A 55906-nucleotide genomic window follows, 5' to 3' on the forward strand; every position below is an offset into this window, starting at 1 on the left:
TCCGAATTCGCTGGGCTGTCCATCTGGACATTCTGGCAACAGAATTTCTTGACGACCATAGAGCATTGGAACCACCTGATCCCATCCCGAACTCAGTAGTGAAACGATGCATCGCCGATGGTAGTGTGGGGTTTCCCCATGTGAGAGTAGGTCATCGTCAAGATTCATTTCGCAAAACCCCTATCTGCGCATGCAGGTAGGGGTTTTGTCTTTGGTGGGCAAAAAAACTGGAACTGCTCGAATCACTGCGGGAGCGGAGATGGCACCGGCGTTGCCGGTGTTCGCGGGTAAACCCGCTCCTACAAATCATGAAATGTGCGTCATTTATACCTGACGAATGACAGCGTAATGCTACGCTCGCGGAAATACTCAGCACGGATACTTACCATGGAAATGAACTGGCATCAGGCCCTGCAAGAGAGCCTAAGCTGGCTGGCAATCGCCTCGTTCATCACCCTTGTCAGCTTCACTGCAGCCGCAACTCTGGCCGTGCGTTTTACACGCTGGGGCAGCCAGTTCTGGCAGCTTGCCGGGCCCTATTTCAGTTTCAGGCGCAGTTGGCGGCCGTTGCTGGTGTTTGCCCTGCTGCTGGTCCTGACGCTGTTTTCGGTTCGCCTGAACGTGCTGTTTTCGTTTTGGTACAACGGCTTCTACAGCGCCTTGCAGGGCCTTGACCAGGCGGCGTTCTGGTACCTGCTCGGCGTCTTCGCGGTACTGGCCACCATCCATGTGCTGCGCTCGCTGTTCACCTTCTATGTCAGCCAGGCATTCAGTATCAAGTGGCGGGTCTGGCTGACCGAGCGCCTGACCCACGACTGGATGCAGGGCGATGCCTATTACCGTGGCCAGTTCCTTGCCGAGCCAGTGGACAACCCTGACCAGCGTATCGAACTGGACGTTAACGCTTTCGTCACCAACTCAGTCAGCCTTGCCCTGGGCGCAGTCAGTGCGCTGGTTTCACTGGTGGCGTTCACCGGCATCCTCTGGGGGCTGTCAGCACCGTTGACGGTGGCCGGCGTGGAGATCCCTCGAGCGATGGTATTTGCCGTTTACCTGTATGTCATCATCGCCACCTGGGTCGCCTTCCGCCTCGGGCGCCCACTGATCCGGCTTAACTTCCTCAACGAGAAACTCACCGCCAACTTCCGTTACGCGTTGATGCGCCTGCGTGAGAACGCTGAGAACATCGCCTTCTACCAAGGTGCGCAAGTCGAGCGGGGCACGTTGCTCGGCCGTTTTGCTGCCTTGATCGTGAATGTCTGGGCACTGGTGTACCGGAACCTGAAGTTCAGTGGCTTCAACTTGGGTGTCAGTCAGGTTGCTGTTGTGTTTCCGTTCATTCTTCAGGCGCCGCGCTTCTTCAGTGGGGCGATCAAGCTGGGCGACGTCATGCAAACTTCCCAGGCCTTTGGGCAGGTGCAGGATTCTCTGTCGTTCTTCCGTGAGTCGTACGATGCGTTCGCGCAGTACCGCGCGACCCTTGACCGTCTCACCGGCTTTCTCGATGCCAACCAGCAGGCAAGTGCGTTGCCGCGCGTCACCACCGAAGACCAGGCGCATGCGCTGCAGATCACGGGATTGCAGGTGCTGCGCCCGGACGGACATGCCCTTATCGCCGACCTGGACCTGAGCCTGCATGCCGGCCAGGCGTTGTTGATCAAAGGGCCATCGGGCAGTGGTAAAACCACGCTGCTGCGTGCCCTGGCGGGCCTTTGGCCGTATGCCGAAGGCAAGGTCAGGCGGCCAACGGGCCATCAGGCACTGTTCCTGTCGCAACGCCCGTACCTGCCGCTGGGTGACTTGCGTACCGTCATTGCCTACCCGGCAGCCAGCAACCCCAAGGATGAACTGCTCATGCAGCAGGCATTGCGCCAGGTCAACCTGGCCCATCTCGCCGAGCGGCTGGACGTCAGCTGTGACTGGTCACACATCCTCTCGGTGGGCGAGCAGCAGCGTCTGGCGTTCGCCCGGGTGCTGTTCAACCGGCCACAGGTGGTGTTCCTCGACGAGTCCACCTCGGCAATGGATGAAGGGCTCGAGCATGCCCTGTATGCGTTGTTGCGTTCGGAAATGCCGAGTGCATTGCTGGTCAGTGTCGGCCACCGCAGCACGCTGGCAGCGTTCCATACTCACCGGCTTGAGGTGGATGGGCATGGCGGTTGGTCGTTGCTGGAGCAGGAGGTTGCGCTGGCCTAGTTCGGCTTGAGGGGGAGATCGCCATCCAGCATCGCGATCAGCAGCCGTGAACCGCCAGGCTAGCCAGGTTCAGCGCAGCAGCGTCAGCCCTGCAAGGGTGGTGACGGCAAACCCTGCACCCACCAGGAAGGTGGCCTGGAACCCTGCACGCTCCCACAGCAATCCGGCTACCACGCTGGCTATCAGCAGCGCCGCACCGGTCAGCAGGTTGAACAGGCCGAAGGCGGTACCGCGCAAGTTGGCGGGGGCGCTGTCGGCGATCATGGCAGAGAAGATGCCCTGGCTGAAGCCCAGGTGCAGGCCCCAGGCCGTTACCCCAAAGGCAAGCCCGACCCATCCTGGCAAAAGGGCCAGCAGCAGGTCGGCAGTGATCAGCAGGCCTAGCCCGCCCATCAGCACGCCACGGCGCCCCACTCGGTCCGACAACACGCCGGCAGGGTAGGCCGACAGTGAGTAGGCCATCGCCATCAATACCAGTACCGCCGGCGCCCACAGCGGTGTCAGGCCTATGTTCTGAGCCCGCAGCAGCAAGAACGCCTCGCTGAAACGGGCGAGGGTGAACAACGTGGCCAGACCGATCAGGCGCCAATAGACCGGCCCGAGGCGCCGCAGCTCGTGCAGTGCCAACTGTGAGCGCACCGGATGCCCCATCGCTGGGGCCGCAGGTTCGTGAACGAAGGCAATCAGGATATACACCGCCACGAACGCCGGGATAACAGCTACCCAGAACACGGTCTGGAAATGGCTCGCTGTCAACCACATCAATACGATCGCCAGCAATGGCCCGAGGATAGCGCCTACGGTATCGAGCGCCTGACGCAGGCCGAACGCCGCGCCGCGCAGCTCGACCGGCGTAACATCGGCCACCAGCGCATCGCGTGGGCCCCCCCGAATACCCTTGCCGACGCGGTCGACGAAGCGTGCCGCAGTCAGCCACTCAAGTCCGGGAGCCATGGGAAATACCGGCTTCATCAGCGCACTGAGGCCGTAGCCGAGGACTGTCAGCAGCTTGCGTTTACCCAGTCGGTCGCTGAGGGCACCAGAGAACACCTTGGTGAACGATGCGGTCGACTCGGCGATTCCTTCGACAAGCCCCACCGCTATCACCGAAGCGCCGAGCACACTGACCATGTACAGGGGCAGTAGGGCGTGGATCATCTCCGAGGAAATGTCCATCAACATCGACACGAAGCCCAGCGCCCAGATACTGCGGGGCATCTTCGGCGGGCTTTTGGCAGTGTTCGCGCAGCTGTTGTCATCGCCACGCATCTGGTCTCTCCGCAGCGTTGTACGTCGAAACTGTAGATGCCTGCACACAGGATGCAAACTGAATAGGTGGATAGCAGCAACAGCCTGTGGAGATGACGAAACTTTCCATAAATGCAGGGGTGGTTATTCCGTCAGAGAGTGTCTTCGCCCGTTTCGCGGGTAAACCCGCTCCTACAGGCGACCGCGAAGGCTTATCAAATTTAGGGGGCAGTCCGGCGTGGCTCACAAGCTTCGCTGTGGCAAAGATCACGGTTCAGCAAAGTTCAGTAACAAACATGTAAACTTCGTAAATAAGATTTACTCGCATTTGCGATTCTCTATATTTACCACCCCTGTTGGCCGCCAAACTGAGTGCGGGGCCGGTGGGCGAGGGCTCCCGGTTTCCGACAAGGATGTGCCTTTTCGCTCATGAATCGCAGGAGATGTACCCATGCAGTGCAGAACTTCACCCAACAGCCTGGCCCTGGCGTTCGTTGCGCTGGCGTCGCCGTCCATGCTGGCGACCGCGGCAGAGTCCGAGGAGCGGCGTGCGGGTGAGGTCCTGGAAGTGCCCGTCGCCGACAACGCTCTGGTGATCCAGGACACCCTGATCACCGCCGAGCGCGAGGCGCGACAGGCCCTGGGCACGTCGATCATCACGGCCGAAGACATCAAGCGCCACCCGCCGGCCAATGACCTGTCCGACATCATCCGCCGCGAGCCCGGGGTTAACCTGACCGGCAACAGTGCCAGTGGGGCACGCGGAAACAACCGGCAGATCGACCTGCGCGGCATGGGCCCGGAAAACACCTTGATCCTCATCGACGGCAAGCCATCCAGCGCGCGCAACGCCGTACGCTATGGCTGGAACGGTGACCGTGATACTCGGGGTGAAACCAACTGGGTGCCGGCCGAAGCGGTCGAGCGCATCGAAATCCTGCGTGGCCCGGCCGCCGCACGCTATGGCTCTGGCGCCATGGGCGGGGTGGTCAACATCATCACCAAGCGCCCTTCCGACGAGCTGAAAGGCAGCGTCAGCCTGTACACGCAGCTGCCGGAAGACAGCGCAGAGGGCGCCAGCCGCCGAGCCAACTTCAACCTCGGTGGCGGCCTGACCGATAACCTGGGTTTGCGCCTGTACGGCGGCCTGGCCAAGACTGACGCCGACGATCTGGACATCAACGCCGGGCATGCCACCAGCGCCCTGGTAGCGGGGCGGGAAGGCGTTCGCAACAAGGACATCAACGGCCTGCTGAGCTGGAAACTGAACGACGAGCACCGCCTCGAAGCCAGTGCCGGCTACAGCCGTCAGGGCAACATTTTTGCCGGCGACACCATGAACAGCAACGGCGGCGGAGATGTCGACTTCGTCTCCAGCCTCTACGGCCACGAAACCAACGTGATGCAGCGCAGTACTTATGACCTGACCCACCTCGGTGATTTCACCTGGGGTACCAGCAAGACCACGCTGGCCTACGAATACGTACGCAACTGGCGGCTTAACGAGGGCTTGGCTGGCCGCACCGAAGGTGCCCCAAGCAACGAAGGGGGAGCCATGTCACGTTTACGCAACACACGCCTGAGCAGTGAGGTGAACCTGCCGTTCGCCATGGGCAGCACAGACCATGTGCTTACCTTGGGCGGCGAGTACCTGTACGAAACCCTCAACGACCAAGGTTCGTTGCGCCCGCAAAGCTCCGACCCCACCAACAATGACGGTCTTGTCGACTTCGATCGCAGCAGCTCGAAGATGACCGCACGCAGCTATGCGCTGTTTGTCGAAGACAACATCATCGTTGGCGACACCACCCTTACGCCGGGCCTGCGTTTCGACCACCACGAAACCTTCGGCGACAACTTCAGCCCCAGCCTGAACCTGTCGCACAAGCTCACCGAAGCACTGTCGGTAAAAGGCGGCATCGCCCGTGCCTACAAGGTTCCGAACCTGTACCAGTCCAACCCCAACTACCTGCTGTACAGCCGCGGTAATGGCTGCAGCGTGCAACAGACCAACAATGGTGGCTGTTACCTGCAGGGCAACGCCGACCTCAAGCCCGAGATCAGCGTCAACAAGGAAATCGGCCTGCTGTACGACCGTGGTACCTGGCGCACCAGTGCCACCTACTTCCGCAACGACTACAAGAACAAGATCATCGGTGATACCGATGTGCTTTACACCATTGGTACCGGCAGCCGCGTGACGCAGTGGGACAACGCCGGCAAGGCGCGGGTGGAAGGTGTCGAAGGCAACTTCTTCATCGAGTTGGCCCCGAACCTGGACTGGAACACCAACCTGACCTGGATGCTCGATAACGATAATCGCGAAACGGGCGAGCCGCTGTCGGTGATCCCGGAATACACCGTCAACACCAGCCTCGACTGGCGCGCCACCGAGCAACTGTCATTCCAGCTGGCGGGTACATACTTCGGCAAGCAGAAATCGCCGACCTACGACTACCGCACCCAGCAGGACTACGACAAGACCGCCCAGCAGGACGTCGAGGCCTATGGCCTGGTGGACGTGAGTGCCGGGTACAAGTTCAATGCCAACTACGACGTGCGGGTAGGCGTGAACAACGTTTTCGACAAGCAGATCCTGCGCGGCGGCAACGCCAGCAGCTCGGGGGCAAACACGTATAACCAGCCGGGCAGGGCGGTGTTTGCTGCGCTGAATATCAACTTCTGATCCCAAGGGCCGCCCTGCGGCCCAATCGCGGTTCAATCGGGTCGCGAATGGCCGACGACATTCTTGCAGCCAAACGTCTCGCAGCGTGCTAAACCATGCACCCCAGCCCGCTGCGAGAAATGCCTGGTGAAAGCCATCCGCCTGACCCTGATCTGCCATGCCCTGACCCAGGCCCAGAAGAACGGGCGCCTGCACCATACGGATGACGGCATCCTGCCGCTAGCCCATCAGTCAGACGCCGACCGTTCAGGCGTGCAACTGCTGAGTGCGCCAGAGCGGCGGGCTTGCGAGACGGCAGCGTGGTTAACGGGGGCAGTACAGATCGAGCCAGGTTTGGCCGATTGCGACCTTGGGCGTTGGCAAGGTGTGTCGTTGAAGCAACTACAAGCCGAGCAACCGCAGGCGTTGGCCGAATGGCTGCAGGATCCGGCCAGTGCCGTGCATGGTGGTGAGTCGTTCGCTGCGCTATGCCAGCGCCAGGCCGCCTGGCTGGCGGCCTTCGACAGGCCGGGTGACTGGCTGGCGGTGACCCACCCGATGGTCATGCGCGCCATGCTGGTACAGGTGCTTGGGTGTCCGATGAGTGCCGGGCAGCGTATCGACGTGCTGCCGCTGTCACGTCTGCAATTGAGCTTTACCGGGCAGTGGCGGTTGCGCCTGGGCTAAGGCTCAGAACGCCAGCTTGTAACCGATCAGCAGCAGCATCGTTGCCAGGCAAGGGCGCAGCACGCGGTCGGAGATCCGCCCGGTGAGGTGGCTACCCAGGTAGATGCCTGGCAGCGAGCCCAGCAGCAGGTAGCCCAGCAGCGACCAATCCATGTTGCCCATGCCCGCGTGGCCCAGGCCCGCTACCAAGGTCAGTGGCACGGCGTGGGCAATTTCGGTACCGACCAGGCGACGGGTGACCAGGAACGGGTACAGCAGGAACAGCGCCACCGTACCCAGGGCGCCAGCACCGATGGAGGTGAGGGTGACCATTATTCCAAGCACCACGCCGGTCAGCACTGTGAGGATGTTCAGGCTGCGGTCGCTGAGGTGATAGTGATCACCGGCATGGCGGCTGGCGAAGGCCTGCAGGCGCGATTTGAACAGGATGGCCAGGGCGGTCAGGATCAGCACCACCGCCAGGCCTTGCTTGATGATGGCGTTGAGCGCCGAGGTATCGGTGTGCAGGGTGCTGAGGAACCACAGGGTCAGCGCCGCTGCGGGCACGCTGCCCAGGCTGAGCAGGCCGGTGATCTTCCAGTCGATGTTCTTGTTGCGCGCATGCACCCAGACGCCACTGGCCTTGGTGATCGCTGCATACAGCAGGTCGGTGCCGACAGCGGTCGCCGGGTGGATGCCAAACCACAAAAGGATCGGGGTCATCAGCGAGCCGCCACCGACGCCGGTCATACCGACGATGAAGCCCACGACCAGGCCAGCAATGGTGAAACCGAAAGAACCTACATCCATACGCTACTCGACTGCCCAACTTTGCCCGTTATCGGATGCCAGTCAGCATATAGATTTTTTTATAGCCAAATAGACTTGTTCGTTATTAGGTTATAACCAGGCTTGCCTCGGCAGGCGCAGCGGATCAACGATCGGTCATCACTACCATGACATGGGCATCACCACCGTCATCGCTTTCCGACAGGTAGATGTGCCCCACCTGGCTGTCGAAATACGCAGTCTCCTGCGGCCCGATGCTGACCGCTTCTCCGGTCTCGAACTCGATGCGCACGCGCCCGCTCAGCACCAGCGCGAACTCTTGCCCGGGGTGGCGGATAAAATCGTCGAACTGGCCGCGTTCCCGGGCAATGATGCGGGCATAGGCCGGTGTCATGCGTCGTGCGGGGAAATCCCCGGCAATCGGATAATAGTCGTAGGTGCCGGTCGAATAACCCGCCGCTGCGGGCAGTGAGTCGACCACCACGGTCACCGGCACCGGGGCACTGACCGTGCCGCTGGCGCGGAACAGCTGGGCAATATCGACATTCAGCGCCCGCGCAGCAGCGGCCAGTTTTTCATAGCTGACCGACACCTGTGCCAGTTCCATCTTCGACAACGTGGACAGCGGCACGCCACTGGCTTCGGACAATTGCTTGAGGGTCATCTGGCGCGCCTTGCGCACCTGGCGCAGGCGCTGGCCGACGACGGCACGGTCAAGCTGGGGAAGAGCTGCGGGCATTCAGGGATCTCGGCATGCGGCGGTGGTCGGGCATCTTACCTTGGACCCTTGCGCATTTCTAAATTCTCATATATTAGAATTCTCATAAATGATAATTGCCTGGCAGGAGCGTGCATGACCCCGACCTACGACACCCTGATCATCGGTGCTGGCATCGCCGGCGCCTCGCTGGGCTACCGCCTGGCCGGCCAGCAGCGTGTGCTGCTGGTCGAGCGTGAATCGCAGCCTGGCTACCATTCCACCGGGCGTTCGGCGGCCATGTTCATGGAGGCTTACGGCACCCCACAGATCCAGGCACTGACCCGCGCCAGCCGGGCCTTTTACGAAGCGCCACCGCAGGGCTTCTGCGAGCACCCGCTGCTGGAGCCGCGAGGCTGTCTGTATGTGGCCAGCCTGGAGCAGCGGGAACTGCTTGAGCAAACTTTCGCGCAGAACCTGGCCAATGGCACAGAAGTCACCCTGCTGGACCGGGACGCGGCCTTGGCACTGATACCCAGCCTGCGTGGCGAAACCCTGGCCGGCGCGGTGCTTGAGCCAGGTGCGATGGACCTTGACGTACATGCCTTGCACCAAGGCTTCTTGCGTGGTTATCGCACTGCCGGCGGTGAACTGCGCTGCAACGCCGAGCTGATCCAGGCCTGCTACCTGGACGACGTGTGGCAGGTGGAGTTGGCTGATGGCAGCCGCCTGCAGGCCCGATGTCTGGTCAATGCTGCAGGTGCCTGGGCGGACCGTGTGGCCGAGCAGTGCGGGGTGGCGCGCATCGGTTTGCAACCGTGCCGTCGTAGCGCCTTCACCTTCCCTGGTCCGGCAGAGCAGGACTTTACTCGCTGGCCTGCGGTGATTGGTGTCGATGAAAGCTTCTACTTCAAGCCTGATGCCGGCCAACTGTTGGGGTCGCCAGCCAATGCCGACCCGGTTGAGCCCCAGGATGCCGCGCCCGAGGAGTTCGACGTGGCCTTGGGTATTTACAACATTGAAGCCATGACCACCCTGGCGATCCGCCGCCCGAGCCACACCTGGGCCGGGTTGCGTTCGTTCGTTGCCGACGGCGACCTGGTGATCGGTTTCGATGCGCATGCCCCCGCGTTTTTCTGGCTGGCGGCCCAGGGGGGCTATGGCATCCAGTCGGCAGCGGGCGCCTCGCGCCTGGCCGCCGACCTGCTGCTGGGCCAGCCGTTGTGTGCCAGCCTTGTCAGCCAGGGCGTGGCGCCCGAGCGCCTGTCCCCGGCCCGTTTCCAGCAACCCTGAAAGGAGCATCCCATGAGCAATGACATTCAGCGTTTCCCCAGCAGCCTGCCGTTCCCGTTTTCCCGCGCGGTAAAGGCCGGTGGCTTTCTGTTCCTCTCCGGGCAGGTGCCGATGAGCGCCGGCGGCGAAGTGGTGCGCGGTGATATCCAGACCCAGACCCGTGCTGCCTGCGAGCGTATCGCCGAAAGCCTGGCGGCCTGTGGCGCGCGTTTCGACCAGGTGGTGAAGGTCACGGTCTGGCTGTCGGACATGCGCCATTTCGCCGGCTTCAACGAGGTGTACAAGGCGTTCTTCGGCGCGGCGCTACCGGTGCGTTCCACCGTGGCCTCGGCGTTGGCCCTGGGCGTGGATGTGGAGATCGAAGTGCAGGCGTTCGTCGGCGACGCCTGACCGGGCAAAGAGCCCGTGTAGAGGCGACCTTGTGTCGCGATGGGCTGCAAGGCCGCCCCTACGACCGGTATGCGACGGCGATGACAAAACAACAATAAATCCAGAGGTTCACATGCAAGAGCAGCTGAAGATCGCCGGCGCATTTGTCGGCGTGATCGTGGGGGCGGGGTTCGCTTCAGGGCGGGAACTGTTGTTGTTCTTTGTCGATTTCGGTGTGTGGGGCTTGGCTGGCGCGCTGGTCAGCGCCGCCTTGTTCACCTTTCTCGGCATGGCGCTGGCGGGGCTGGGCAATCGTCAGCAGGCCACCTCGCACAAGGATGTGATTTTGGCCATCTGCGGCCGTCACCTGGGCATGTTCGTCGACTGGTTGATCACCTTTTTCATGTTCGCCGTCACCGTGGTCATGCTGGCTGGCGGTGGAGCATTGCTGGAGCAGCAGTTCGGCATCCCGGCCTTGACCGGCAGCGTGCTGGTGACGCTGGTGGTGGTCGGTATCGTGTGCCTGGACGTGCGCAAGATGATGCTTGCAATTGGCGCCATCACACCCTTGCTGATCCTGGTGGCTTCGGCGATAGCGCTGTATGCCGTGATCACCCGCGAGCAGAGCTTTGCTGCGCTCGATCAGGTGGCCAGCCAGCAACAGGCCGGCACCCGCCATTGGCTGCTGGGTGCGTTCTTGTATGTGTCGTATAACATCGTCGCGGGTGCGCCGATCCTGGCTATTCTGGGCGGTTCGGCCAAGGGTGAGAAAGCCGCGGTGTGGGGAGGCCTGCTCGGTGGCGCGGCGCTAGGCGGCCTGATGCTGGTGATGAGTGCCGGGCTGCTGTCGCGCCTGGACAGTGTGGCCGACCAGCCGATGCCGATGCTGTCGATTGCCAACGAAGTGTCACCACTGCTGGGGCTGGTGATGTGCCTGATCATCTTCGGCATGATCGTCAACACCGCGGTGGGCACGCTGTTTTCCTTCCTCTCGCGGCTGTTGCCGGCGGGCACGACGAAGTTCCGCTGGGGCTCGGTGGTGACCGGGGTGGTGGCGCTCGGCTGTAGCCTGGTGGGGTTCATCAGCCTGGTGGGTGAGGTGTACCCGTTCTTCGGTTACCTGGGCTTTGTGCTGATGACGGCGGTATTGCTGGCCTGGGTACGGCGGGGCAGGGCTGCGAAGGCGGTGGCGGCATAAGGGGCTGGTACAGGCGACAACAGGCATAGGCCGTTGCCGCCTGAACCCGGCGTTTAAATCCTGAAGCTGCCCACCAACTGCTTCAAACGCCCAGCCTGCTGGGCCAGCTGGTCGCAATGGCGCAGGGTCTCGTTGAGGTTCTCCACCCCCTGCTGGTTCAGGGCGTTGATCTGGGTGATGTCCAGGTTGAGGCTCTCGACCACGGCGGTCTGTTCTTCGGTCGCTGTCGCCACCGACTGGTTCATGCCATCGATTTCGCCAATGCGCTGGGTGACGCTGGCCAGGCGTTCGCCGGCCTGGTTGGCCACCTGCACGGTCTGCTCGCTGGAAACCTGGCTGGTGTTCATGGTATGCACCGCTTCGCGCGAGCCCACCTGCAGGCTGGTGATCATGCGGTGGATTTCTTCCGCCGACTCCTGGGTACGGTGCGCCAGGTTGCGCACCTCGTCGGCCACCACGGCAAAGCCACGGCCGGCTTCACCGGCACGGGCCGCTTCGATGGCGGCGTTCAGTGCCAGCAGGTTGGTCTGCTGGGAAATGCCCTTGATCACGTCGAGGATCTTGCCGATTTCGTCGGTGCTGGCGTTGAGCGTTTCGATCTGCGCGCACGACTCGCTGATTCGTTGCGACAGGGCCGTCATGGCGCTGATGGCTTCTTCAACCACTTCACGGCCACCGTGCGCCTGTTCGCTGGCACCGCTGGCATGTTGCGAAGCATCTGCGGCATTGCGGGCGATTTCCTGGGTGGCGGCGCCCAGTTCGTTGATGGCCGCAGCGACGCTGTTGGTGCGCATGCTCTGTTCTTCAGAACCGCTGATCGACGCATTGGACGCACTGACCACTTTTTCCGAAAGATCATGCACCAGGCGGGTGGCCGAGGACACTTCGCTGATCGAGGCATGGATACGCTCGACAAAGCGGTTGAACGAGGTAGCCAGTTCGCCGAACTCGTCCTTGTTCTGCACGGCCAGGCGGCGGGTAAGATCACCTTCACCCTCGGCGATGTCGCGCATGGCGCGGCCCATGGTGGTCAGCGGGCTCATCAGCACCGGAATCAGCAGGCCGAGCAGGCCGGCGATGGCTGCCACGGCAATCAGCATGGCAATGATCGCCGAGGTGCGGAACTGGCTGAGCGCGGCATAGGCCTTGTCCCTGTCGATCGACAGCCCGATGTACCACTGCGCCGAAGGCAGGCCGGCCACCGGGGCGAACGAGATGATGCGGTCCTGGCCGTCGAGGGTGACATCCTGCATGCCGGCGGCAACCCGCAGGTTGTTGCCTGGGTAGATGTCCTTGAGGTTCTTCATCACCTGGTCTTTATTGGGGCTGACGATCACCTGGCCATTGGCGTCGGCCAGGAAGGCGTGACCGATGCCGCCGAAGTCGACCGAGTTGATGATCTCGACGAGGGTGTCGAGGGTCACGTCACCGCCGACTACACCGATCAGTTCGCCATTGCGCTTGCTCTTCACCGGCGTGGCGATGGTCACCATCAGGCCACCGACTGCACCCTGGTACGGGGCGGTCAGCACGGTCTGCCCGGCGTTGGCGGCGGCGCCATACCAAGGGCGCTGGCGCGGGTCGTAACCGGCGGGCATCTGGGCATCCGGGCGCTGGGTGAATTCGCCGTTGGCCTGGCCCAGGTAGGTGAACAGGAAATTACGCGTGTAGGACGGCTGCTCGATCAGCCCTGCCAGGGTGTCGCCGGCGCCTTGCTGGCCGATGTCCTGGGCCAGGTTCTCCAGCACCAGAATGCGCCCGCTCATCCAGTTCTGCACACTGCTGGCGGTCAGTGCACCGGACTGCTGCACCGAGGCTTCGATATTCTGGCGGATGGTATTGCGTTGCAGGTAGTCGTTGTAGAGCGTGAACAGGGCAAATGCCAAAACCACGACGCCGCAGGCGCTGAGCAGGATCTTGTGGCGAAATTTCAGGTTCATGTTTCGAGACCTTGAGCCAATGAGGGGAGGGCGCAGCGCGCTCATGACGCGGTGCGGGGCCTATCGACCGAGATATCGGCTTGAGGGGTAAAAGATTGAAGTGCTTAGGGAAAATTCTTACAGACGTTTCGACGGACGGCAGTCACGGATCAGCCAGCTGCTCGATCAGCAGGCGTGCAGCCTGCTGCAGCGGCTGTTGTTTGCGCCACAGGATATGCACGGGCAGTTGCAGCGCGTTGTGTGTATTGCGGAACTCCAGGCGCACCAGGCGCCCGCTGGCCAGCAGCGGCGCGACCCGCGACAACGGCAGATCACCCCAGCCCAAGCCAGCTTCAACCATCTGCAGCGCCAGGTCGAAGCTGTCGGTGGACCAGTGTGTGGCGCCGATCAGCGGGCGAGGGTCAGCCAGAGGCAGATCGCGGCTGCGCACCAGAATCTGACGCACCTGGGTCAGGTCCTCGAGGTCGTGGATACGCCCCTCACGCAGGGCCGGGTGGGCCGGCGACAGGGTGGCTACCAGCGACTCCATGCCGATGTGCTGGAAGCCGCGGCGGGCATCGACCTGCAGGCCGGCAAAGGCTACGCAGAGGTCGGCACGGCCGCTGTCCAGCAAGTGCAGGGCTTCTTCCTGCGGGGCGCTGAGCAGGGCAATATCCAGCAATGGGTGGCGCTTACCTAGGTTGGCGATGGCCGCCAGCAGCGGGCGGTGATCGATGTCGGGTGCCACTGCCAGGGTCAGGCTGCTCTCCAGCCCTTGGGACAGCTCCAGAGCATGAACCTGCAGCAGCCCCAGTTGTTCGGCAATCAGCCTGGCGTGTGGCTCCAGGGCCAAGGCCTGTGCGGTTGGGCGAACTTCACGCGGGCCACGTTCGAACAGGCTGTAGCCAAGTTCTGCTTCAAGGTTGCCAATGGCCATGCTCACGGCTGAAGGCACGCGCTTGAGGGCGCGCGCTGCGGCAGAAAACGAACCGTGGTCGAGCACGGCCAGAAACAGCTGGATGTTGTCGCTGGAAAAGTTCATGGCAGCCTCCTGTCAGTTGATCTGACAGCTGCTGACTTTTGCTGTCAAGTGCGTTGAAGCATGATCGCCCCCATCGCTTTTTGTCTTTGGAGGTAACCCCGGGTGCAGGGATTGAAACGCAAGTTGGTCTACGTGACGTTCTATGAACTGATCGGGCTGTGCATGTCGACCCTCGGGCTGGCCTACCTGTCAGATACGCAGGCGTCGCATACCGGGCCGCTGGCGGTGATGATCACCACCATCGCCATGCTCTGGAACCTGATCTACAACACCCTGTTCGAGTACTGGGAGAGCGGCCAGGCCAAGCGTGGGCGCAGCGTGGCGCGGCGGGTGGTGCATGCCATCGGCTTCCAGTTGACCCTGGTGGTGTACCTGATTCCGCTGATTGCCTGGTGGCTGGACATGACATTGCTGGAAGCGCTGCTGGTGGATATGGCGTTCATCATCCTGGTGCCGTGCTACACCTTTGCCTACAACTGGGCGTTTGATCGTGTGTTTGGCTTGCCAAGCTCTGCCCTTGCCACAGCTTGATACAGCCTTGCGCTGCGAAAACGCCGGCACAGGCCGCCACTAAGGTGGCAGGCGAATGATCAAAGGCGCCTGCTGCTGCTCGACCTGCTGCTCCACCGGCCGCGGCGCACTGGCCAGCAAGCTGTCCTCAACCTGCCCCGACAGGTAATAGACCCCCGCCATGGCCCCGCTCTGGCGGTTCTCCATCAACTCCTGCCATTCCTGGTTCAACGCCACGTTCAGGATCACCCGCAGTTGTTCGACCATCTGCGGGTGGTCACGGTCATGGGTCATCACCCCGTAACCGGCTGCGGCAATCGAAATCATCGCCCCTGCCACCTTGCCCACTGCCGATGCCACGGCACTGGCGATCCCGCGTGGGGCCAGGGTGGCGCCAAGCTTTTCGCTGGCCTGGGTGGCCACCGAGTTGAGCCCGACATCGGTCCGGCCAGGGCCTTTGCTGGCCTGCTGATGCAAGTGCTGGCGCATGGCTTGCCAGGCCGGCTGCTGGTCCAGTGACTTGGCCCGCAGCAGCTGATACAGGCTGGCATTGCGCGCATCCGGTGGCCCCAGGGCGATGGCGGGGATACGGTTGAGGCGCTGGCTGAACTGCTCGGGCGGCGCGTTGTACCGGCTAATGATCGCCGGCAGTTGCTGGCCGAGCAGTTGCAGGTACAGTTCGCAGGCGCGGTCGCGGATGCCCTCGGGGTTGATCTGCTCGGCCACCGGCTCGATCACCCGCGCGCGATACTGCTCCTGCAGGTACAGGGCCAGGCGTTTTTCTGCCGGTTCCCGACCCTCGCCACTGTCGAGCTTGTACCAGGCCACCTTGAGGGTCAGCCACTGCTGGGTCCAGTAACCCGTGAACCAGGGGATGAAGTCGCGCTCGGTGCGTTGTTGCACCTGCTCCTTCCACACCCGCATGGAGCGCCGGGCATAGTCGTTGGCCGAGCCGGCGGCACCGACCGAGGCATCGATCAGTTCCTGGTCGATGCGTTGCCAGGCCGCGGGGGTGAGTATTGTGGGCGGCGGCGGGGCAGGGGGGCGCTTGCTCGCACAACCGCCGAGGGCCAGCAGAAGGCAGAGCAACAGGAGGACTCGAGAACTCACGCGACCGCCTCCCTGGTAGAGGCTGGGGGGGTTCTCGAAGTATAGGGTGGGGTTGTTGGGGCTGCTTTGCAGCCCATCGCCCGCTCAGCAGCGCTGCAAATGGTTGCGTGAGCGCGGCCTGCGTCAGAGCGATCGCGTCAGCCTGGTCGGGTTATTCCAGGTCCAGCTTTTCTTCCAGTCGGTCAAGGTGCCTGTGCATCAACTCCAGGGCCGCTTCGGCATCACCTTGCTCCACGGCATCGATGATTGCCGCATGCTCTTCCCACGCGCAGTGATCGCAGCAAGGCGATTCGTAGCGAGCGATGATCAGCGAGGTCATCGGCACCAGTCCATTGAGAAATCGCGCCAGTGGCGCATTGGCCGCCACCTGCGCCAGTTTCAGATGGAACTCGCCGCCCAGGCGGATCGCCGCGCAGCGTTCGCCACGCTCATGGTGCTGGCGCTCGCGCTCCACCAGTTGCCGTAGCTGGCGTACCTGCGCCGGCCGGGCGCGTTGCGCGGCCAGGGTGATCAGTGTGGTTTCGGCCAGACGCCGGGCACTGAGCACCTGACGTGCCTGGTCCGGGTCAGGCGCAGCCAGATGCGCGGTGTGGCTGGGGCGCTGTACCACCACCTGCTGGTCGGACAGGCGCCCGAGCACACGGCGGATCACCGTGCGGCTGACACCAAAGGCATGGCCCAGCGCCTGTTCGGGCAACAGACTGCCCGGTGGCAGGCGCTGTTCGAGAATGGCGTCGAACAGCCTTGGATAAATCTGCTCGGCCGACAGGCGGGTTTCGCCGGCCGCGAGCAGGGTAGGCAAGTGGGGGACGGCGTTCATGGGCACTCTCCTGAGGTCATGGATGCGGATGTTCGTCCGGGATATTCAGCGCGATACCCATGCGCAGCCCTTCGGCCACGATGTGCTGACGCATCTGGGCACTGGCCTGGGCGCTGCTGCGTTCGCGAATGGCGCGCACCACCGCTTCGTTTTCCTTCAGCCGCGCGGCCAGGTGCTCGGGCGAGTTGCGCAGCATGTCGGCGCTTTGCTTCAGGGCATTGCCGGTCTGCTGCACCACGCTCTGGAAAATCGGGTTGGTGGTCAGGGCGAACAGCGCCTCATGGAAGGCAATGTAGGCTTTGACCCCGGCCTCGCTGTCATCGGCCTCCAGCGCTTCGCGCATGTCCATCAGGGTCAGGCGCAACTGGCCGATGTCCTGGCTGTTGGCCGACTGCGCCACCAGGCCGACGATGAACGGTTCGAGTGTGTAGCGCAGTTCCAGCACGTCGGCCAGGCTGGCCGCAGCACTGGTTTCCACGCCCGACGGCTGGGCATCGGCATCGAGCACCAACACGCCCTTGCCGGGTAACGAGCGCACCAGGCCCAGTGTTTCCAGCACGGTTACCGCTTCGCGCAGGCTGGGGCGGCTGATGCCCAGTTGTTCGGCCAGTTCGCGCTGGCCTGGTAGCATGTCGCCGGTGCGCCATTGGCCGCGGGCCAGGGCCTGGCGGAGTTTTTCCACCACTGAGTTGACGACGGTTGATGAGCTGATCACGGTTCGCTCCTGGAAGGGCCGGCGTCATGCCGGCCACGTTCGCTCAGAATTCCTGTTGATGGGCGCTGGGTTGCTTGCGTGGCGTGGGGGCAAAGCCAGGCTTGCCGTCGAGCACGTTCTGCGCACGTTCCAGGTCAATGTCCTTCTCCCAACGGGCAATGGCCACGGTGGCCACGCAGTTGCCGATCAGGTTGGTCAACGCCCGGCCGATACCCATGAACCAGTCCACCGCCAGCACCAGTACCAGGCCAACCACAGGGATCGCCGGTACCGCAGTCAGGGTGGCGGCAAGAATCACCAGTGCCGAGCCTGGGATGCCGTGAGCCCCCTTGGAAGTCACCAGCGACACCAGCAGGATGGTCAGCAGGTCGGTCATTTCCAGTGGCGTGCCGGTGGCGTTGGCGATGAACACGATCGCCAGGGTGAGGTAGATGGAAAAACCATCGAGGTTGAACGAGTAGCCGGTAGGGATCACCAGGCCGACCGTGGAACTGCCGATGCCCAGGTGCTCAAGCTTGCGCATGATCTGTGGCAGCACGGCGTCGGAAGAGGCGGTGCCCAGGACGATGGTCAGCTCTTCGCGCAGGTACTTGATCAACGGCAGCAGTTTCAAGCCCGACAGGCGCATGACGGTGCCCAGCACGATCAGCACGAAGCCGGCACAGGTGAGGTAGAACAGCGCCACCAGCCCGCCCAGGTGCTGCAGCGACGCCAGGCCGTACTTGCTGGTGGTGAAGGCGATGGCACCGAACACGCCGATCGGCGCCAGGCGCACGATCATGCCCATGATGCGGAAGATCACATGGCTCAGTTCGTTGATCAGTCGCGAAATGCCGGCGGCCGAGTCACCCACCAGGTTCAGTGCGCTGCCGAACAGCACCGAGAACAGCAGCACCTGAAGAATGTTGTTGTCGGCGAAGGCACCGATCACCGAGGTGGGGATCAGGTCCATGAAGAACGCCGTGGCGCCATGGATGTGCTGGCCGCGCTCGGCCAAGCCGTTGGCATCGGCGGCGGACAGTTGATCCAGGTGAATATTGGCACCGCTGCCAATGCCACTGGTGAAGGCGAACACCAGGCCGATCACCAGCGCCAGGGTAGTCAGCACTTCGAAGTAGATCACCGACTTCAGGCCGATACGCCCGACCTTTTTCAGGTCGCCCGCACCCGAAATGCCGCTGACCACCACGCAGAACACGATCAGGCCGATGAGCATCTTGATCAGCTTGATGAAGCCGTCGCCGAGGGGTTTGAGTTGCAGGGAGAGGTCGGGGAAGCTCAGACCGCAGGCGATGCCGAGGGCAAGGCCGAGTACGACTTGCAGGAAAATCGAACGCGAGCACCATTTGAGCATGGGAGGAGTCTCTGATCGGTGTCCTTGCTTCGGTAGCCGCACGGGGCGAAAGAGCGCAGGACTTAATTATTGTGGTCTTACCGGTTTGTTCAGCGCGAGGCCATAAAAGCGCGAAAAATCCCTGATTGCAAGGATTTTTGGCCTTACCGGTCTGACCAGTTGTGGGGCAATCCGGCCTGCCATGCTCTAGTTCGGTGCGTGCCGTGAAAGCTGGCGCGTGAAATAGCTCAGGGCTTGGCCAGTGCCTGGTCCACTGCTGCAATCAGCTTGCCAAGATCTTTGGGTGGGGCGTTGTGGATGACGCCGAACAGGTAGGCGCGCTGCTCCTCTTCGTCGTCCGGTTCAGCGAAGAAGTCCTTGGTCTTGACGCCCAGCACCTGGGCAAACGCCATGATTGCATCGATGCTGGGGGTGTAGGTGCTGGTTTCGAAACGGCTGATGGTCTTGGGGTCGAAGCCGGTCCGTTCGGCCAGTTGTGCCTGGGTCAGGCCCGCCAGCTTGCGGTAGCGGCGCAGGGCGATACCCAAAGCTGATCTCGTCATCGCTTAATTCCCATTTAGAATCAAGAACTTAACGATATCTATCAATGTGGCGCAACGCCATGATCTATCACCTTTGTTTTATTTATGTGATGAATTTCGTAGAATTCATGGCTTGACCGGTCAGTCATCGTCACCTTCCTTGTACCGTTCGGCCTCGTGCCGCAACGGCAGGAAGCGCTTTTGCCCATTGGAACGGATCCTCATGATTCGGTTCCGATGGCCGTCGATGAACTGGGTGCCGGCTTGTCATTGAATGGAGTCTCATCGTGCGCCTCAACTTGCCGGTAACCCCGGTCGAGCAACGTTTTCCCCCCCATCAGCGGCTGATTTCTGCTACCGATACCGCCAGCCTGATCACCTACTGCAACCCAGAGTTTGCCGCCATCAGTGGCTACAGCGAGGCCGAACTGATCGGCAGCCCGCACAACCTGGTGCGCCACCCGGACATGCCGCCGGCGGTGTACGAGTTGATGTGGCGCTACCTGAAAGCCGGCAAGAGCTGGATGGGTATCGTCAAGAACCGCTGCCGTAACGGCGACTACTACTGGGTCAATGCCTACGTCACGCCCATCCTCGAAGGTGGGCGGGTAGTGGGTTACGAGTCGGTGCGCGTATGCCCTACGCGCGAGCAAGTAGCCCGTGCCGAAGCCCTGTATGCGCGGCTGCGCAACGGCCAGGCGGCATTGTCGGCGCCGCGCCGGCTGAGCTTGCTGGCGCAGGCCTTGGCCTTGCCACTGGCCGGTGGGCTGCTGGCGGTGGGGGCCAACCATCTGTGGCCTGGCCTGGTGGGGCAGGGGCTGACCCTGGGGCTGTTCGTGGCCTGCGGCCTGTGGGTGCGCAATGCCCTCGGGCGGCAGCTGCAGCAGATTGTGCAGGGTGCCGAAGGTGCCTTCGCCGACCCGATTGCAGCCTTGACCTACAGCGACCTGTCGGGTGCTGCCGGGCAGTTGCAACTGATGCTGATCAGCGAAGAGGCACGCCTGAAAACCGCCTTGACGCGGCTAAGCGACCTGGCCGGGCAAATGGCCGTGGCCGCTCGCGATGCCGGGCAGTTGTCGCGCAGCACCGAGGCGGCATTGCTGGAGCAGCGTGCCGAAACCGATCTGAGCGCCACTGCAATGAACCAGATGGCCGCCTCCATTGGCGAAGTGGCCAACCACGTGCAGTTGACCGCCGCCGAGGCACACACGGCGCACTTGCTGGCCGAGCAAGGTAGCCAGGTGGCCGATGCCAGCGGTGCGGCCATTCGTAACCTGGCCAGCACCGTGACGCAGATCAACCAGGCGGTCAGCCACCTGGCGGGTCAGACCGGCTCCATCGCCGAGGCCGCCGGGATGATCCGCGGCATTGCCGAGCAAACCAACCTGCTGGCCCTCAACGCCGCCATCGAGGCTGCCCGTGCGGGCGAGCAGGGCCGGGGCTTTGCCGTGGTCGCCGACGAGGTGCGGGCACTGGCCGACAAGACCCGCCAGTCCACCCTGCACATCCAGGCCATCATCGATGCCCTGCGCAGTGGCGCCGAGGAAGCCGTGGCGATCGCCAGCCGAGGCATCGACGGTGCCGAGCAGGGCGTTGCCCAGGTGCAGGAAGCTCGGCAGGCGCTGCATGGCATTCGTGACGCGGTACAGCGCATCAGCGATATGAGCCAGCAGATGGCCACCGCCTCGCAGCAGCAGTCGGCGGTGGCAGAAGACGTTTCGCGGCAGATCAACGGCGTAGCCGGTATTGCCCAGCACAGCGCCCATAGCGCCAACGCCGCCGCCTCGCGCGGTACCGAACTGGAACACGTGTGCGCCGGATTGCGCGCCCTGGTGGAGCGCTTCAACCGCTAAGGCAGGATGCTTTATGGATGATAACTATCGCGCGGCCGTGGACGCGGCCGCGATCTTTTCGGAAACCGACCTGCGTGGGAACATCACCTACGTCAATCAGCAGTTCTGCAGCATCTCGGGCTACAGCCGTGAGGAACTGCTGGGGGCCAACCACCGCATCCTCAATTCCGGGCTGCATGAACCGACGTTTTTTGTCGGCATGTGGCGGGCTTTGGTCGCCGGGCGGGTGTGGAAGGGCGAAATCTGCAACCGGTCCAAGGACGGTTCGTTGTACTGGGTCGACAGCACCATGGTGCCACTGGTCGATCCGCTGACAGGCCAGGTGCGCAAGTATGTGTCGATCCGCTTTGACGTCACGGAGAAGCGCCAGCTGCTGCATACCTTGCAGTGGCGGGTGGGCCACGATGTGCTCACCGGCCTGCCTAACCGCGCCTACCTGTCCGACCTGCTGAACCAGGCCCTGGCCTACTCGCGCTGCGAAGGCATCTCGCTGGCGGTGTGCATGCTCGACCTGGATGGTTTCAAGGCGGTCAACGACGGCTACGGGCATGCCGTGGGTGACCTGCTGCTGGTGGAAGTGGCGCAGCGCTTGAAGAGCATCCTGCGCGGTGGTGATGCCGTGGCCCGGCTGTCGGGCGACGAATTCGTGCTGATCCTGCGCGACGTCGACGATGAGCACCAGCTGCATGCAGCCCTGCAGCGGGTATTGCGTGCCTTGGCAGCGCCCTGTGTAGTGCGTGAGCATACGCTGTCGCTCAGCGCCAGTATCGGCGTGACCCTGTACCCGCAGGATGACGAAGATGCCGACACCCTGGTGCGCCACGCCGACCAGGCCATGTATGTGGCCAAGCAGCGCGGGCGCAACCGTTACCACCTGTTCGACGTGTCGCAGGAACAGGAACTCAAGGCCACCCACCAGACCGTGGCGCGCGTGCGCCGGGCGCTGCGCAACGGTGAGCTGTGCCTTTACTACCAGCCCAAGGTCAACCTGCGCACTGGCAAGGTACTGGGCTTCGAGGGCTTATTGCGCTGGCAGCGGCCAGGCCGTGGTGTGGTGCCGCCAGGCGATTTCCTGCCCTGGGTAGAGCAGACCGACCTGATCGTCGAAATCGGCGAGTGGGTGATCGGGCAGGCGTTGAGCCAGTTGCAGGCCTGGCAGCGCCAAGGGCAGCCCTGGTCGCTGAGCGTGAATATTGCCGCGCGGCATTTGCAGCGCAGTGACTTTGCCGAGCGCCTGCAGCAGCTGCTGGCAGCGTACCCGGCGGTGGACCCGGCGCTGCTGGACCTGGAAATCGTCGAGTCGGTGGCCATCGACAACCTGCAGCATGTCAGCCGCTGCCTGGATGCCTGCCGTGCGCTGGGTGTGCGTTTCTCGCTGGACGATTTCGGCACCGGTTATTCGTCCTTGAGTTACCTGAAACGCTTGCCGACCCAGACGATCAAGATCGACCAGTCGTTCGTGCGTGACATCCTTCATGACCAGGACGACCTGGCGCTGACGGAGGCAGTGATCGGCCTGGCGCGAGCGTTTGGCCGCGAGGTGATTGCCGAGGGGCTGGAGAGTGTCGAGCACGGTCGGGTACTGATGGGCCTGGGCTGCGAGCTGGCGCAGGGTTACTGCATCGCCCGGCCGATGCCCGCCAGTGACGTGCAAGCCTGGGCACAGGCCTACCAGCAGCCAGTGCAGTGGCGTGACCCTTGAAGGTCATCAGCGGGCCGTGGTCTTGACCTGCACGGGGGGCGCCACCTGCTTGTCGATCAGGGGTGGCTTCGAAAACCTGCTGTGCGGCGCTTCAGGGCCAATCGATTCATCGCCCACGCAACCGCTTGTACAGTGTGGTGCGGCTGATACCAAGTCGGCGGGCCACCGCCGACAGGTTGCCATTGGCTTGCTCGACCAGGCTCTGCAGGTCCGTCTCTTCAGTCGCTATCGGCACCGGTGTTTTCGACTCGGCCAGAAAGCCCGCTGGAAGGTGCTCGACGCCGACCGGCCCGTTGGCCGCCAGGGCCAACGCGACCTGTAGCACGCTCACCAGTTCGCGCAGGTTGCCCGGCCAGGGGTGTTGATCGAACAGGTCGATAATGGCCGGCGGCAGCCGCGCAGGTTGCCCGGGCTCGCGGTAGCGGGCATGCACCTGCTCAATCAGCTGGCGCCGGTCAGCGCGTTCGCGCAGGGGAGGCAGCACCAGCGTCAGGCCGGCGATGCGGTAGTACAGGTCCTGGCGAAAGCGCCCGGCGCGCACTTCGTCGGCCAGGTTGCGATTGCTCGCCGACACCACGCGGATATCCACCGGCACCGGTTCGCCACTGCCCAGCGGCTGGATGCTGCGCGACTGCAGTACGCGCAGCAGGCGGGCCTGGGTGGGCAGTGGCATGTCGCCAATCTCATCCAGAAACAGGATGCCGTGGTCGGCCTTGCGGATCAGTCCCGGGTTGCCCTTGTGGTGGGCGCCGGTGAACGCGCCTTTGTCATAGCCGAACAGTTCCGACTCCACCAGTTCGGCCGGGATCGCCGCACAGTTTACGGCGACCAGCGGCTGCCTGGCGCGGCTGCTGGCCCGGTGCAGGGCGTCGACGAACACTTCTTTGCCTACGCCTGTTTCGCCCTCGACCAACACCGGGATGTCCTTTTCCAATAGCAGGCCGGCTTGTATCAAGGCTTTTTCCAGGCGCGGCTCGGCACTGCCGGCTTCGGGGCGGCGAGTGGTTTCGCGTGGGGGGTGCCACTGGCAGTGAAAGCGGTTGCGCCCGGTGGCCTGCAGAGCGAAGGGCTGTTGTCGGGGATGGCTGAGCAGCTGTTGCAGGGGTAACTGGAACAGTTGCTCGATGTTTTGCTGCAGCGGGTTTACGCCAAGCAGGCTATCGGCCCGGTGGTTGGCGGCCAAAACCTGCCCGCGTTCATCGAACACCAGCAAGCCGGCCCAAGGGCTGTCGAGGTTGTCGGAGGCGCTGTTGAAGATCAGTTGTGCATGCTGGTCAGCATGTTCGGCGAGGATCAGGCGGTTTTCCAGGCTCTGGCCCATCATGCGCACCAGCCCAAGCGTCTGGCTGGCCGGCAGGTAGCCGTCGCTGGCTACGTCGAGCGCCCCGACCAGCTGCCGTGCGGCGTCGAACAGGGGGGCGGCGGCGCTGGACATGTAGCGGTTCTGGCGCAGGAAGTGTTCGTCCTGGCCGACGTGAACCGCTTCGGCGCAAATCAGTGTGGTGCCCAGGGCATTGGTGCCGACGCCACGTTCGTGCCAATGGGCGCCGGCGCTGAAACCATGGTGCTGGCGCGGTTCGATGAAACGCCGCGAGCCCCAGCTGTCGAGCAGGCAGCCGCTGGCATCGGCCAGCATTACCAGGTAGCTGGCGTTACCCAAGAGGTGCGCATAGTGCGGTAGCACTTCCTCGCGGGTCAGGCGTAGCAGATTTTGGCGCCGCTCCAGCAGGGCGCTGAGCTCGGCGCGGGACAGGCAGTCAAAGTCCGGCGCATGCTGCGGCTGCAGGCCGTGGTCGCGGCAGCGGTCCCAGGACGCCTGGATCAGTTGGGTGTGGGTCGAAGCGGATGCGGCCATGGGCCTGTCCTGTGTGATTGTTGTCATGGGTCGACCGCCGTTCAGTGTTGTTCACGGCTGTTCATTGTCAAACTGGCCAGTGTCCAGTTGTGCAGTGATTGTGTTCACCTGCGCGCCCGCGATTTGCCAGCGCTGCCACCCAGGCCCCGGGCCAGAGCACCGGGGAAGGACTGGCACGGAACTGGCTGTAGCCGGCAGACACAATCACAAAAAGGCCACGCCATGTCCCTGGTGCTGGAGCAGGTCAGCCGTAGCGTCGACAACCAGCCGTGGATCGTCGATGCGTCACTGCGTTTCGAGCCCGGCTCGTTCAATGTGCTGCTGGGGCGCACCCTGGCCGGCAAGACCAGCCTGATGCGCCTGATGGCCGGGCTGGACCGTCCGGACCGGGGGCGGGTGCTGATGGATGGCCAGGACGTCACCGGTGTGCCGGTGCGTCAGCGCAATGTGTCGATGGTGTATCAGCAATTCATCAATTACCCGACCTTGAGCGTGTACGAAAACATCGCCTCGCCGCTGCGCCAGGCGCGCATGGCCGAGGACCAGATCCGGCGGCGGGTGCAGGAAACTGCCGAGATGCTGCGCATCGAAACCTACCTGCAACGCCTGCCACTGGAGCTCTCCGGTGGCCAGCAGCAACGCACGGCGATGGCCAGGGCACTGGTCAAGGATGCCTCGTTGATCCTCTTCGACGAGCCATTGGTCAACCTCGACTACAAGTTGCGCGAAGGCCTGCGCCAGGAGCTGCGCGAGCTGTTCGCGGCGCGCCATTGCATTGCTGTGTACGCCACCACCGAGCCCAACGAGGCGCTGGCGCTGGGCGGCACCACCACCCTTGTGCACGAAGGCCGTATCGTGCAGAGCGGGCCCACCGCCGAGGTCTATCAGCGACCCAGCAGCGTGCTGGCTGCCGAGCTGTTTTCCGAGCCGCCGATCAACCTGGTGTCTGGCCGTATCACGGGTAACGAGGTAAGCCTGGCCCAGACCGTGCACTTTGCCCGCAATGCCGACCTGGAGCCGCTGGCCGAGGGTGACTACCGCTTCGGCGTGCGCCCCAGCCATATCGCGCTGGTGCCGGCCCACGACGATGACCTGGAGCTGGCGGTACTGGTGGAGTTGGCCGAGATCAGTGGGTCAGAAACATTTCTGCATGTGCGCAACGAATACTGGCGCATGGTGCTGCACCTTCCCGGGGTTCACGAGTACCAGGTGGACACGCCGATACGCGTGTTCATCCCCACGCACAAGCTGTTCGTTTTCGACAGCGCCGGGCTGTTGGTGCAGGCCCCGGGGCTGCGCCAGGCGAGGAGAGGGTGATGGCCGAAATCCGCCTGCGCCAGCTGGCGCACAGTTACAGCCGCCAGCCCGCCAGCGAGGCAGACTATGCCCTGCACGCACTCGAACATGTGTGGGAACAGGGCGGTGCCTATGCGTTGCTCGGGCCGTCGGGCTGCGGCAAGTCGACCTTGCTCAATCTCATTTCCGGGCTGCTGACGCCGTCTCATGGCGAGGTGCTGTTCGACGGCAAGCCGGTCAACCAGCTGTCCCCGCAGGCGCGAAATATCGCCCAGGTGTTCCAGTTCCCGGTGGTGTACGACACCATGACGGTGTTCGACAACCTGGCCTTCCCCTTGCGCAACCAGGGGCTCGATGAAGCCCGGGTGCGTGCCCGGGTGGAAGAAATTGCCGAAGTGCTTGAGCTGACTGCCGTGTTGCGCAAGAAAGCACGCAACCTCACCGCCGATGAAAAGCAGAAAGTCTCCATGGGGCGTGGCCTGGTGCGCGATGACGTGTCGGCGATCCTGTTCGACGAGCCGCTGACGGTGATCGACCCGCATCTGAAGTGGAAGCTGCGGCGCAAGCTGAAGCAGATCCATGAGCAGTTCAACATCACCATGATCTACGTCACCCACGACCAGTTGGAGGCCTCCACCTTCGCCGACAAGATCGCGGTGATGCACGGCGGACGCATCGTCCAGTTCGGCACACCGCGCGAGCTGTTCGAGCGACCGCGGCATACGTTCGTTGGTTATTTCATCGGTAGCCCGGGCATGAACTTGATCGACGTGCGTGCCGAGGCGGGCGCAGTGGTGTTCGGCGATGTCCAGCTGGTGCTGCCCGATGGCCTGTGCGAGCGCCTGGCCTCACTGGCGGGCGGGCGGCTGCAGGTGGGCATTCGCCCGGAGTTCGTGCAGCTATGGGACAGCCCGTTCGAGGGGGCCTACCCGGCGCGGGTGCTGGACGTCGAAGACCTGGGTACCTATCGCATCGTCACCCTCGAACTGGGCGGTGTCGCGCTCAAGGCGAGGCTGGGCGAGGACCGCCCGTTGCCTGTGGACCAGGCCTGGGTCAGCCTGCCGGCGCAGTGGCTGATGCTGTATGTCGACGATGTGCTGCTGGAGACCGGGCCATGAACAACAAGGTGTCGAACAACAAGGCCTGGTGGCTGGTGCTGCCGGTGTTCCTGCTGGTCGCGTTCAGCGCGGTGGTGCCGATGATGACGGTGGTCAACTACTCGGTGCAGGACATCTTCGACCAGTCCAGCCGCTACTTCGTCGGTGCCGACTGGTACCGCCAGGTACTGCGCGACCCGGCGCTGCACGATGCATTGCTGCGCCAGTTCATTTACTCGGCCTGCGTCCTGCTGATCGAAATTCCATTGGGTATAGGCATCGCTCTGGCCATGCCAACCAAAGGCCGCATGGCCTCGGTGTGCCTGATCGTCATGGCTATCCCGTTGCTGATCCCGTGGAACGTGGTCGGCACTATCTGGCAGATTTTCGGCCGTGCCGATATCGGCCTGCTCGGCGCTTCCCTGGCCAAGCTCGGGGTCAGCTACAACTACGCCGGTGACCCGTTCGACGCCTGGCTCACCGTGCTGGTGATGGATGTGTGGCACTGGACTTCGTTGGTGGCTTTGCTGTGCTATTCGGGGCTGCGTGCGATCCCCGACGTGTACTACCAGGCTGCGCGCATCGATCGGGCCTCGGGCTGGGCGGTGTTTCGCCATATCCAGCTGCCCAAGCTCAAGAACGTGCTGGTGATCGCGTTGATGCTGCGCTTCATGGACAGTTTCATGATCTACACCGAGCCGTTCGTGCTGACCGGCGGCGGGCCAGGCAACGCGACCACGTTCCTCAGCCAGACCCTCACGCGTATGGCTGTAGGGCAGTTCGACCTGGGGCCGGCGGCAGCGTTTTCACTGGTGTACTTCCTGATCATCCTGCTGGTGTCGTGGCTGTTCTACACAGCCATGACCCATGCCGACAAGGACTAGGCCATGAGCACACGCAAATCAATGGCCCTGCTGCTGTACTTCTTCTTCCTGCTGGTGCCGATCTACTGGTTGCTGAACATGTCGTTCAAGAGCAACGCCGAGATCCTTGGCGGCCTGACCCTGTGGCCGCAGGCGTTCACGCTCGACAACTACCGAGTGATCTTCACCGACGCCAGCTGGTACAGCGGCTACATCAACTCGCTGTACTACGTGTGCCTGAACACGCTGATTTCACTGCTCGTGGCGTTGCCCGCGGCCTATGCCTTCTCGCGCTACCGCTTTCTTGGCGACCGCCACCTGTTCTTCTGGCTGCTGACCAACCGCATGGCGCCACCGGCGGTGTTCCTGCTGCCGTTCTTCCAGTTGTACTCGTCGATCGGGCTGTTCGATACCCACATTGCCGTGGCGCTGGCCCATTGCCTGTTCAACGTACCGCTGGCGGTGTGGATCCTGGAGGGCTTCATGTCGGGTGTGCCAAGGGAAATCGACGAAACCGCCTACATCGACGGCTACAGTTTTCCGCGCTTCTTCGTGAAGATCTTCATTCCGCTGATTGGCTCCGGCATCGGCGTCACGGCGTTTTTCTGTTTCATGTTCTCCTGGGTCGAACTGCTGCTGGCGCGCACCCTGACCTCGGTGAATGCCAAGCCGATTGCCGCGGTGATGACCCGCACGGTGTCGGCATCGGGCATCGACTGGGGTGTGCTGGCGGCGGCGGGGGTGCTGACCATCTTGCCGGGCATGCTGGTGATCTGGTTCGTGCGCAATCATGTGGCCAAGGGCTTCGCCCTGGGCCGGGTGTGAGGAGGGCAACGCATGGAGTGGATGGCCTGGACCCTGCCGACAGCGCTGTTCTTCGCCGCTGTGGGCCTGTTGCTGCTGGGCATGACCCTGCTTGAGCTGCGTCGCCCCTGCGTAGAGCGACGGGGCTTTTTGCCGCTGGTCACCAGCCGAGGTGACCGTTTGTTCATCGGCCTGCTGGCCAGCGCCTACCTGCACCTGCTGGTGGTCGGTGTCAGCGACTGGCCATTGTGGGTGGCCTCGCTGCTGTCGCTGGCGTGGCTGGCGGTGGTGTTGCGCTGGGGCTGAGCGAGCGGCCCTGTGGGATAACTGAAACGGGAGATCACAATGTTCGACAACAAACACAACAGGCGACATTTGACCCTGGCCGCGTTGCTGGTACTGGCCAGCGTGCAAGGCACAGCCTGGGCCGACCAGTACGAAGAGGCGGCAAAGAAATGGATCGGCAGCGAGTTCAAGCCTTCGACCCTTACCCCCGAACAGCAGTTGGCCGAATTGCAGTGGTTCATCAAGGCAGCCGAGCCGTTTCGCGGGATGAAGATCAACGTTGTGTCGGAAACCATCACCACCCATGAATACGAATCCAAGGTGCTGGCCAAGGCTTTCAGTGAGATCACCGGCATCCAGCTGACCCACGACCTGCTGCAGGAAGGCGACGTGGTGGAAAAACTGCAGACGCAGATGCAGTCGGACAAGAACATCTATGACGGCTGGGTCAACGACTCCGACCTGATCGGTACGCACTTTCGCTACGGCAAAGTGGAATCGATCACCGACCTGATGGCCAACGAGGGCAAGGCCTATACTTCGCCGACCCTCGACCTGAAGGACTTCATCGGTATTTCCTTCACCACCGCGCCTGATGGCAAGGTCTACCAACTGCCCGACCAGCAGTTCGCCAACCTGTACTGGTTCCGCGCCGACTGGTTCGAACGGCCGGAGTTGAAGGCCAGGTTCAAAGAGAAGTACGGCTATGAACTGGGGGTGCCAGTGAACTGGTCGGCGTACGAGGACATTGCCAAGTTCTTCACCGAAGACGTCAAGGAGATCGACGGCAAGCGCGTCTACGGGCACATGGACTACGGAAAGAAAGACCCGTCACTGGGCTGGCGCTTCACCGATGCCTGGTTCTCGATGGCCGGCGGCGGCGACAAGGGCCTGCCCAATGGTTTGCCGGTCGATGAATGGGGCATTCGCGTGGAGGACTGCCATCCGGTGGGTTCCAGCGTGACCCGCGGCGGCGATACCAATGGGCCGGCCGCCGTCTATGCCACGCAGAAGTACGTGGACTGGATGCGTGCTTACGCGCCCAAGGAAGCGCAGGGCATGACATTCTCCGAAGCCGGCCCTGTGCCTGCGCAAGGCAACATTGCCCAGCAGATATTCTGGTACACCGCATTCACCGCCGACATGACAAAGCCCGGCTTGCCGGTCGTGAATGCCGACGGCACGCCGAAGTGGCGCATGGCGCCTTCACCGAAGGGGCCTTACTGGGAAGAGGGGATGAAACTCGGCTACCAGGACACTGGCTCGTGGACCTTCTTCAAGTCCACCCCCGAGAAGCAACGCTTGGCGGCGTGGCTGTACGCCCAGTTCGTCACCTCAAAGACCGTATCGCTGAAAAAGACCATCGTCGGCCTGACGCCGATTCGTGAGTCGGACATCAACTCCCAGGCCATGACCGAGTTGGCGCCCAAGCTCGGTGGGCTGGTGGAGTTCTATCGCAGCCCTGCACGGGTGCAGTGGACGCCGACCGGCACCAACGTGCCGGACTACCCGCGGCTGGCGCAGCTGTGGTGGAGCCATATCGCCGAAGTCGCCAGTGGCGAAAAGACCCCGCAGGAAGCCCTGGATGGGCTGGCCCGCGACCAGGACCGCATGATGGAGCGCCTGCAACGCTCCAATGCCCAGGCGACGTGTGCACCCAAGTTGAATCCGGAGAAGGACGCCCAGTACTGGTTCGACCAGCCGGGTGCGCCGAAAGCCAAGCTGGCCAACGAAAAGCCCATGGGCGAGACAGTCAGCTACAACGAACTGCTGAAGTCCTGGGAGGCGGCCAGGAAGTGATCGGCTGAACGCCGGGGTGGTTTCACCGACCGCGCGGGCCGTGCAACCGCTCGCTCGCGAAGAGGCCATTAGTCACGGGCAAAAAAAACGGCACCTGCAAAGGTGCCGTTTTCGCATCACGCGGTATTACTTGTGCAGCTCTTCTGCCGCATACAGCGTGTTCTCCAGCAGGCACGCCCGGGTCATCGGCCCGACGCCGCCCGGCACCGGTGTGATCCAGCCGGCGCGGGGCAGGGCAGTCTCGTAGACCACGTCGCCGACCAGCTTGCCGTCTTCCTGGCGGTTGATGCCCACGTCGATGACGATGGCGCCTTCCTTGACCCACTCACCCTTGACCAGGCCCGGCTTGCCGGCAGCCACGACCACCAGGTCGGCACGCCCGACGTGGCCGGCCAGGTCCTTGGTGAAGCGGTGGCAGACGGTCACGGTGCAGCCGGCCAGCAGCAGTTCCATGGCCATCGGGCGGCCAACGATGTTGGACGCGCCGACGATCACCGCGTTCATGCCGTACAGGTCCTGGCCGGTGCTTTCCAGCAGGGTCATGATGCCTTTCGGTGTGCACGGGCGCAGCAGTGGAATACGCTGGGCCAGGCGGCCGATGTTGTACGGGTGGAAGCCGTCCACATCCTTGTCCGGGCGAATGCGCTCGAGCAGCAACGAGGCGTCCAGGTGTGCCGGCAGCGGCAGTTGCAACAGGATGCCGTCGACGGCCGGGTCGTCATTGAGACGGTCGATCAGCTCGGTCAGGGCTTGTTGCGTGGTCTCGCTGGGCAGGTCGAAAGCCTGCGAAATGAAGCCGACCTCTTCGCAGTCCTTGCGCTTGTGCGAGACATAGACTTGGGAGGCGGGGTCGGTGCCGACCAGGATCACTGCCAGGCCCGGCGTACGCAGGCCTTGCTGGCGACGCTCCACGACACGTTGAGCGATCTGCTGGCGCAGGCTGGCGGCGATAGCCTTGCCATCGATTAGGTGTGCAGTCATAGACGCGTGATTAACCATCGAGAAGGAACAATAAAGAACGTGCATTCTCGCACGACATGGGCCAAGGGCAAAGGCGGGTGGTCGGGCAAATCCTCTAACCCCTTAAATAATTTAAATTTTTTCGAAAAAGGTGTTGACGACTTTCGGGGTCGACTATAAGATTCGCCGCACTTGTCGGGCACAGCCTAGCACTGGTTGGCTAAGTCGGGCAGAATGAGTGGTTTAACAGTTCCTTGTTAGCGTCTCGTTCGGTTAGGCTTCAAGCTTAAGCGCCCGTAGCTCAGCTGGATAGAGCATCCGCCTTCTAAGCGGATGGTCGCAGGTTCGAGTCCTGCCGGGTGCGCCATTAGGCAGCTTTGGCAAGCAAGTAGGCTGTAATGCAATATGGTGGGCGTAGCTCAGTTGGTAGAGCGCTGGATTGTGATTCCAGTTGTCGTGGGTTCGATTCCCATCGTCCACCCCATATTTTTCAAGGGCGCCTCGATAGCATCTGGCGCCTTTGTTTTAAGCGTTACGCGGACGTGGTGAAATTGGTAGACACACTGGATTTAGGTTCCAGCGGCGCAAGCTGTAAGAGTTCGAGTCTCTTCGTCCGCACCATGCTTCTGTAAGGTTGTACCGCAAGACCGCAATATGGTGGGCGTAGCTCAGTTGGTAGAGCGCTGGATTGTGATTCCAGTTGTCGTGGGTTCGATTCCCATCGTCCACCCCATATTCCTGAAAGGCGCCTTGATCGTGAGATCGGGCGCCTTTTTGTTTTGGGGGTGTGATGTGCATGCCGTCAGTGTTCTGGTGTCTTTGTTTGAGGTTGAGCGTCGCTCGCGTGGCTCCTGATGTTCCTCCTCAATATCGTGCCGGGTAAACAAGGTGGTCGCGCTTACTCTGTTGGCGGTCAAGCTTTTATGGGGTGTTCTACGGCCGATTGTGTCAGGGCGGCAAGGTGCCTGCCTTGGTTTTTGCGGTGATGCGTAGATCGAGCGCCGCCCGCGCGGCGCATCGCGAGCAAGCTCGCTCCTACATTTGTTTCGGGCCAATTATTCCTGGGGCAGACGCGCACGCCCCCTTGGCGCTCACCTCGAAATCGTGGGGAACAAACAGGGCGGTCGCGCGCAGGCACAGGCGATACTGGCCCGAAACAAATGTAGGAGCGAGCTTGCTCGCGATGCGCCGCGCGGGCGGCGCTCGATCTCGAAGGCGCTGAATATGTCGCGGTCAGCCACCGCTCGGCCAAATCACCTCCTGCCCCTTGTAATCCACTGGTGGCACCCCAATAAAAGCTGTTAGATTTCAGTCGGTTGAAACACCGGCCCGTTTGGCCGGCAAAGGACACCACGATGATTGCAAAAGAAGCCCGTCAGGCCCTGGCGCTGCAGCGCTTTGCCGAAGCCAATCCGCAGTTGCTCGAGGAGATCCGCGAGCTGGATGCGCGTGAGCAGGCCCAGCAAATCGAGTGGGCGTTCGAGGATGCCGCCGAGGAACAGGGTATTGAGCCTTGGGAGCTGGCGCTGCAATTGATTGCCGAATCCCCGGAGCAGCTGCAGGCCATGCGCCTGGAAACGCACCGTGAAGTGGCCGAGGCGCTGGGGCTGGAATGGGAGGAGTACTGCCAGTTCAACGACATTGATCCTGAATAAAGGAAGCGAATGCGTTGCGGGTAGTTGTTTGACAAAGTATTTCGGCTGCAGGCCGCCCCCGGCGCCGCGCAGCCCCTGTTGGAAGCAGGCCTGGCGCTGTGCCGTGCGGGCCTTGAAAGTTAATCGACCGGCGTTGTTTTCAGTCGTCCCGTGTGGGGTGACTTCTGCTGCGTGACTCACTAGAATGTTTGCCCTTGATTCTGGAGTCGGGCTAACGCCGGCTAACGTCTGTGCAACGAGGAATATCCATGCAAGTTTCTGTTGAAAACACTTCCGCTCTCGAGCGCCGCATGACCATCGCCGTTCCGGCCGAGCGCGTCGAGAACGAAGTCAACAAGCGTCTGCAGCAGACTGCCAAGCGCGCCAAGATTGCGGGCTTCCGTCCTGGTAAAGTACCGATGACCGTGATCCGTCAGCGTTTCGAGGCGGACGCCCGTCAAGAGGCTTTCGGTGACCTGGTCCAGGCCTCCTTCTACGAAGCCATCGTCGAGCAGAAGCTGAACCCGGCTGGCGCCCCGGCTGTAGAGCCCAAGTCCTTCGAAAAGGGCAAGGATCTGGAATTCGTCGCCATCTTCGAAGTGTTCCCTGAGTTCACTGTTGCGGGCCTCGAGTCGATCAAGGTCGAGCGCCTGAGCGCCGAAGTGGCTGACAGTGACCTGGACAACATGCTGGAAGTGCTGCGCAAGCAGAACACCCGCTTCGAGGCCGTCGAGCGCGCTGCGCAGAACGACGACCAGGTCAACATCGACTTCGTCGGCAAGGTCGACGGTGAAGCGTTTGCCGGTGGTTCGGCCAAGGGCACCCTGCTGGTGCTGGGTTCCGGCCGCATGATCCCAGGCTTCGAAGAAGGTCTGGTAGGCGCCAAGGCTGGCGAAGAGCGCGTGGTCAACGTGACCTTCCCAGAGGACTACCAGAACCTGGACCTGGCTGGCAAAGCCGCTGAGTTCACCATCACCGTCAACAGCGTTTCGGCACCTGTACTGCCAGAACTGAACGAAGAGTTCTTCGCCCAGTTCGGCATCAAGGAATCGACGCTGGAAGGCTTCCGCGCCGAAGTTCGCAAGAACATGGAGCGTGAGCTGCGTCAGGCGATCAAGACCAAGGTCAAGAACCAGGTCATGGACGGTCTGCTGGCCGCCAACCCGATCGAAGTACCAAAGGCCCTGCTGGAAAACGAAGTCAACCGTCTGCGCGTGCAGGCTGTTCAGCAGTTTGGTGGCAACATCAAGCCTGAGCAACTGCCAGTCGAGCTGTTCGAAGAGCAAGCCAAGCGCCGCGTCGTGCTGGGTTTGATCGTGGCCGAAGTGGTCAAGCAGTTCGAGCTGAAGCCGGACGACGCCAAGGTTCGCGAGATGATCGAAGAAATGGCGTCGGCTTACCAGGAGCCTGAGCAGGTCATCGCTTGGTACTACAAGAACGACCAGCAACTGAACGAAGTGCGTTCGGTTGTGCTGGAAGAACAAGTTGTAGATACTGTTCTGCAGAAAGCGACTGTGACCGACAAGTCGGTCTCGTACGAAGAAGCCGTTAAACCAGCCGAGGCGCCTGCCGCTGCTGAGTAACGGTCTTCTCTCGTAGGAAACCTCCACAAGCCAGCCTTCGAGCTGGCTTGTGCGTATTCAAGCCATGACTATTTGGGAGTGAGCGCAGGACATGTCCCGCAATTCTTATATTCAGCAGAGCTCTGACATCCAGGCCGCAGGCGGCCTGGTCCCGATGGTTATCGAGCAGTCCGCCCGTGGCGAACGCGCTTACGACATCTACTCGCGCCTGTTGAAGGAGCGTGTGATCTTCCTGGTTGGCCCGGTAGAGGACTACATGGCCAACCTCGTCGTTGCGCAACTGCTGTTCCTTGAGGCGGAAAACCCGGACAAGGATATCCATCTGTACATCAACTCGCCGGGCGGTTCCGTCACCGCCGGCATGTCGATCTACGACACCATGCAGTTCATCAAGCCGGACGTTTCGACCATCTGCATCGGCCAGGCCTGCAGCATGGGCGCCTTCCTGCTGGCGGCAGGTGCCAAGGGCAAGCGTCATTGCCTGCCTAACTCGCGCGTGATGATCCACCAGCCGCTGGGCGGCTTCCAGGGTCAGGCCACCGATATCGAGATCCACGCCCAGGAAATTCTCAATATCAAGGCCCGTCTGAACGAGCTGCTGGCCTATCACACCGGCCAGGACCTCGAGACCATCAAGCGTGACACCGAGCGTGACAACTTCATGAGCGCCTCGCGCGCAGCCGAGTACGGCCTGATCGACTCGGTCTACGACAAGCGGCAACTGGCCTCCTGAACCGGGGGGCAGAGCAGGTGGGCGTCGAAAGCGCCTACCTGCGGACTTGAAAAAGCCCGCAATTGCCTTCATCTTGTGTTGCAAGCCTACCGGATTGGATCGATCGAATGACTGACACCCGTAACGGCGAGGACAGCGGCAAATTGCTTTATTGCTCCTTCTGCGGCAAAAGCCAGCACGAAGTGCGCAAACTGATTGCCGGGCCCTCGGTATTTATCTGCGACGAGTGCGTCGACCTGTGCAACGACATCATCCGTGAGGAGGTGCAGGAAGCCCAGGCCGAGAGCAGCGCGCACAAATTGCCTTCGCCGAAAGAAATCAGCGGCATCCTGGACCAGTACGTGATTGGTCAGGAGCGCGCGAAGAAGGTGCTGGCCGTAGCGGTGTACAACCACTACAAGCGCCTGAACCAGCGTGACAAGAAGGGTGACGAAGTCGAACTGGGCAAGAGCAACATCCTGCTCATCGGGCCGACCGGCTCGGGTAAGACCCTGCTCGCCGAAACCCTGGCACGCCTGTTGAACGTACCGTTCACCATTGCTGACGCCACCACCCTGACCGAAGCCGGTTATGTGGGTGAGGACGTCGAAAACATCATCCAGAAGCTGTTGCAGAAGTGCGACTACGACGTGGAAAAGGCCCAGATGGGCATTGTCTACATCGACGAAATCGACAAGATCTCGCGCAAGTCGGACAACCCGTCCATTACCCGTGATGTCTCGGGCGAGGGCGTGCAGCAGGCACTGCTGAAGCTGATCGAAGGCACCGTGGCCTCGGTCCCGCCGCAAGGCGGCCGCAAGCACCCGCAACAGGAATTCCTGCAGGTTGATACCCGCAACATCCTGTTCATCTGCGGTGGTGCGTTCTCGGGCCTGGAAAAGGTCATCCAGAACCGCTCCACCAAAGGCGGCATCGGTTTTGGTGCCGAAGTGCGCAGCAAGGAAGAGGGCAAGAAGGTTGGTGAGTCCCTGCGTGAGGTCGAGCCGGACGATCTGGTCAAGTTTGGCCTGATTCCGGAATTCGTCGGCCGCCTGCCGGTACTGGCTACCCTCGACGAGCTGGATGAGGCTGCGTTGATGCAGATCCTCACCGAGCCGAAGAATGCCCTGACCAAGCAGTATGCCAAGCTGTTCGAGATGGAAAGCGTCGACCTCGAGTTCCGCAGCGATGCGCTCAAGGCCGTTGCACGCAAGGCCCTGGAGCGCAAGACTGGCGCTCGTGGCCTGCGTTCGATCCTTGAAGGCGTGCTGCTCGATACCATGTATGAGATTCCTTCGAAAAAGGATGTCAGCAAGGTGGTTATCGACGAGAGCGTCATTGAGGGCACCTCGCAGCCGCTGATGATCTACGAAAACAGCGAACCGCAAGCCAAGGCCGCGCCAGACGCCTGATTCAGGCAATGGCCGGTTCTCGGTTGCAAGCAAGAGGGGGCCTACGGGCCCCTTTCTGCTTTTCCTGTGCAAGCGCTTGTAATTTCCCAAGCGTGCCCCCACATTAGGTCCAAGCATCATTTCCACCGGTTTCCGGCCATAAGGCCGCTGTAGAGGCGAAATCATGAAGACCACCCTCGACTTGCCTCTTTTGCCATTGCGCGATGTCGTTGTTTACCCGCACATGGTTATCCCGCTGTTCGTGGGGCGCGAAAAGTCCATCGAAGCCCTCGAGGCGGCGATGACGGGCGAAAAGCAGATCCTACTGCTGGCCCAGAAGAATCCAGCCGACGACGATCCGGGCGAGGACGCCCTGTACCGCGTCGGTACCGTTGCCACCGTGCTGCAACTGCTGAAGCTGCCTGATGGCACCGTCAAGGTGCTGGTCGAGGGCGAGCAGCGGGGTGCGGTCGAGCGCTTCTCCGAAGTTGAAGGGCACATCCGTGCCGAAGTCTCCCTGATCGACGAAACCGATACTGCCGAGCGCGAGTCGGAAGTGTTCGTGCGCACGCTGCTGTCGCAGTTCGAACAATACGTTCAACTGGGCAAGAAGGTGCCTGCCGAAGTGCTGTCTTCGCTGAACAGCATCGACGAGCCAGGGCGCCTGGTCGACACCATGGCCGCGCACATGGCCCTGAAGATCGAGCAGAAGCAGGAAATTCTTGAAATCGTCGACTTGACTACCCGTGTCGAGCACGTGCTGGCACTGCTGGATGCCGAAATCGACCTCCTGCAGGTCGAAAAGCGCATTCGCGGCCGGGTCAAGAAGCAGATGGAGCGCAGCCAGCGCGAGTACTACCTGAATGAGCAGATGAAGGCCATTCAGAAAGAACTTGGCGATGGTGATGAAGGCCACAATGAAGTCGAAGAGCTGAAAAAGCGCATCGAAGCCGCAGGTCTGCCTAAAGATGCCTTGACCAAGGCTCAGGCGGAGCTGAACAAGCTCAAGCAAATGTCTCCGATGTCGGCCGAAGCTACCGTGGTGCGCTCGTACCTCGACTGGTTGGTGCAGGTGCCGTGGAAGGCTCAGAGCAAGGTGCGTCTGGACCTGACCAAGGCCGAGGAAATCCTCGATGCCGACCACTATGGCCTGGAAGAGGTCAAGGAACGCATCCTCGAATACCTTGCCGTGCAGAAGCGCGTCAAGAAGATCCGCGGTCCGGTGCTGTGCCTGGTCGGGCCACCCGGTGTCGGCAAGACCTCGCTGGCCGAGTCGATCGCTGCCGCCACCAACCGCAAGTTCGTGCGCATGGCCCTGGGTGGCGTGCGTGACGAGGCCGAGATCCGTGGCCACCGCCGTACCTACATCGGCTCCATGCCGGGTCGCCTGATCCAGAAGATGACCAAGGTGGGCGTGCGCAACCCGTTGTTCCTGCTCGACGAGATCGACAAGATGGGCAGCGACATGCGCGGTGACCCCGCTTCGGCACTGCTGGAAGTGCTCGACCCTGAACAGAACCACAACTTCAACGACCACTACCTGGAGGTCGACTACGACCTCTCGGACGTGATGTTCCTGTGCACCTCGAACTCGATGAACATCCCGCCGGCGCTGCTGGACCGGATGGAAGTCATCCGCCTGCCTGGCTACACCGAGGACGAAAAGATCAACATCGCGGTCAAGTACCTGGTGCCCAAGCAGGTCAAGGCCAACGGCTTGAAGAAGGAAGAGCTGGAAGTCGACATCTCGGCGATTCGCGACATCATCCGCTACTACACCCGTGAAGCCGGTGTGCGGGGCCTGGAGCGGCAAATTGCCAAGGTCTGCCGCAAGGTGGTCAAGGAGCATACCGGGCAGAAGCAGGTCAAGGTCAAGGTGGCCAGCGAGCAGCTGGAGCACCTGCTGGGCGTGCGCAAGTTCCGCTATGGCCTGGCCGAGCAGCAGGATCAGATCGGCCAGGTAACCGGCCTAGCCTGGACCCAGGTGGGCGGCGAGTTGCTGACCATCGAGGCCGTGGTCATCCCCGGCAAGGGCCAGTTGATCAAGACCGGCTCGCTGGGCGATGTCATGGTCGAGTCGATTACCGCCGCGCAGACCGTGGTGCGCAGCCGCGCCCGCAGCCTGGGGATTGCCGCCGACTTCCACGAGAAGCATGACGTGCACATTCACATGCCTGAGGGCGCCACGCCGAAGGACGGCCCAAGTGCCGGTATCGGAATGTGCACCGCACTGGTGTCGGCGCTGACGCAGATTCCGGTACGTGCCGATGTGGCCATGACCGGCGAAATCACCTTGCGTGGCCAGGTATTGGCCATTGGCGGGCTGAAGGAGAAACTGCTGGCGGCACACCGTGGCGGGATCAAGACGGTGATCATTCCCGAGGAAAATGTTCGCGATCTCAAGGAGATTCCTGAAAATATCAAACAGGATCTTCAGATCAAACCGGTCAAATGGATTGACGAAGTCCTGCAAATTGCGCTGCAATACGCCCCGGAGCCCTTGCCAGATGTGGCTCCGGAGATTGTCGCGAAAGACGAGAAGCGCGACGGCGATGCTAAGGAAAGAATCAGCACGCATTAGTAGTTTTTGGCTGGGGGGCTTTCCTTGACAGTATTTTCGGCGCCTTGCTATAAAGCGGCACGTTATTGTCGCCATGCCTCCCAGCACACGTTTCATAAGCTTTTCATTACATACTTAGAAACAAACTCAATAGAGAAATAAGGGGACTTAGAGTGAACAAGTCGGAACTGATTGACGCTATCGCCGCATCTGCAGACATCCCGAAAGCTGTAGCCGGCCGTGCGCTGGACGCAGTCATCGAATCCGTCACCGGCGCCCTGAAGCAAGGTGACGATGTGGTACTGGTTGGCTTTGGTACCTTCTCGGTCAAGGAGCGCGCCGAGCGTACCGGCCGCAACCCGCAAACCGGCAAGGCAATCAAGATCGAAGCCGCCAAGGTTCCAGGTTTCAAGGCCGGCAAAGGCCTGAAAGACGCCGTCAACTAAGTCGTCTTTCAGCCGGACCCGGCCTGGCCTGGTCCGAGCACGGTGATGGCGGGGCGCAAACGTTCCCGCCTGACACGTTTGCTAAGAAAAGGCGCATCCTCGGATGCGCCTTTCTTTTATCAGGATTCTACCCACGCTCCGCGGTTGTCGACGCAGTGGTACAGCCGTTTCTGGGGGACGCATGCTGCAAAATATCAGGGACAATTCACAAGGTTGGATTGCCAAGACCATCATCGGCCTTATCGTCGTGTTGATGGCATTGACCGGTTTCGAAGCCATTTTCCAGGCCGCCACTCATAGCCAGGACGCCGCCAAGGTGAACGGCCAGACCATCAGCCAGAACGAACTGAGCCAGGCGGCCGACATGCAGCGCCGTCAACTGATGCAACAGTTGGGCAAGGATTTCGACCCGGCGCTGTTGGATGACAAGTTGCTGCGAGAGGAGGCACTCAAGGGGCTGATCAGCCGCAAGCTGCTGCTGCAAGGTGCTGAGGATGCCAAGTTCGCATTCTCCGAGGCCGCGCTGGATCAGGTGATCCTGCAGACCCCTGAGTTCCAGGTGGACGGCAAGTTCAGCGCTGAGCGTTTCGACCAGGTGATCCGCCAGATGGGCTACGGTCGCATGCAGTTCCGCGAGATGCTCGGCGAGGAAATGCTCATCGGCCAACTGCGCACCGGCCTGGCCGGCAGCAGCTTCGTCACCGATCAACAGGTCGATGCCTTCGCTCGCCTGGAGAAGCAGACCCGCGACTTCGCCTCCCTGACGTTCAAGGCCGACCCGGCCGCAGTCAAGGTCAGCGACGAAGAGGTCAAGGCGCACTACGACCAGCACGCCAAGGAGTTCATGTCGCCTGACCAGGTCGTGATCGACTACATCGAGCTGAAGAAGTCGGCTTTCTTCGATCAGGTCAAAGTGACTGACGAAGAGCTCAAGGCCCAGTACGAGAAGGAAATCGCCAACCTGGCCGAGCAGCGCCATGCCGCGCACATCCTCATCGAGGTCAACGACAAGGTCACCGACGCCCAGGCCAAGGCCCGCGCCGAAGAGATCGAGCAGCGTCTGGCCAAGGGTGAGGACTTTGCCGCTTTGGCCAAGGAGTTCTCTCAGGACCCAGGCTCCGCCAACACCGGTGGTGACCTCGGCTTTGCCGGCCCGGGTGTATACGACCCGGCCTTCGAAGAGGCGCTGTACAAGCTGCAGGATGGGCAGGTATCTGCACCGGTGCGCACCGAGTTTGGCTACCATCTGATCAAGCTGCTGGGCGTCCAGGCGCCAGAAGTACCGAGCTTCGCCAGCCTGAAGGACAAACTGACTCGCGATCTGAAGATGCCGCTGGTCGAGCAGCGTTATGTCGACGCCAGCAAGCAACTGCAGGATGCTGCCTACGAGGCTTCCGACCTGGCCCAGCCGGCTCAGGACCTGAACCTCAAGGTGCACACCTCTGCCGCCTTCGGCCGCGAGGGCGGTGAAGGCATTACCGCCAACCGTGCGGTGGTGCAGGCTGCGTTCTCTGAAGAAGTGCTGGATGAGGGTGCCAACAGCACCGCCATCGAGCTCGACCCTGAGACCACCGTGGTGCTGCGCGTCAAGGAACACCGAAAGCCAGAGCAACTGCCGCTGGACGCTGTGGCCAAGAACATCAGGGAGCACCTGGCCAAAGAGAAGGCGACTGCCGAACTCAAGGCCAAGGCAGACAAGCTGATTGCCGGCCTGCGTGACGGTTCCATCGCAGCAGGCAGCGTTCACGAAGGCCAAGGCTGGAAAGCCTATGAAGCAGTCACCCGTGGCGAGGACGGTATAGATCCGGCCGAACTGCAGGCACTGTTCCGTCTGGGCAAGCCGCAAGCCAAGGACAAGCCTGTGTATGGCAGTGTAGTGCTGCGTGACGGAAGCCTGGTGGTGTTGCAGCTCAAAGGTGTGAACGACGGCGCTACCGCCACCGACGAAGAGAAGCAGCAGATTCGCCGCTACCTCGCGTCCCGTGCTGGCCAGCAGGACTTTGCCGCTTACCGCAAGCAGCTGGAAGCCAATGCAGACATCACCCGTTACTAAGGTGTTCGTTGCATGAAGAAACAGGCCGCCTAGTGCGGCCTGTTTCGTTTTCGCCAGCCGCAAGCACGGTCATTGTCGAGCACCACACCGCCTTCAGGTGCGGCGCCAACCAGGTGCTACCGCTTCGCCCCTTCATAACTGTCCAGCGTATCGCGTGCAATCTCTCGCCCCAGGGCGATGAGTTCCGGCGCTTTGTAGAACTCGAAAAACCGGCACACCCGCTTGGGCACGTTGATCAGCACATCCGGTGGATAGCCGGCAATCTTGTACTGTGCCAACGAAGTCTGCATGACCTCGAAGCTCTGGTTGATCAAATCCAGCAGCGAGGCTGGCCCCACGTTGTCGATGATGAAAGAGCCGGTGGCCGACTTCGGCGCGCCCTCGCGCTCCGGGGCCGCTGCCGGTTGCTGGTTTTCCGGGTCGGCGCTGTCGGCAAGCCACGGGCTTGGCGGTGCCAACCCCTCGGCGACGATTTCCTTTTCGATGCGGATCAGCTCTTCCGCCGGTTTGCGCCGGAATGGCAAGCGTGAACCCAGCGAGCTCAACAAGGCGTCAAAGCGCATCTTGAATGCCGCAGGGCGCTCGATCACCGGCAACTGGTACTGCTTCTGGTTGGTGGCGTTGAGGTTGACCGCGATGATCAGGTCGCAATGGCTGGACACCACCGGCACGATTGGCAGCGGGTTGAGGATGCCACCGTCGACAAGCATGCGGTTGCCTTGCATCACTGGCGTGAACAGGCTGGGAATGGCCGCAGAGGCGCGCATGGCCTGATGCAGGCAACCCTCCTGGAACCAGATTTCCTGTTGGTTGGTAAGGTCGGCGGCCACTGCGGTGTAGGGTATGCGCAGTTGCTCGATGTTTATCTCGCCGACGATCTTGCGGATCTGCCCGAACACCTTGTCGCCGCGAATCGCACCGAGGCGAAAACTGACGTCGACCAGGCGCAGCACATCCAGGTAGTCGAGGCTTTCGATCCAGTTGCGATACTCGTCCAGCTTGCCGGCGGCATAGATACCGCCAATCACCGCGCCCATGGAACACCCTGCGACGCAGGCTATGTCGTAGCCGCGGCGCTCGATTTCTTCGATCACGCCGATGTGTGCATACCCTCGGGCGCCGCCCGATCCCAGTACCAGTGCCACACGTTTGCTCATGAACATTCCCCGGCCAGTGCCATCATGGTCCTACAATGCACCCATCGCTGCCTGTGCTTCAATGTAGACCGTGCTGAGCTACTGCAATAAAACTGGCCAGGCAAAGCCGGCTGGGCATGGCACTTTCCAGCTGTCGGAGCGTCGAACAGCCACCGTTTTTCCATAGAGGTATTACTGATGAAAGCCTGGATCTGCCTTCCACTGATTGCCTTGGCCCTAGCTGGCTGCGCGGGCAAGACGGCCTACCGTGACAGCTGCGCGACCCAGCTGGATGCCGCCTGGAAGGAGCTGGACCTGGCCAAGGCCGAAGGCTTTGCCGGTGCTGTAAGTTATTCCAAGGCCTTGTCACTGCTGACCGGGGCCAAGACCCAGCAGCAGTTCGAAGGCTACGAAAGCTGTACCCGCAAAGCTGAAAAGGCGCGATTCTACATTCGTGAATCTCGCGCCGGGCGCTGAACAGGGAGCATCGTATGTCTGCCATGCTCGACCATGTCGTTGGCCAGATATTGACCTTGCAGGTGCGCTTGCTGGCCTGTCGTGAACGCCTGGCTGCCAATACCGACAGCGAGGCCTTGCACGACTTGCGTACCACCTTGCGGCGCCTGCGCAGTCTGCTGAGGCCGCTGCGTGGGCTGCCTGGTGTGGAACAGCTGGAGGATGCTGCACGTTCGCTGGGGACCCTTACCACGCCGCTGCGTGATCGCGAGGTGCTGGCGGCCGAGCTGATCGGGCGCGGTCACACAGCAGCCGGACAGCGGCGGCTGGAGGGGCGTGACAGGACCTTCGCCAGTGTCGCTGCCAGCCCACAGCTGGCCAGGGTATTGGCGATTCTCGACGCCTTTCCATTGTTCCTGCGGGCGGCGGGCCGGGAGGGGCTGGTCAAGTCGCTAAGCAAACGTATCGACAAGCGCTTGGTCAAGCAGTGGCGCAAGTTGCACAAAGCGTTGCAGGACCCTGCTCACGATCGCCACCGCCTGCGTTTGCTGATCAAGCGTGCACGCTATGGCGATGAGGCCTACCCGCAACTCGATCACGCAGGGAAGAAACTGCAACGTCTGCTGAAAAAGGCACAGGGCGATCTGGGCGATTGGCACGACCGCCTGCAATGGCTGCTGCAAGCCCGCGATCATGCCGACCTGCTCCCCTGCAAGGCTGATTGGGAGCAGGAGTTGCATGAGGCGGAGCGCCAGTCGGATGTGACGCTGGACGCCTTGCAAGAGGCGCTGGCGCGGCGTTATCACGGAAAATGACCGATATGCGGGCTGAATGCCTGGCGTTTGCTGGCTAGGATGAGCGGACCTTTTTCTTTGCAGGCAGGAGCCGGCCAATGACTTTCAACCAACTGCTCGACGCCGTGCGGGCCAACCCGGATTCCGTCAGCATTCCGCCCAGCTGGGCCCAGGGGCGCGCTGCCTTTGGCGGGCTGATGGCGGCCATGGTCTATGAAACCATGCGCCTCAAGATCAGCGACAACCGCCCGGTACGCTCATTGGCCATCAGCTTCGTGGCACCCGCAGCGGCGGATGTGCCCATCCGCTTCGAGGTTGAGGTTTTGCGCGAAGGCAAGGCGGTTAGCACGTTGCTGGGCCGCGCTGTTCAGGATGGCCAGGTGGTGACTTTGGTGCAGGGCAATTTCGGTGCGGGCCGCCCTTCGGTGGTCGAAGTGCCGGCGTTGCCGGCCATCGAAATGCCTGCGCTCGATGAGGCGGCCCCGGAGTTGCCCTATATCAAAGGCGTTACCCCTGAGTTCATGCGGCACGTGGCCCTGCGCTGGGCAGTAGGTGGGCTGCCATTCAGTGGCAATCAGTCGCGCAAGATGGGCGGCTGGGTGCGCTTGCGGGATGTGGTGGAAGAACAGGTGAACGAGGCGCACCTGTTGGCGTTGGTCGATGCCTGGCCGCCCAGCCTCATGCCGTTTCTCAAGCAGCCCGCTGCGGGCAGTACGTTGACCTGGACCATCGAGTTCATCCAGCCAACGGCGAAGCTGTCGACCCTGGATTGGTGCCGGTACTGTGTGGAGACCGAGCATGCGCGGGATGGCTATGGGCATGCTGCTGCGGCGTTGTGGACGGCGCAGGGCGAGCTGTTGGCGTTGAGCCGGCAGACCGTCACCGTTTTCGCCTGACCCTTGCAAGGCTGCTCACAAGCAGCGCTCCGGCAGCTGGCTCAGTGCCGGTGCTTGTGCCGCTCCCGCCAGGCCCTCCACCAGGCCCCGCTCACCACAAAGCGCGGAAAGGTGATGAACTGCTCGGTCAGTAAGCGCTGCACGGCATCCTGGCGGTTGGCGAACGGTTCGGGCTGCTGGGCTTCAAGGCGGTGGCCTTGGCGCTGCAGGCCCAACGCTGCGATCAAGGCAATCACACCCACCGCGATCTGGCCGAGGTCGAAACCAAACAGACCGGACAGCACCAGCAGTGTCCCCAGAATGAACAACGGCACAGCGATCAGGTGCAACACCAGGTTGGCCGGGTGGCGGTGATTGTGGTGGTAGCCGCGCCATTGCCAGGCGGGAAGATTGGGCAGGCGTTTGCTCATGGGGATTTCCTCTCGGTCATGCCCAAAGCTTAGTGCGGCCCCCAAGCGGGGGCCAATCGAACCTGGCTATGGTGACTATAGCTTGAGCTGGCCAATGGCCTTGTTCAGTTTGCCGGCCAGGGTCGCCAGTTCGCTGCTGGTGGTCGCCGAGCCGACCGTCTGCTGCACGGTCCGCTCGGTGACATCGCGGATGCTGACCACCGCGCGGTTCATTTCCTCGGCTACCTGGCTTTGCTGCTCGGCCGCTACAGCGATCTGGGTATTGCTTTCGCGCATCTGCGCCACGGCACCGGTGATTTCAGCCAGCGCCTCACCGGCTTCCTGTGCCTGACGCACACAGTCGTCGGCCTTGTACGAGCTCTCCTGCATGAACTCCACCGCATCGCGGGTGCCCGACTGCAGGGCCGAAACCATGGTGGTGATCTCATCCGTGGAGGTTTGCACGCGTTTGGCCAGGTTGCGCACTTCATCGGCCACCACGGCAAAGCCACGGCCTAGGTCGCCGGCGCGCGCGGCTTCGATGGCAGCGTTAAGCGCCAGCAAGTTGGTCTGTTCGGCAATACTGTGGATCACACTGACTACACCGTTGATCTTCTGGCTGTCCTCGGCTAGTTGTCGAATCATCTCGGCAGTTTGTTGCACGCCGCTGGAAAGCCCGGAAATCGAATCCTGCACTCGGCTGACTACCGCTTGGCCGCTGCCGGCCAAGGTGTCGGCGGTTTGTGACAAATCGCGGGTGGCACCGGCGTGCTGGGCAATGTGGTGCACGGTCGCCGACATTTCGTTGATGGCAGTGGCGGCCTGGTCGGTTTCACTCTGCTGGCCGAGCATGCCATGGCGTACGTCGCTCATGCTGGCGGCCAGGCGTGCAGCGCCCGAGTCCAGCTGTGCTGCGCTGTGGGCGACGGTGCTGACCACGCGGTGATAGGTGGATTGCATGGCGTTGAAGGCCCCGGCCATCTGGCCGACCTCGTCGCCACTGGCTAGCGGTACGCGGGCCGACAGGTCGCCGGTTTTTTCCACGTGCAGCATCACGTCCTTGAGGGTGTTGAGTTGGCTGAGCAGGAAGCGGATCAGCAGTTGCGAGGCGCCGAGCATGGCCAGCATCAGGATCAGCACACACACCGCGTAATTGCTGAAGCGATCGAAGAAGACCTGGCGCAGGCTGGGCGACTGGGCCAGCACAGCCAACTGCTGGTCGCCATTGCGCAATACCTGTGCGCCACGCAGCGGGTTTTCACCGAGGATCCAGGCGCTCGGCAATGCTACCCAGCCTTGGGCGTTGCGCAGGGCATCGAGCGCCTCCCCGGCGTAGGTTGGCGTTTGCCCGGTTGACCAACTGATGACGTTGGCCGGGCGTGGCAGTGCTTGCCCGGCTGGCCAGGCGGCCAGCAACTGGGCTTGCGCGGCCGCCTGGGCCTGAGCCGCCTCGGCACGTGCGCGTTGCTCCAGGTGCACGGCGTACAGCACCAGCAGCAAGGTGGTGACAAAGGCCACTGCGTTGACGGCCCAGAATTTGTACTTCAGGGAAACATTGCTAAGCCAGGCACCCATGGGCAGGTCTTCTCTGAGTTGAGCGGAAACAATATTGGCAAGGTGCCATCATTGTGCCCACATCCACCTGGACATGTGTTGATGCATATCAACTGTGTTCACCCGCCCCGCAACAACACGCGAGACTCAGGGGAGCTGGAAAAAATCGCGCGCCGTTGCCGTGGTATGCGCCGCCGTGTGCTCGGCTGATTCACCGCGATGCAAGGCCACCTCGCGCAGTACCTCCGGCAAGAACGCCGGCTCGTTGCGCCCGCTCTTGGGCTTGGGCCGCAAGCTGCGCGGCAGCAGGTAGGGCGCGTCGCTTTCCAGCATAAGCCGGCCTTCAGGGATGTTGCCCACCAGCGGGTGCAGGTGAGTGCCGCGGCGTTCGTCGCAGATCCAGCCGGTAATGCCGATGTGCAGGTCCAGGTCCAGGTAGGCGAACAGCGCCTCGCGCTCACCGGTGAAGCAGTGCACCACCGCGCCGGTCAGGTGGTCGCGGTAGTCCTTGAGAATCGCCAGCAAGCGCTCGCTGGCATCGCGCTCGTGCAGGAACACCGGCAGGCGCAGCTGCGCAGCCAGTGTCAGCTGGGCTTCCAGGGCTTTTTCCTGCAGCGGGCGAGGGGAAAAGTCGCGGTTGAAATCCAGGCCGCATTCGCCTACCGCGCGTACGCGCGGTTCGCTCAGCAACAGTCGCAGCTGGCGCTCGCTGTCGGCATCCCAGGCCTTGGCATCATGAGGGTGCACGCCGGCCGTGGCGAACAGGTGCGCGCCGCTGGCATCCAGTTGTTGGCACAGCTCCAGCGCTTGTTCGCTGACCGCCAGGCTGGTGCCTGTCAGCAGCATTTGCGTAACGCCGGCCTCCAGTGCGCGCTCGACGATTGCGGCCTGTTGGTCGTGGAAACTGCTGTTGGTCAGGTTGACGCCGATATCGATCAGTTGCATGGTGCTATCTCGTGCCGCGGGGCGGCCAGCATAGCAAAAACCGCGTTTTTCTGAAAAAACCAAGAACTTCATGCTGTTGCCGTGGTCTTTTACCGTCGTTTATCACTTGGCGGTGCAACCCATGGATGCCGCTCACCGACCACGGACACGTTTTCGCATGCAGCGATGCTGGCTCATTTTTCTGCTGACGCTGGGGTTGGCCTTTGCCGGTCCCGCCCAGGCGCGCTCGCCGGGGCCGCAGCAAAACATACCGCCTGCCAAGGTGCGTGACCTGGCGCAGATTCGCACCAGCAAAGTACTGCGAGTGCTGGTCAACCAGAGCCGCAACAGTTCTGGTGAGGTGAAGGGTGAGCCAGTCGGCATCGAGTATTATCGCCTGCGTGCCCTGGAGCATTTCCTCAATGCTCGTACCGCCGACGACCAACAGATCCAGCTAAAGCTCATCCCGCGGGCCAAGGAACAGTTGCTGGGCGCCCTGGCCCGCGGCGAGGGTGACCTGGCCGCGCCGGGCGAGCTGCTTGACCCCACTACGGTGAGCGGTGTCCGCAGCAGTGCACCGATACTCGACCAGGTGCCGCTGATGCTGGTCGGGCGCAAAGGCGAGCGAAGTTTCAGCAAGGTCGAACAGCTGTCAGGGCGTACCGTGGCCCTGACCAGTGCCAGTGCCGCCGGGCCGCTGATCCAGCAGGTCAACCAGCAACTGGCACTGCGCAAGCGGCCGCCGATCAAAGTGGAGTGGGTCGATTCGACGCTGGCCGTGGAGGATGTGCTGGAGATGGTACAGGCAGGCATCTACCACCTGACCGTGGTCGAGCAGCCCATTGCCCGGCGTTGGGCCCGGGTTATGCCGCGCCTGCGCCTGGACAGCCGGGTGCGCCTGGGGGCGCCGCAAGCCATGCGCTGGTATGTAGGGGGGGAAGCGCCGCAATTGCTGGCCGCAGTCGATCACTTTCTGCAAGGTTACCGCGCGCCAGATAACCAGGATGCGGCGTTCGAGCGCATCTACCGCCGCCAGTACCGGGTACACAACCCGTTGGCCAGCAAGGATCGCCAGCGTCTGGCATCGGTGCGGGCGGTGTTGCAGAAGCATGGCCAGGCGCAACAGATCGACTGGCTCAACCTGGCTGCATTGGCCTTCAAGGAGTCGACGCTCAACCCGGCTGCACGCGGTACTGGCGGTGCCCATGGCCTGATGCAGATTACCCCTTCGGCGGCCCAGCGGGTGGGGGTGAGCAATACTGCGACGGTAGATGGCAATGTCCTGGCCAGTGCCCGTTACCTGGCGCTTATCCGGCGCAAGTTTTTTGCCAGTGCCAAGATCAACGAGCGTGAGCGCATGGCCTTCGTGCTGGCAGCCTACAACCTGGGCCCCGAGCGGGTTCAGGCCATGCGTGCAGAGGCTCGACGGCGGGGGCTCAACGGCAACCAGTGGTTTTTCCAGACCGAACGCATCGCCATGGAGCAAGTGGGGATGGGACCGGTCAACTTCGTCAACAGCATCAACAAGTACTACCTGGCGTTCAACCGCGAACGTGCGGCACTGGAGCGTGTAGCGAAGCGTTAAGTATCGATTTTGTCGATTGTTATGTTGGGTTTTTTGCGATTTTCATATCAATAGAATTGATTATGATGGCGCCTATACCCACACAACTGCTTCACTTCAAGGACGCTTCGACATGAACAACACTACCCTCAACGCTCTGTTCTCTACACGTGCTGGCGCTGGCTTGAGCGTTATCCGCATCCTGGTCGGCATCATCTTCATGGCTCATGGGGCGCAAAAACTCTTCGGCCTGTTCGGTGGCTACGGCCTGGAAGGCACCGGCCAATGGATGGAAAGCATCGGCCTGGCGCCGGGTTACCTGATGGCCCTATTGTCCGGTAGTGCCGAATTCTTCGGTGGCCTGGCCTTGGTGGTCGGCCTGCTGGCTCGCCCGGCGGCCCTGGCGCTGACGGTGACCTTGATAGTGGCGATCGTTTCGGTGCACATCGGCAACGGCCTGTTCATGTCCAACAACGGCTATGAGTTCGCCCTGGCGCTGTTGGCCGGCACCGTTGCAGTCATGATCGAAGGCGCTGGCCGCTTCTCGCTCGACCGCCTGATCGCCCGGTAATCAGCTGCACGCTGTGTGCTACGAGCCGCAGGCAAGCGCAGGCCAATACTCGGCTTGTTCTTGCTTGCGGCTTGTCGCTTGCAACTTGGGGCTCATCGCTCTAGCATACCGCCTGCGCCGATTTAAACAGCTACTTGCGGGGCGCAGGAAAGCCCCACCTCCGGGCCGTCCGAAATACCGCTAAAGCGCTGGTTCGGTGACGCCTCCCACCGCTGCCCAGCGGGATTCGCGAGGCGGAGAGAAGCTCCATGAGTTGCCCACGTACCAGTGTCTGTTTGAGCCCTTTGCCTGCCAGCCAGGCGTCCCGCACACCGCGCATCCTGCTCGGCGGCCGGCATCAACCCAGCCTTTTGCGTCATCTTGAAGGCCTGTCACGGCGCAAGGGGCAGGCGCGTGCCTTTCTGATCCAGTTCGCCGATAGCGGCTGTCACCTCGCGCAGTATGGCAATGATCGTTTCGACCTGGCTGTGATCCAGGCGCCGGCACCGGACGAAGCCGCCGAAGTCATCGGCCATCTCACCCGCATCGCGCGTCAAGGCCTGATTACCCGCCGCTGAGGAATGCGCTATTGAGCACCAATATCATCACCACAGAAGGCCATGAGGCGCTGAAGAAAGAGCTGGACCACCTGTGGCGGGTGTATCGTCCGGAAATCACCCAAAAGGTTGCCTGGGCGGCTTCGTTGGGTGACCGCAGCGAGAACGCGGACTACCAGTACAACAAGAAGCTGCTGCGCGAAATCGACCGCAGGGTGCGATACCTGCGCAAGCGGCTTGAAGATGTGAAAGTGGTGGCGTACTCGCCCGAGCAGGAAGGCAAAGTGTTTTTCGGTGCCTGGGTTGAGATCGAGAACGACGAGGGCGAGACCATGAAGTTTCGCATTGTCGGCTACGACGAGATCTACGGGCGCAACGATTACATCTCGATCGATTCGCCCATGGCCCGTGCCTTGCTGAAGAAGGAGGAGGGTGATGAGGTGGTGGTGCATACACCTACCGGTGAAGCGACCTGGTATGTGAGCAGCATCCGTTACGGCCAGGGCGTCTCGACGGACTGACTGGCCCGTCTTGCGTCAGCTTGAGGCATGTGCTGTCCCGGCAGAAGCGCTGACAGCCAGGTCTCAAGCCTCGCGCAACACCGCCAGCGGGCTGGCATTCAACGCCCGCCGTGTTCCCAGCACCCCAGCACCACCCACCAGCAGTGCCCCCGTCAGCGGCAACACCAGCAGCCACGGGTGCGGGCTCCACTGCAAATCGAAGGCATAGCGGTACAGCACCCAGGTAATCAGTTCGCAGCCCACGGCCGCCAATAGCCCGCTGGCCGCACCCAGCAGGCCGAACTCGATTCGCCGGGCCTTGACCAGCAACGGCCGCGCCGCGCCCAGTGCGCGCAACAGTGCGCCTTGGCGAATGCGTTCGTCCAGCGTGGCCTGCAAGCCGGCGAACAGCACTGCCAGCCCGGCGGCCAGCACGAACAGCAACACATACTCCACCGCCAGGGTTACCTGGGCGAGAATGCTGCGCAGCTGGTCGAGCAAGGCATCCACCTGCAGGATGGTCACCGCCGGAAATGCCCGTGACAGCGCGACGACATCCAGGTCATGCCCCGGTGCCAGGTAGAAGCTGGTCAGGTAAGTGGTCGGCAGCCCCTGCAGCGTGCCAGGCTGGAAGATCATGTAGAAGTTCGGCTGGAAGCTGTCCCAATGCACGTTGCGCAGGCTGCTGACGCGGGCCTGGCGCTGCTGGCCGCCAATATCGAACGTCAGCAGGTCGCCCATCTGCAGTTTCAGGCTGCTGGCCAGTTCCGCCTCCACCGAAACCCCGGGGATATCGTTGTCGGCTGGCAAGGCTGGCCACCAACTGCCTGCGGTCAGCACGTTGCCTTCGGGCAACTCGGCGGCCCAGGTCAGGCTGAGGTCGCGCTGCACGGCGCGCTCGCCTGCCGAGTCCTTGCTGACCACCTGCTGTACCGGTTTTTCGTTGATTTGCACCAGGCGCCCGGGCGTCACCGGGTACAGCGGCGCTGAGGCGGCATTGACCTGGTGCAGGTGTTGAATGAACGGCTCACGGTCATCTGGCAGGATGTTCAGGGCGAAGTGGTTAGGCGCATCCTTGGGTAGCTGTGCTTGCCAGGTATCGAGCAGCTCTGCGCGCAGCAGGGCGACCAAGGCCATGGCCAGCAGTATCAGGCCGAATGCCAGGGCCTGGCCTGCTGCCGCCGTGGGGTGGCGCAATAGCTGGCCCAGCCCCAGGCGCCAGGTGAGTGGCGCACCGGCCAGCAGCTGGCGCAGGCTGCGTAAACCGAGCAACAGCAGGCCGCCGAGCAGAAGTGCAGCGACCAGGCCGCCACCGAGCAGGGCGAAGGTGAGCAGCAGATCGAGGCTCAGGCGCCACATGATCAGGCCCAGGGCGAGCAGGGCGGCGCCGTACACCAGCCAACTGCTCGCAGGTATCGGCAGCAGGTCACGGCGCAGCACGCGCAGTGGCGGCACCTGGCCCAGCGCTGCAATCGGCGGCAGGGCAAAGCCAGCCAGTGCCACCAGCCCGGTACCGATACCTGCCAGCGCAGGAACGATGCCGCCAGCGGGCACCACGCTCGGCAGCAAGCCGTGCAGCAGGCGGAACAGGCCCTGCTGAGCCAGCCAGCCGAGCAAGGCGCCGGCCAGGGCAGCGACCAGGCCGAGCATGGCCAGTTGCAGGCAATACAGGCCCAATGCCTGGTGGCGCGACAGGCCCAGGCAGCGCAGCAGGGCACTGGCGTCCAGCCGGCGTGCAGCATAGCGACTGGCCGACAGTGCCACGGCTACGCCTGCCAGCAATACAGCCACCAGGCTGGCCATGTTCAGGTAGCGTTCGGCTTTGCCCAGCGCGCCGCCGATCTGTTGGTTGCCATCACGGGTGTCACGCAGGCGCTGGTTGGCGGCCAGGTCTTTTTCCACGGCCTGACGATACTGCGCCAGCGCCTCGGCATCGCCGCGCCACAGGTCGCGATAGGTGACCCGGCTGCCGGGCTGGATCACGCCGGTGGCTTCCAGGTCGGCCAGGTTCATCATCACGCGTGGGGTAAGGCTGTAGAAGTTGTTGGCGCGGTCCGGTTCGTAGGTAAGCACGCGGCTCATGCGCAGGTTTTTCATGCCCACGTCGATGCTGTCGCCGATCGCCAGCCCCAGTGCCGCCAACAGGCGCGGTTCGACCCACACTTCGCCAGGGGCAGGGCCGCCGCCGGGTGTTTCTTCGGCATAGGGTGCCAGAGCGCTGCGTACTTGCCCGCGCAACGGGTAGGCGCCGTCGGCAGCCTTTACGCTGGACAGCTGGATGCCATTGTCGCCGCCGACCACGCTGGTGAACTCGACCACGCGTGCATGGCGCAAGCCCAGTGCCTTGCCGGCATCGAGCTGTTGCTCGCGGGCCGGGGCGCTGCCCTGCAGTACCAGATCGGCGCCCAGGAACTCGCTGGCGCGCAGCTGCATGGCGCCGTTGAGGCGGGCGCCGAAATAGCCGATGGCGGTGCTGGCGGCTACCGCCACCAACAGGGCAAAGAACAGCACGCGCACTTCGCTGGCGCGAACATCGCGCAGCAACTGGCGCAGTGCCAGGCCACACAGGCGGGACAGCGGCATACGGCTCACCAGACCTCCATCGGCGCCACAAGGCGGCCCGCGTCCAGGCGGATCTGGCGCCGGCAGCGGCGGGCCAGGCGTTCGTCATGGGTGACCAGCACCAAGGTAGTGCCGCGCTCCTTGTTCAGCTCGAACAACAAGTCGCTGATGCGTTCGCCGGTGTGGCTGTCGAGGTTGCCGGTGGGCTCATCGGCGAACAGCACCGCAGGCTGCGCGGCGAAGGCGCGGGCGATTGCCACGCGCTGCTGCTCGCCGCCCGACAGCTGCCGAGGTGTGTGGCTCAGGCGTTTGCCCAGGCCGACCCGCTCCAGCAAAGTGCGAGCCTGTTCGCGGGCATCGCGGCGGCCGTCCAGCTCCAGTGGCAGCATGACGTTTTCCAGTGCATTGAGGCTGTCGAGCAGCTGGAACGACTGGAACACGAAACCCACATGTTCGGCGCGCACACGGGCGCGTTGGTCTTCATCCAGTGGCCCCAGGTCGTGGCCGGCGAGCACGACATTGCCAGCGCTGGGGCGGTCGAGGCCGGCGAGCAAGCCGAGCAGGGTCGACTTGCCAGAGCCCGAGGCGCCGACGATGGCCAGGCTGTCGCCTTGGGCCAGGTCGAGAGACAGTGCGTGGAGGATGGTAAGGTCACCTTCCGCGCTGGGGACCACTTTGCTAAGGTTCTGCGCAACGAGAATGCTGGGGCTCATGGAGAATCCGATGCGAGTGTGGTGGTTGAGTGCCGGTCTGGCCCTGTATTGCCTGGCCCAGAGCGCAGCGGCAGGAACACTGCTGGTTGTTGGCGATAGTATCAGCGCCGGTTTTGGCCTGGATAGCCGTCAGGGCTGGGTGTCTCTCTTGCAGGCCCGCCTCAGGGACGAAGGTTTTGACGACAAAGTGGTCAATGCTTCGATCAGTGGCGACACCAGCGCAGGTGGCCAGGCGCGGCTGCCGGCGCTGCTTGCAGCACATAAACCGAGCCTGGTGGTGCTGGAGCTGGGCGGCAACGATGGCCTGCGCGGGCAGTCGCCTGCACAATTGCAACAAAATCTTGCCTCGATGATCGAGCATTCGCGTCAGGCAGGGGCCAAGGTGCTGCTATTGGGCATGCGCCTGCCGCCCAATTATGGTGTGCGTTACACCACCGCCTTTGCCAAGGTGTATGAACAGCTGGCAGCGGACAAACAGGTTCCTTTGGTGCCGTTTTTCCTCGAAGGGGTAGGGGGCGTACCTGAACTGATGCAGGCTGATGGCATCCATCCGGCCCAGGGGGCTCAGCAGCGCCTGCTGGAAAATGCCTGGCCAGCGATAAAACCCTTGCTGTGAAGCTTTAAACGGGGGCGCCTTTGGGCTAATGTTGCGCCCCCCGTTTCGAGTGCTCCAAATGCCGCGCCCTGCCTGGTCCCTGTATGCCTATCAACTGATCGAGCCCGACGAGCAGCTCGACCTGTTCGCCTGCCAGGAAAGCCGCGTCCACCTCGTGGCCCGCCAGCTCGAGCTGGGCGTGCCGGTCGACCGTACTTTGTGTGGCGGCCTGCTGCCAGCCCAGCCGCGTTGGTCGGGGGTGCCGCGATCGATCTACCGCGATGGTCGCCTGTGTGAGCTGTGCCGTGCCATCCTCGATGCCCAGCGACGTGGCATGCGTCCGGTGTGGCCAGAGCTGCACGGCAGCTGAACGAAAAGCACCTTTCATCATCTGAAACGCTTGCAACGTGCCAATGCCTCCCGCTTGCATCGGCGCGGGTGTACAATCGATCCTCTTGACCCACCTTTCGAAGGATTTACCGGATGTTGCCGCGCTTTCCTGCCGTCACCCGTAGCCTGTCCCTGGCCGCCCTGCTGGTAGCGGGCCCCGCTGCTGCGCTGGAGCTGCCACTGCCACCGCCCGGTGAAGACATCGTCGGCCAGGTGCATGTGATCAAGGCAAAGTACGAGGACACGTTCGCCGATATCGGCACCGCAAACGACCTCGGCTACCTGGAAATGATTGCCGCCAACCCCGGCGTGGACCCTTG

50 protein-coding genes, 4 tRNA genes, 1 rRNA gene and 2 pseudogenes (1 of these 57 cut by a window edge) are annotated in these 55906 nt (G+C 62.4%); 38 read left to right on the forward strand and 19 right to left on the reverse strand.

Annotation, left to right across the window (positions count from 1 at the left end; all coding sequences use genetic code 11):
- The first annotated feature begins 47 nt into the window (after positions 1–47).
- Both rrf and ACF8O8_RS20460 read left to right on the forward strand, forming a co-directional pair.
- Positions 48–163 (forward strand): 5S ribosomal RNA (gene rrf, locus ACF8O8_RS20455).
- A gap of 224 nt (positions 164–387) precedes the next feature.
- A complete protein-coding gene (locus tag ACF8O8_RS20460; RefSeq protein ID WP_392510347.1) occupies positions 388–2196 on the forward strand; it encodes an ABC transporter ATP-binding protein/permease in 1809 nt (602 codons plus the stop codon).
- Positions 2197–2265: 69 nt separating this feature from the next.
- Here the strand turns inward: ACF8O8_RS20460 and ACF8O8_RS20465 are convergent, their stop codons facing one another.
- The gene (locus tag ACF8O8_RS20465) at positions 2266–3465 is read right to left on the reverse strand and encodes an MFS transporter (protein WP_392510348.1); all 1200 of its coding nucleotides are present in this window, start codon (positions 3463–3465) and stop codon (positions 2266–2268) included.
- 430 nt (positions 3466–3895) lie between these two features.
- Here ACF8O8_RS20465 and ACF8O8_RS20470 point away from each other — a divergent pair, with 430 nt between their 5' ends.
- Both ACF8O8_RS20470 and ACF8O8_RS20475 read left to right on the forward strand, forming a co-directional pair.
- Complete coding sequence (locus ACF8O8_RS20470) at positions 3896–6130, forward strand: TonB-dependent siderophore receptor (protein WP_392510349.1); 2235 nt, start codon at positions 3896–3898, stop codon at positions 6128–6130.
- Between the two features lie 126 nt (positions 6131–6256).
- The gene (locus tag ACF8O8_RS20475; protein ID WP_049587527.1) at positions 6257–6796 is read left to right on the forward strand and encodes a histidine phosphatase family protein; all 540 of its coding nucleotides are present in this window, start codon (positions 6257–6259) and stop codon (positions 6794–6796) included.
- A gap of 3 nt (positions 6797–6799) precedes the next feature.
- Here ACF8O8_RS20475 and ACF8O8_RS20480 read toward each other — a convergent pair whose 3' ends face one another.
- Together ACF8O8_RS20480 and ACF8O8_RS20485 are read right to left on the reverse strand one after the other, a co-directional pair.
- On the reverse strand, positions 6800–7585 hold the full coding sequence (locus ACF8O8_RS20480; protein ID WP_010953220.1) for a sulfite exporter TauE/SafE family protein: 786 nt from the start codon (positions 7583–7585) through the stop codon (positions 6800–6802).
- A gap of 124 nt (positions 7586–7709) precedes the next feature.
- The gene (locus ACF8O8_RS20485; protein ID WP_010953221.1) at positions 7710–8303 is read right to left on the reverse strand and encodes a helix-turn-helix domain-containing protein; all 594 of its coding nucleotides are present in this window, start codon (positions 8301–8303) and stop codon (positions 7710–7712) included.
- 114 nt (positions 8304–8417) lie between these two features.
- On the opposite strand from ACF8O8_RS20485, the gene ACF8O8_RS20490 reads away from it, so the two are divergent.
- The 3 genes from ACF8O8_RS20490 to ACF8O8_RS20500 all read left to right on the forward strand — a co-directional run bounded on the left by ACF8O8_RS20490 (position 8418) and on the right by ACF8O8_RS20500 (position 11121).
- Positions 8418–9554, forward strand: coding sequence for an FAD-binding oxidoreductase (locus ACF8O8_RS20490; protein ID WP_010953222.1), 1137 nt, complete (start codon positions 8418–8420; stop codon positions 9552–9554).
- Positions 9555–9566: 12 nt separating this feature from the next.
- The gene (locus ACF8O8_RS20495) at positions 9567–9944 is read left to right on the forward strand and encodes a RidA family protein (protein WP_010953223.1); all 378 of its coding nucleotides are present in this window, start codon (positions 9567–9569) and stop codon (positions 9942–9944) included.
- Positions 9945–10056: 112 nt separating this feature from the next.
- Positions 10057–11121 carry a membrane protein gene (locus ACF8O8_RS20500; protein WP_010953224.1) on the forward strand — a complete coding sequence of 355 codons (1065 nt, stop codon included), beginning with the start codon at positions 10057–10059 and terminating at the stop codon, positions 11119–11121.
- A 53-nt stretch (positions 11122–11174) separates the two neighbouring features.
- Here the strand turns inward: ACF8O8_RS20500 and ACF8O8_RS20505 are convergent, their stop codons facing one another.
- From ACF8O8_RS20505 to ACF8O8_RS20515, 3 genes and pseudogenes are all read right to left on the reverse strand, one after another.
- Positions 11175–11915 (reverse strand): methyl-accepting chemotaxis protein, encoded by a 741-nt coding sequence (locus ACF8O8_RS20505; protein ID WP_370290711.1) that lies wholly within the window; start codon positions 11913–11915, stop codon positions 11175–11177.
- Positions 11916–12029: 114 nt separating this feature from the next.
- Positions 12030–13106 (reverse strand): annotated as a pseudogene (gene mcpA, locus ACF8O8_RS20510) (methyl-accepting chemotaxis protein McpA); the annotation flags it as partial.
- Between the two features lie 97 nt (positions 13107–13203).
- Positions 13204–14082 (reverse strand): LysR family transcriptional regulator, encoded by an 879-nt coding sequence (locus tag ACF8O8_RS20515; protein ID WP_392510350.1) that lies wholly within the window; start codon positions 14080–14082, stop codon positions 13204–13206.
- Positions 14083–14184: 102 nt separating this feature from the next.
- On the opposite strand from ACF8O8_RS20515, the gene ACF8O8_RS20520 reads away from it, so the two are divergent.
- Positions 14185–14613 carry a PACE efflux transporter gene (locus ACF8O8_RS20520; RefSeq protein WP_010953227.1) on the forward strand — a complete coding sequence of 143 codons (429 nt, stop codon included), beginning with the start codon at positions 14185–14187 and terminating at the stop codon, positions 14611–14613.
- 39 nt (positions 14614–14652) lie between these two features.
- Here the strand turns inward: ACF8O8_RS20520 and ACF8O8_RS20525 are convergent, their stop codons facing one another.
- The 5 genes from ACF8O8_RS20525 to ACF8O8_RS20545 form a co-directional block, all read right to left on the reverse strand.
- Positions 14653–15702, reverse strand: coding sequence for a hypothetical protein (locus ACF8O8_RS20525; protein WP_392510351.1), 1050 nt, complete (start codon positions 15700–15702; stop codon positions 14653–14655).
- 151 nt (positions 15703–15853) lie between these two features.
- On the reverse strand, positions 15854–16522 hold the full coding sequence (locus ACF8O8_RS20530) for a GntR family transcriptional regulator (protein ID WP_010953229.1): 669 nt from the start codon (positions 16520–16522) through the stop codon (positions 15854–15856).
- Between the two features lie 16 nt (positions 16523–16538).
- Positions 16539–17237: a FadR/GntR family transcriptional regulator gene (locus ACF8O8_RS20535; RefSeq protein ID WP_010953230.1), complete on the reverse strand. Its 699-nt coding sequence runs from the start codon at positions 17235–17237 to the stop codon at positions 16539–16541.
- Between the two features lie 43 nt (positions 17238–17280).
- Entirely contained in the window at positions 17281–18591 is a 1311-nt protein-coding gene (locus ACF8O8_RS20540) for a C4-dicarboxylate transporter DctA (RefSeq protein ID WP_010953231.1), read from the reverse strand.
- A 227-nt stretch (positions 18592–18818) separates the two neighbouring features.
- A complete protein-coding gene (locus ACF8O8_RS20545) occupies positions 18819–19133 on the reverse strand; it encodes a helix-turn-helix domain-containing protein (RefSeq protein ID WP_010953232.1) in 315 nt (104 codons plus the stop codon).
- A gap of 266 nt (positions 19134–19399) precedes the next feature.
- On the opposite strand from ACF8O8_RS20545, the pseudogene ACF8O8_RS20550 reads away from it, so the two are divergent.
- The 3 genes and pseudogenes from ACF8O8_RS20550 to ACF8O8_RS20560 all read left to right on the forward strand — a co-directional run.
- Positions 19400–19729: pseudogene (locus ACF8O8_RS20550) on the forward strand (PAS domain-containing protein); the annotation flags it as partial.
- 159 nt (positions 19730–19888) lie between these two features.
- On the forward strand, positions 19889–20965 hold the full coding sequence (locus tag ACF8O8_RS20555) for a methyl-accepting chemotaxis protein (protein ID WP_392510448.1): 1077 nt from the start codon (positions 19889–19891) through the stop codon (positions 20963–20965).
- 13 nt (positions 20966–20978) lie between these two features.
- The gene (locus ACF8O8_RS20560; protein WP_010953234.1) at positions 20979–22667 is read left to right on the forward strand and encodes a bifunctional diguanylate cyclase/phosphodiesterase; all 1689 of its coding nucleotides are present in this window, start codon (positions 20979–20981) and stop codon (positions 22665–22667) included.
- A 106-nt stretch (positions 22668–22773) separates the two neighbouring features.
- On the opposite strand, the gene ACF8O8_RS20565 is transcribed toward ACF8O8_RS20560, so the two are convergent.
- Entirely contained in the window at positions 22774–24522 is a 1749-nt protein-coding gene (locus tag ACF8O8_RS20565) for a sigma-54-dependent Fis family transcriptional regulator (protein ID WP_392510352.1), read from the reverse strand.
- A 222-nt stretch (positions 24523–24744) separates the two neighbouring features.
- Between ACF8O8_RS20565 and ACF8O8_RS20570 the strand changes: the two genes are divergently transcribed.
- From ACF8O8_RS20570 to ACF8O8_RS20595, 6 genes are read left to right on the forward strand one after another with little or no spacing between them, the layout of a single operon-like run.
- Positions 24745–25839 (forward strand): ABC transporter ATP-binding protein, encoded by a 1095-nt coding sequence (locus ACF8O8_RS20570; protein ID WP_010953236.1) that lies wholly within the window; start codon positions 24745–24747, stop codon positions 25837–25839.
- Positions 25839–26936 (forward strand): ABC transporter ATP-binding protein, encoded by a 1098-nt coding sequence (locus ACF8O8_RS20575; RefSeq protein WP_392510353.1) that lies wholly within the window; start codon positions 25839–25841, stop codon positions 26934–26936. The genes ACF8O8_RS20570 and ACF8O8_RS20575 overlap by 1 nt, the downstream gene beginning before the upstream one ends.
- On the forward strand, positions 26933–27799 hold the full coding sequence (locus ACF8O8_RS20580) for a carbohydrate ABC transporter permease (protein WP_049587533.1): 867 nt from the start codon (positions 26933–26935) through the stop codon (positions 27797–27799). The genes ACF8O8_RS20575 and ACF8O8_RS20580 overlap by 4 nt, the downstream gene beginning before the upstream one ends.
- Positions 27800–27802: 3 nt before the next feature.
- Positions 27803–28603: a carbohydrate ABC transporter permease gene (locus ACF8O8_RS20585; RefSeq protein WP_003250228.1), complete on the forward strand. Its 801-nt coding sequence runs from the start codon at positions 27803–27805 to the stop codon at positions 28601–28603.
- Positions 28604–28615: 12 nt separating this feature from the next.
- On the forward strand, positions 28616–28888 hold the full coding sequence (locus ACF8O8_RS20590; RefSeq protein ID WP_003250230.1) for a DUF2160 domain-containing protein: 273 nt from the start codon (positions 28616–28618) through the stop codon (positions 28886–28888).
- Between the two features lie 39 nt (positions 28889–28927).
- Positions 28928–30667, forward strand: coding sequence for an ABC transporter substrate-binding protein (locus tag ACF8O8_RS20595; RefSeq protein WP_003250232.1), 1740 nt, complete (start codon positions 28928–28930; stop codon positions 30665–30667).
- Positions 30668–30793: 126 nt separating this feature from the next.
- Here the strand turns inward: ACF8O8_RS20595 and folD are convergent, their stop codons facing one another.
- Complete coding sequence (gene folD, locus ACF8O8_RS20600) at positions 30794–31648, reverse strand: bifunctional methylenetetrahydrofolate dehydrogenase/methenyltetrahydrofolate cyclohydrolase FolD (RefSeq protein WP_003250234.1); 855 nt, start codon at positions 31646–31648, stop codon at positions 30794–30796.
- A 269-nt stretch (positions 31649–31917) separates the two neighbouring features.
- Here folD and ACF8O8_RS20605 point away from each other — a divergent pair.
- From ACF8O8_RS20605 to ACF8O8_RS20655, 11 genes are all read left to right on the forward strand, one after another.
- Positions 31918–31994 (forward strand) — tRNA-Arg (locus tag ACF8O8_RS20605).
- Positions 31995–32035: 41 nt separating this feature from the next.
- Positions 32036–32111, forward strand: a tRNA-His gene (locus tag ACF8O8_RS20610).
- A gap of 52 nt (positions 32112–32163) precedes the next feature.
- Positions 32164–32248, forward strand: a tRNA-Leu gene (locus tag ACF8O8_RS20615).
- Between the two features lie 36 nt (positions 32249–32284).
- A tRNA-His gene (locus ACF8O8_RS20620) sits at positions 32285–32360 on the forward strand.
- A 622-nt stretch (positions 32361–32982) separates the two neighbouring features.
- The gene (locus ACF8O8_RS20625) at positions 32983–33282 is read left to right on the forward strand and encodes a DUF6388 family protein (RefSeq protein WP_020190960.1); all 300 of its coding nucleotides are present in this window, start codon (positions 32983–32985) and stop codon (positions 33280–33282) included.
- A 248-nt stretch (positions 33283–33530) separates the two neighbouring features.
- Positions 33531–34844, forward strand: coding sequence for a trigger factor (tig, locus tag ACF8O8_RS20630; RefSeq protein WP_014753846.1), 1314 nt, complete (start codon positions 33531–33533; stop codon positions 34842–34844).
- Positions 34845–34935: 91 nt separating this feature from the next.
- Positions 34936–35577: an ATP-dependent Clp endopeptidase proteolytic subunit ClpP gene (gene clpP / locus ACF8O8_RS20635; protein ID WP_003259400.1), complete on the forward strand. Its 642-nt coding sequence runs from the start codon at positions 34936–34938 to the stop codon at positions 35575–35577.
- A gap of 107 nt (positions 35578–35684) precedes the next feature.
- A complete protein-coding gene (gene clpX / locus ACF8O8_RS20640) occupies positions 35685–36968 on the forward strand; it encodes an ATP-dependent Clp protease ATP-binding subunit ClpX (protein ID WP_003250242.1) in 1284 nt (427 codons plus the stop codon).
- A 163-nt stretch (positions 36969–37131) separates the two neighbouring features.
- Positions 37132–39528 (forward strand): endopeptidase La, encoded by a 2397-nt coding sequence (gene lon / locus ACF8O8_RS20645; RefSeq protein ID WP_004576798.1) that lies wholly within the window; start codon positions 37132–37134, stop codon positions 39526–39528.
- 152 nt (positions 39529–39680) lie between these two features.
- Positions 39681–39953, forward strand: coding sequence for a nucleoid-associated protein HU-beta (gene hupB, locus ACF8O8_RS20650; RefSeq protein WP_003250246.1), 273 nt, complete (start codon positions 39681–39683; stop codon positions 39951–39953).
- 181 nt (positions 39954–40134) lie between these two features.
- Positions 40135–42006 carry a SurA N-terminal domain-containing protein gene (locus ACF8O8_RS20655; RefSeq protein ID WP_392510354.1) on the forward strand — a complete coding sequence of 624 codons (1872 nt, stop codon included), beginning with the start codon at positions 40135–40137 and terminating at the stop codon, positions 42004–42006.
- A gap of 116 nt (positions 42007–42122) precedes the next feature.
- Here ACF8O8_RS20655 and ACF8O8_RS20660 read toward each other — a convergent pair whose 3' ends face one another.
- Entirely contained in the window at positions 42123–43163 is a 1041-nt protein-coding gene (locus ACF8O8_RS20660) for a patatin-like phospholipase family protein (RefSeq protein WP_392510355.1), read from the reverse strand.
- Between the two features lie 177 nt (positions 43164–43340).
- Here ACF8O8_RS20660 and ACF8O8_RS20665 point away from each other — a divergent pair, with 177 nt between their 5' ends.
- The 3 genes from ACF8O8_RS20665 (at position 43341) to ACF8O8_RS20675 (ending at position 45288) form a co-directional block, all read left to right on the forward strand.
- On the forward strand, positions 43341–43619 hold the full coding sequence (locus ACF8O8_RS20665) for a lipoprotein (protein ID WP_003250254.1): 279 nt from the start codon (positions 43341–43343) through the stop codon (positions 43617–43619).
- Between the two features lie 14 nt (positions 43620–43633).
- On the forward strand, positions 43634–44413 hold the full coding sequence (locus tag ACF8O8_RS20670; RefSeq protein ID WP_392510356.1) for a CHAD domain-containing protein: 780 nt from the start codon (positions 43634–43636) through the stop codon (positions 44411–44413).
- A gap of 77 nt (positions 44414–44490) precedes the next feature.
- Positions 44491–45288, forward strand: a complete 798-nt coding sequence (locus tag ACF8O8_RS20675; protein WP_010953276.1) for an acyl-CoA thioesterase II — start codon at positions 44491–44493, stop codon at positions 45286–45288.
- A gap of 41 nt (positions 45289–45329) precedes the next feature.
- Here the strand turns inward: ACF8O8_RS20675 and ACF8O8_RS20680 are convergent, their stop codons facing one another.
- The 3 genes from ACF8O8_RS20680 to ACF8O8_RS20690 form a co-directional block, all read right to left on the reverse strand.
- On the reverse strand, positions 45330–45698 hold the full coding sequence (locus tag ACF8O8_RS20680; RefSeq protein WP_010953277.1) for an Mpo1-like protein: 369 nt from the start codon (positions 45696–45698) through the stop codon (positions 45330–45332).
- 75 nt (positions 45699–45773) lie between these two features.
- Positions 45774–47252 (reverse strand): methyl-accepting chemotaxis protein, encoded by a 1479-nt coding sequence (locus tag ACF8O8_RS20685; RefSeq protein WP_392510357.1) that lies wholly within the window; start codon positions 47250–47252, stop codon positions 45774–45776.
- Positions 47253–47378: 126 nt separating this feature from the next.
- Positions 47379–48176 (reverse strand): TatD family hydrolase, encoded by a 798-nt coding sequence (locus tag ACF8O8_RS20690; protein WP_064493427.1) that lies wholly within the window; start codon positions 48174–48176, stop codon positions 47379–47381.
- A gap of 157 nt (positions 48177–48333) precedes the next feature.
- Between ACF8O8_RS20690 and ACF8O8_RS20695 the strand changes: the two genes are divergently transcribed.
- The 4 genes from ACF8O8_RS20695 to greB all read left to right on the forward strand — a co-directional run bounded on the left by ACF8O8_RS20695 (position 48334) and on the right by greB (position 51347).
- Complete coding sequence (locus ACF8O8_RS20695; RefSeq protein ID WP_010953280.1) at positions 48334–49740, forward strand: transglycosylase SLT domain-containing protein; 1407 nt, start codon at positions 48334–48336, stop codon at positions 49738–49740.
- 112 nt (positions 49741–49852) lie between these two features.
- Complete coding sequence (locus ACF8O8_RS20700) at positions 49853–50290, forward strand: DoxX family protein (protein WP_010953281.1); 438 nt, start codon at positions 49853–49855, stop codon at positions 50288–50290.
- Positions 50291–50538: 248 nt separating this feature from the next.
- On the forward strand, positions 50539–50847 hold the full coding sequence (locus ACF8O8_RS20705) for a hypothetical protein (protein WP_010953282.1): 309 nt from the start codon (positions 50539–50541) through the stop codon (positions 50845–50847).
- Between the two features lie 11 nt (positions 50848–50858).
- Positions 50859–51347: a transcription elongation factor GreB gene (gene greB, locus ACF8O8_RS20710; RefSeq protein ID WP_010953283.1), complete on the forward strand. Its 489-nt coding sequence runs from the start codon at positions 50859–50861 to the stop codon at positions 51345–51347.
- Positions 51348–51410: 63 nt separating this feature from the next.
- Here greB and ACF8O8_RS20715 read toward each other — a convergent pair whose 3' ends face one another.
- Entirely contained in the window at positions 51411–53918 is a 2508-nt protein-coding gene (locus tag ACF8O8_RS20715) for an ABC transporter permease (RefSeq protein ID WP_392510358.1), read from the reverse strand.
- Positions 53915–54601 carry an ABC transporter ATP-binding protein gene (locus ACF8O8_RS20720; RefSeq protein ID WP_392510359.1) on the reverse strand — a complete coding sequence of 229 codons (687 nt, stop codon included), beginning with the start codon at positions 54599–54601 and terminating at the stop codon, positions 53915–53917. Before ACF8O8_RS20720 ends, ACF8O8_RS20715 begins: the two co-directional genes overlap by 4 nt.
- A gap of 10 nt (positions 54602–54611) precedes the next feature.
- Between ACF8O8_RS20720 and ACF8O8_RS20725 the strand changes: the two genes are divergently transcribed.
- From ACF8O8_RS20725 to ACF8O8_RS20735, 3 genes are all read left to right on the forward strand, one after another.
- A complete protein-coding gene (locus tag ACF8O8_RS20725; RefSeq protein ID WP_020192893.1) occupies positions 54612–55217 on the forward strand; it encodes an arylesterase in 606 nt (201 codons plus the stop codon).
- A gap of 58 nt (positions 55218–55275) precedes the next feature.
- Complete coding sequence (locus tag ACF8O8_RS20730) at positions 55276–55566, forward strand: hypothetical protein (protein WP_014591666.1); 291 nt, start codon at positions 55276–55278, stop codon at positions 55564–55566.
- Positions 55567–55679: 113 nt separating this feature from the next.
- On the forward strand, positions 55680–55906 hold the 5' end (the start) of the coding sequence (locus ACF8O8_RS20735) for a L,D-transpeptidase family protein (protein ID WP_019438671.1). It continues 751 nt past the right edge of the window; only the first 227 of its 978 coding nucleotides appear in the window; it begins with the start codon at positions 55680–55682; its stop codon lies beyond the right edge, outside the window.

It is taken from the genome of Pseudomonas sp. TYF_14 (genome assembly GCF_043105275.1).
Taxonomy (GTDB): Bacteria; Pseudomonadota; Gammaproteobacteria; order Pseudomonadales; family Pseudomonadaceae; genus Aquipseudomonas; species Aquipseudomonas alloputida.

Coding starts and splice junctions, on each gene's coding strand:
- ACF8O8_RS20585 (WP_003250228.1), top strand. CDS start 27,803: ATGAGCACACGCAAATCAATGGCCCTGCTGCTGTACTTCTTCTTCCTG.
- ACF8O8_RS20490 (WP_010953222.1), top strand. CDS start 8,418: ATGACCCCGACCTACGACACCCTGATCATCGGTGCTGGCATCGCCGGC.
- ACF8O8_RS20485 (WP_010953221.1), bottom strand. CDS start 8,303: ATGCCCGCAGCTCTTCCCCAGCTTGACCGTGCCGTCGTCGGCCAGCGC.
- ACF8O8_RS20590 (WP_003250230.1), top strand. CDS start 28,616: ATGGAGTGGATGGCCTGGACCCTGCCGACAGCGCTGTTCTTCGCCGCT.
- ACF8O8_RS20660 (WP_392510355.1), bottom strand. CDS start 43,163: ATGAGCAAACGTGTGGCACTGGTACTGGGATCGGGCGGCGCCCGAGGG.
- ACF8O8_RS20595 (WP_003250232.1), top strand. CDS start 28,928: ATGTTCGACAACAAACACAACAGGCGACATTTGACCCTGGCCGCGTTG.
- ACF8O8_RS20655 (WP_392510354.1), top strand. CDS start 40,135: ATGCTGCAAAATATCAGGGACAATTCACAAGGTTGGATTGCCAAGACC.
- ACF8O8_RS20625 (WP_020190960.1), top strand. CDS start 32,983: ATGATTGCAAAAGAAGCCCGTCAGGCCCTGGCGCTGCAGCGCTTTGCC.
- ACF8O8_RS20460 (WP_392510347.1), top strand. CDS start 388: ATGGAAATGAACTGGCATCAGGCCCTGCAAGAGAGCCTAAGCTGGCTG.
- ACF8O8_RS20530 (WP_010953229.1), bottom strand. CDS start 16,522: ATGAACGCCGTCCCCCACTTGCCTACCCTGCTCGCGGCCGGCGAAACC.
- ACF8O8_RS20500 (WP_010953224.1), top strand. CDS start 10,057: ATGCAAGAGCAGCTGAAGATCGCCGGCGCATTTGTCGGCGTGATCGTG.
- ACF8O8_RS20470 (WP_392510349.1), top strand. CDS start 3,896: ATGCAGTGCAGAACTTCACCCAACAGCCTGGCCCTGGCGTTCGTTGCG.
- ACF8O8_RS20580 (WP_049587533.1), top strand. CDS start 26,933: ATGAACAACAAGGTGTCGAACAACAAGGCCTGGTGGCTGGTGCTGCCG.
- ACF8O8_RS20465 (WP_392510348.1), bottom strand. CDS start 3,465: ATGCGTGGCGATGACAACAGCTGCGCGAACACTGCCAAAAGCCCGCCG.
- ACF8O8_RS20570 (WP_010953236.1), top strand. CDS start 24,745: ATGTCCCTGGTGCTGGAGCAGGTCAGCCGTAGCGTCGACAACCAGCCG.
- ACF8O8_RS20545 (WP_010953232.1), bottom strand. CDS start 19,133: ATGACGAGATCAGCTTTGGGTATCGCCCTGCGCCGCTACCGCAAGCTG.
- ACF8O8_RS20560 (WP_010953234.1), top strand. CDS start 20,979: ATGGATGATAACTATCGCGCGGCCGTGGACGCGGCCGCGATCTTTTCG.
- ACF8O8_RS20665 (WP_003250254.1), top strand. CDS start 43,341: ATGAAAGCCTGGATCTGCCTTCCACTGATTGCCTTGGCCCTAGCTGGC.
- ACF8O8_RS20695 (WP_010953280.1), top strand. CDS start 48,334: ATGCAGCGATGCTGGCTCATTTTTCTGCTGACGCTGGGGTTGGCCTTT.
- tig (WP_014753846.1), top strand. CDS start 33,531: ATGCAAGTTTCTGTTGAAAACACTTCCGCTCTCGAGCGCCGCATGACC.
- clpP (WP_003259400.1), top strand. CDS start 34,936: ATGTCCCGCAATTCTTATATTCAGCAGAGCTCTGACATCCAGGCCGCA.
- clpX (WP_003250242.1), top strand. CDS start 35,685: ATGACTGACACCCGTAACGGCGAGGACAGCGGCAAATTGCTTTATTGC.
- ACF8O8_RS20690 (WP_064493427.1), bottom strand. CDS start 48,176: ATGCAACTGATCGATATCGGCGTCAACCTGACCAACAGCAGTTTCCAC.
- ACF8O8_RS20480 (WP_010953220.1), bottom strand. CDS start 7,585: ATGGATGTAGGTTCTTTCGGTTTCACCATTGCTGGCCTGGTCGTGGGC.
- ACF8O8_RS20700 (WP_010953281.1), top strand. CDS start 49,853: ATGAACAACACTACCCTCAACGCTCTGTTCTCTACACGTGCTGGCGCT.
- ACF8O8_RS20730 (WP_014591666.1), top strand. CDS start 55,276: ATGCCGCGCCCTGCCTGGTCCCTGTATGCCTATCAACTGATCGAGCCC.
- ACF8O8_RS20505 (WP_370290711.1), bottom strand. CDS start 11,915: ATGCGCACCAACAGCGTCGCTGCGGCCATCAACGAACTGGGCGCCGCC.
- ACF8O8_RS20725 (WP_020192893.1), top strand. CDS start 54,612: ATGCGAGTGTGGTGGTTGAGTGCCGGTCTGGCCCTGTATTGCCTGGCC.
- lon (WP_004576798.1), top strand. CDS start 37,132: ATGAAGACCACCCTCGACTTGCCTCTTTTGCCATTGCGCGATGTCGTT.
- ACF8O8_RS20705 (WP_010953282.1), top strand. CDS start 50,539: ATGAGTTGCCCACGTACCAGTGTCTGTTTGAGCCCTTTGCCTGCCAGC.
- ACF8O8_RS20680 (WP_010953277.1), bottom strand. CDS start 45,698: ATGAGCAAACGCCTGCCCAATCTTCCCGCCTGGCAATGGCGCGGCTAC.
- ACF8O8_RS20675 (WP_010953276.1), top strand. CDS start 44,491: ATGACTTTCAACCAACTGCTCGACGCCGTGCGGGCCAACCCGGATTCC.
- ACF8O8_RS20685 (WP_392510357.1), bottom strand. CDS start 47,252: ATGGGTGCCTGGCTTAGCAATGTTTCCCTGAAGTACAAATTCTGGGCC.
- ACF8O8_RS20575 (WP_392510353.1), top strand. CDS start 25,839: ATGGCCGAAATCCGCCTGCGCCAGCTGGCGCACAGTTACAGCCGCCAG.
- folD (WP_003250234.1), bottom strand. CDS start 31,648: ATGACTGCACACCTAATCGATGGCAAGGCTATCGCCGCCAGCCTGCGC.
- ACF8O8_RS20515 (WP_392510350.1), bottom strand. CDS start 14,082: ATGAACTTTTCCAGCGACAACATCCAGCTGTTTCTGGCCGTGCTCGAC.
- ACF8O8_RS20670 (WP_392510356.1), top strand. CDS start 43,634: ATGTCTGCCATGCTCGACCATGTCGTTGGCCAGATATTGACCTTGCAG.
- ACF8O8_RS20540 (WP_010953231.1), bottom strand. CDS start 18,591: ATGCTCAAATGGTGCTCGCGTTCGATTTTCCTGCAAGTCGTACTCGGC.
- ACF8O8_RS20495 (WP_010953223.1), top strand. CDS start 9,567: ATGAGCAATGACATTCAGCGTTTCCCCAGCAGCCTGCCGTTCCCGTTT.
- ACF8O8_RS20565 (WP_392510352.1), bottom strand. CDS start 24,522: ATGGCCGCATCCGCTTCGACCCACACCCAACTGATCCAGGCGTCCTGG.
- ACF8O8_RS20720 (WP_392510359.1), bottom strand. CDS start 54,601: ATGAGCCCCAGCATTCTCGTTGCGCAGAACCTTAGCAAAGTGGTCCCC.